This window comes from Mesorhizobium sp. M0772, from assembly GCF_040320135.1.
GTDB lineage: Bacteria > Pseudomonadota > Alphaproteobacteria > Rhizobiales > Rhizobiaceae > Mesorhizobium.
In genome coordinates, this window is sequence record NZ_JAMYPB010000036.1 from 1 (window position 1) to 56,260 (window position 56,260).

General features: G+C 62.9%; 54 protein-coding genes, 1 tRNA gene and 1 pseudogene (1 of these 56 cut by a window edge). 27 read left to right on the forward strand and 29 right to left on the reverse strand.

The annotated features are described in order from the left end of the window. Positions 1–151: 151 nt before the first annotated feature. Positions 152–1,189, reverse strand: coding sequence for a zinc-binding dehydrogenase (locus tag NKI06_RS21550; protein ID WP_352987033.1), 1,038 nt, complete (start codon positions 1,187–1,189; stop codon positions 152–154). Between the two features lie 215 nt (positions 1,190–1,404). Continuing rightward, positions 1,405–2,646 (reverse strand): acyl-CoA dehydrogenase family protein, encoded by a 1,242-nt coding sequence (locus tag NKI06_RS21555; protein ID WP_352544928.1) that lies wholly within the window; start codon positions 2,644–2,646, stop codon positions 1,405–1,407. Positions 2,647–2,773: 127 nt separating this feature from the next. On the opposite strand from NKI06_RS21555, the gene NKI06_RS21560 reads away from it, so the two are divergent. The 3 genes from NKI06_RS21560 to NKI06_RS21570 are packed head-to-tail and all read left to right on the forward strand — an operon-like array spanning position 2,774 to position 5,132. After that, positions 2,774–3,589: an SDR family oxidoreductase gene (locus NKI06_RS21560; RefSeq protein ID WP_023671153.1), complete on the forward strand. Its 816-nt coding sequence runs from the start codon at positions 2,774–2,776 to the stop codon at positions 3,587–3,589. Next, entirely contained in the window at positions 3,586–4,101 is a 516-nt protein-coding gene (locus NKI06_RS21565; RefSeq protein WP_280791431.1) for a MaoC family dehydratase, read from the forward strand. Before NKI06_RS21560 ends, NKI06_RS21565 begins: the two co-directional genes overlap by 4 nt. Next, complete coding sequence (locus NKI06_RS21570) at positions 4,098–5,132, forward strand: phosphotransferase (RefSeq protein WP_352987035.1); 1,035 nt, start codon at positions 4,098–4,100, stop codon at positions 5,130–5,132. Before NKI06_RS21565 ends, NKI06_RS21570 begins: the two co-directional genes overlap by 4 nt. A 251-nt stretch (positions 5,133–5,383) precedes the next feature. Here the strand turns inward: NKI06_RS21570 and NKI06_RS21575 are convergent, their stop codons facing one another. Beyond that, positions 5,384–6,340 (reverse strand): hypothetical protein, encoded by a 957-nt coding sequence (locus tag NKI06_RS21575; RefSeq protein ID WP_352987040.1) that lies wholly within the window; start codon positions 6,338–6,340, stop codon positions 5,384–5,386. On the opposite strand from NKI06_RS21575, the gene NKI06_RS21580 reads away from it, so the two are divergent. Beyond that, a complete protein-coding gene (locus NKI06_RS21580) occupies positions 6,334–6,978 on the forward strand; it encodes a TetR/AcrR family transcriptional regulator (RefSeq protein ID WP_023671149.1) in 645 nt (214 codons plus the stop codon). The genes NKI06_RS21575 and NKI06_RS21580 overlap by 7 nt on opposite strands. Before the next feature lie 186 nt (positions 6,979–7,164). Next, positions 7,165–7,398, forward strand: coding sequence for a DUF680 domain-containing protein (locus NKI06_RS21585; RefSeq protein ID WP_023671148.1), 234 nt, complete (start codon positions 7,165–7,167; stop codon positions 7,396–7,398). Positions 7,399–7,538: 140 nt separating this feature from the next. Here the strand turns inward: NKI06_RS21585 and NKI06_RS21590 are convergent, their stop codons facing one another. Genes NKI06_RS21590 through NKI06_RS21615 form a run of 6 tightly spaced genes read right to left on the reverse strand, consistent with a single transcriptional unit; the run spans position 7,539 to position 13,384 of the window. Next, on the reverse strand, positions 7,539–7,766 hold the full coding sequence (locus NKI06_RS21590) for a hypothetical protein (protein WP_352909581.1): 228 nt from the start codon (positions 7,764–7,766) through the stop codon (positions 7,539–7,541). Between the two features lie 52 nt (positions 7,767–7,818). Beyond that, entirely contained in the window at positions 7,819–8,403 is a 585-nt protein-coding gene (locus NKI06_RS21595; RefSeq protein WP_352987042.1) for a sarcosine oxidase subunit gamma, read from the reverse strand. Next, a complete protein-coding gene (locus NKI06_RS21600; protein WP_352987044.1) occupies positions 8,396–11,389 on the reverse strand; it encodes a sarcosine oxidase subunit alpha in 2,994 nt (997 codons plus the stop codon). Before NKI06_RS21600 ends, NKI06_RS21595 begins: the two co-directional genes overlap by 8 nt. Continuing rightward, positions 11,386–11,697, reverse strand: coding sequence for a sarcosine oxidase subunit delta (locus NKI06_RS21605; protein ID WP_023683197.1), 312 nt, complete (start codon positions 11,695–11,697; stop codon positions 11,386–11,388). The genes NKI06_RS21600 and NKI06_RS21605 overlap by 4 nt, the downstream gene beginning before the upstream one ends. A gap of 11 nt (positions 11,698–11,708) precedes the next feature. Beyond that, the gene (locus NKI06_RS21610; protein ID WP_023671143.1) at positions 11,709–12,131 is read right to left on the reverse strand and encodes a hypothetical protein; all 423 of its coding nucleotides are present in this window, start codon (positions 12,129–12,131) and stop codon (positions 11,709–11,711) included. After that, positions 12,131–13,384, reverse strand: a complete 1,254-nt coding sequence (locus tag NKI06_RS21615; RefSeq protein ID WP_023683196.1) for a sarcosine oxidase subunit beta — start codon at positions 13,382–13,384, stop codon at positions 12,131–12,133. Before NKI06_RS21615 ends, NKI06_RS21610 begins: the two co-directional genes overlap by 1 nt. Before the next feature lie 202 nt (positions 13,385–13,586). On the opposite strand from NKI06_RS21615, the gene NKI06_RS21620 reads away from it, so the two are divergent. From NKI06_RS21620 to NKI06_RS21655, 8 genes and pseudogenes are all read left to right on the forward strand, one after another. After that, a complete protein-coding gene (locus NKI06_RS21620) occupies positions 13,587–13,955 on the forward strand; it encodes a YrdB family protein (protein ID WP_352987046.1) in 369 nt (122 codons plus the stop codon). A 133-nt stretch (positions 13,956–14,088) separates the two neighbouring features. After that, positions 14,089–14,847 carry an SDR family oxidoreductase gene (locus NKI06_RS21625; protein WP_352536166.1) on the forward strand — a complete coding sequence of 253 codons (759 nt, stop codon included), beginning with the start codon at positions 14,089–14,091 and terminating at the stop codon, positions 14,845–14,847. A gap of 105 nt (positions 14,848–14,952) precedes the next feature. Beyond that, on the forward strand, positions 14,953–15,339 hold the full coding sequence (locus tag NKI06_RS21630; RefSeq protein WP_023671139.1) for an SET domain-containing protein: 387 nt from the start codon (positions 14,953–14,955) through the stop codon (positions 15,337–15,339). Between the two features lie 176 nt (positions 15,340–15,515). Continuing rightward, entirely contained in the window at positions 15,516–15,794 is a 279-nt protein-coding gene (gene rpsU, locus NKI06_RS21635; protein WP_023671138.1) for a 30S ribosomal protein S21, read from the forward strand. 203 nt (positions 15,795–15,997) lie between these two features. Then, positions 15,998–16,834: pseudogene (locus NKI06_RS21640) on the forward strand (tetratricopeptide repeat protein); the annotation flags it as partial. A 278-nt stretch (positions 16,835–17,112) separates the two neighbouring features. After that, positions 17,113–17,586 (forward strand): DUF992 domain-containing protein, encoded by a 474-nt coding sequence (locus NKI06_RS21645; protein WP_023671136.1) that lies wholly within the window; start codon positions 17,113–17,115, stop codon positions 17,584–17,586. 89 nt (positions 17,587–17,675) lie between these two features. After that, the gene (locus tag NKI06_RS21650; protein WP_023671135.1) at positions 17,676–18,155 is read left to right on the forward strand and encodes a DUF992 domain-containing protein; all 480 of its coding nucleotides are present in this window, start codon (positions 17,676–17,678) and stop codon (positions 18,153–18,155) included. 193 nt (positions 18,156–18,348) lie between these two features. Next, the gene (locus NKI06_RS21655) at positions 18,349–19,785 is read left to right on the forward strand and encodes an MFS transporter (RefSeq protein WP_352987048.1); all 1,437 of its coding nucleotides are present in this window, start codon (positions 18,349–18,351) and stop codon (positions 19,783–19,785) included. A 120-nt stretch (positions 19,786–19,905) separates the two neighbouring features. Here the strand turns inward: NKI06_RS21655 and coaBC are convergent, their stop codons facing one another. The 3 genes from coaBC to ubiE form a co-directional block, all read right to left on the reverse strand. Beyond that, the gene (gene coaBC, locus NKI06_RS21660; RefSeq protein WP_352987050.1) at positions 19,906–21,372 is read right to left on the reverse strand and encodes a bifunctional phosphopantothenoylcysteine decarboxylase/phosphopantothenate--cysteine ligase CoaBC; all 1,467 of its coding nucleotides are present in this window, start codon (positions 21,370–21,372) and stop codon (positions 19,906–19,908) included. 67 nt (positions 21,373–21,439) lie between these two features. Further along, complete coding sequence (gene ubiB / locus NKI06_RS21665; protein ID WP_352987052.1) at positions 21,440–23,014, reverse strand: 2-polyprenylphenol 6-hydroxylase; 1,575 nt, start codon at positions 23,012–23,014, stop codon at positions 21,440–21,442. Between the two features lie 31 nt (positions 23,015–23,045). Next, positions 23,046–23,822, reverse strand: a complete 777-nt coding sequence (ubiE, locus tag NKI06_RS21670) for a bifunctional demethylmenaquinone methyltransferase/2-methoxy-6-polyprenyl-1,4-benzoquinol methylase UbiE (protein WP_352987053.1) — start codon at positions 23,820–23,822, stop codon at positions 23,046–23,048. Between the two features lie 134 nt (positions 23,823–23,956). Between ubiE and NKI06_RS21675 the strand changes: the two genes are divergently transcribed. From NKI06_RS21675 to NKI06_RS21685, 3 genes are all read left to right on the forward strand, one after another. Beyond that, positions 23,957–24,928, forward strand: coding sequence for an adenosine deaminase (locus NKI06_RS21675; RefSeq protein ID WP_023804686.1), 972 nt, complete (start codon positions 23,957–23,959; stop codon positions 24,926–24,928). 121 nt (positions 24,929–25,049) lie between these two features. Further along, entirely contained in the window at positions 25,050–25,679 is a 630-nt protein-coding gene (upp, locus tag NKI06_RS21680) for a uracil phosphoribosyltransferase (protein WP_023671129.1), read from the forward strand. Between the two features lie 129 nt (positions 25,680–25,808). Continuing rightward, positions 25,809–26,366: a TIGR02281 family clan AA aspartic protease gene (locus tag NKI06_RS21685; RefSeq protein ID WP_352666774.1), complete on the forward strand. Its 558-nt coding sequence runs from the start codon at positions 25,809–25,811 to the stop codon at positions 26,364–26,366. 9 nt (positions 26,367–26,375) lie between these two features. On the opposite strand, the gene deoA is transcribed toward NKI06_RS21685, so the two are convergent. From deoA to NKI06_RS21715, 6 genes are all read right to left on the reverse strand, one after another. Further along, positions 26,376–27,695, reverse strand: a complete 1,320-nt coding sequence (deoA, locus tag NKI06_RS21690; protein ID WP_352987057.1) for a thymidine phosphorylase — start codon at positions 27,693–27,695, stop codon at positions 26,376–26,378. After that, the gene (locus tag NKI06_RS21695) at positions 27,695–28,510 is read right to left on the reverse strand and encodes a purine-nucleoside phosphorylase (RefSeq protein WP_023714062.1); all 816 of its coding nucleotides are present in this window, start codon (positions 28,508–28,510) and stop codon (positions 27,695–27,697) included. Before NKI06_RS21695 ends, deoA begins: the two co-directional genes overlap by 1 nt. A 12-nt stretch (positions 28,511–28,522) precedes the next feature. Then, positions 28,523–28,915, reverse strand: a complete 393-nt coding sequence (gene cdd / locus NKI06_RS21700) for a cytidine deaminase (RefSeq protein ID WP_023714063.1) — start codon at positions 28,913–28,915, stop codon at positions 28,523–28,525. Positions 28,916–29,020: 105 nt separating this feature from the next. After that, positions 29,021–29,992, reverse strand: a complete 972-nt coding sequence (locus NKI06_RS21705) for an ABC transporter permease (RefSeq protein WP_023683182.1) — start codon at positions 29,990–29,992, stop codon at positions 29,021–29,023. A 1-nt stretch (position 29,993) separates the two neighbouring features. After that, positions 29,994–31,133, reverse strand: coding sequence for an ABC transporter permease (locus NKI06_RS21710; RefSeq protein WP_023686470.1), 1,140 nt, complete (start codon positions 31,131–31,133; stop codon positions 29,994–29,996). Then, positions 31,130–32,662, reverse strand: coding sequence for an ABC transporter ATP-binding protein (locus NKI06_RS21715; RefSeq protein ID WP_352987060.1), 1,533 nt, complete (start codon positions 32,660–32,662; stop codon positions 31,130–31,132). Before NKI06_RS21715 ends, NKI06_RS21710 begins: the two co-directional genes overlap by 4 nt. 218 nt (positions 32,663–32,880) lie before the next feature. On the opposite strand from NKI06_RS21715, the gene NKI06_RS21720 reads away from it, so the two are divergent. Together NKI06_RS21720 and NKI06_RS21725 are read left to right on the forward strand one after the other, a co-directional pair. Next, positions 32,881–33,087: a SlyX family protein gene (locus tag NKI06_RS21720; protein ID WP_196813704.1), complete on the forward strand. Its 207-nt coding sequence runs from the start codon at positions 32,881–32,883 to the stop codon at positions 33,085–33,087. Positions 33,088–33,100: 13 nt separating this feature from the next. Beyond that, the gene (locus tag NKI06_RS21725; RefSeq protein WP_352987063.1) at positions 33,101–33,514 is read left to right on the forward strand and encodes a hypothetical protein; all 414 of its coding nucleotides are present in this window, start codon (positions 33,101–33,103) and stop codon (positions 33,512–33,514) included. 317 nt (positions 33,515–33,831) lie between these two features. Here the strand turns inward: NKI06_RS21725 and NKI06_RS21730 are convergent, their stop codons facing one another. The 3 genes from NKI06_RS21730 to NKI06_RS21740 form a co-directional block, all read right to left on the reverse strand. Then, positions 33,832–34,821 carry a BMP family lipoprotein gene (locus tag NKI06_RS21730; RefSeq protein ID WP_023683177.1) on the reverse strand — a complete coding sequence of 330 codons (990 nt, stop codon included), beginning with the start codon at positions 34,819–34,821 and terminating at the stop codon, positions 33,832–33,834. Between the two features lie 252 nt (positions 34,822–35,073). Further along, positions 35,074–35,397, reverse strand: a complete 324-nt coding sequence (locus tag NKI06_RS21735) for a hypothetical protein (protein ID WP_023683176.1) — start codon at positions 35,395–35,397, stop codon at positions 35,074–35,076. A gap of 152 nt (positions 35,398–35,549) precedes the next feature. Then, positions 35,550–36,260, reverse strand: a complete 711-nt coding sequence (locus NKI06_RS21740; protein ID WP_352987065.1) for a hypothetical protein — start codon at positions 36,258–36,260, stop codon at positions 35,550–35,552. A gap of 360 nt (positions 36,261–36,620) precedes the next feature. Here NKI06_RS21740 and NKI06_RS21745 point away from each other — a divergent pair. From NKI06_RS21745 to NKI06_RS21770, 6 genes are all read left to right on the forward strand, one after another. After that, positions 36,621–36,710: transfer RNA gene (locus NKI06_RS21745), tRNA-Ser, on the forward strand. Positions 36,711–36,993: 283 nt separating this feature from the next. Next, positions 36,994–37,953 carry a LysR family transcriptional regulator gene (locus NKI06_RS21750; protein WP_023691868.1) on the forward strand — a complete coding sequence of 320 codons (960 nt, stop codon included), beginning with the start codon at positions 36,994–36,996 and terminating at the stop codon, positions 37,951–37,953. A 152-nt stretch (positions 37,954–38,105) separates the two neighbouring features. Beyond that, positions 38,106–39,119: an amino acid ABC transporter substrate-binding protein gene (locus tag NKI06_RS21755; protein ID WP_023686475.1), complete on the forward strand. Its 1,014-nt coding sequence runs from the start codon at positions 38,106–38,108 to the stop codon at positions 39,117–39,119. A 173-nt stretch (positions 39,120–39,292) separates the two neighbouring features. Further along, on the forward strand, positions 39,293–40,480 hold the full coding sequence (locus tag NKI06_RS21760; RefSeq protein WP_352987068.1) for an amino acid ABC transporter permease: 1,188 nt from the start codon (positions 39,293–39,295) through the stop codon (positions 40,478–40,480). 18 nt (positions 40,481–40,498) lie between these two features. Then, positions 40,499–41,623, forward strand: coding sequence for an amino acid ABC transporter permease (locus NKI06_RS21765; RefSeq protein WP_502900606.1), 1,125 nt, complete (start codon positions 40,499–40,501; stop codon positions 41,621–41,623). A 49-nt stretch (positions 41,624–41,672) separates the two neighbouring features. Further along, positions 41,673–42,905, forward strand: a complete 1,233-nt coding sequence (locus NKI06_RS21770) for a MalY/PatB family protein (protein WP_352987070.1) — start codon at positions 41,673–41,675, stop codon at positions 42,903–42,905. Positions 42,906–43,066: 161 nt separating this feature from the next. Here NKI06_RS21770 and NKI06_RS21775 read toward each other — a convergent pair whose 3' ends face one another. The 4 genes from NKI06_RS21775 to NKI06_RS21790 form a co-directional block, all read right to left on the reverse strand. Beyond that, complete coding sequence (locus tag NKI06_RS21775; RefSeq protein WP_352987072.1) at positions 43,067–47,593, reverse strand: autotransporter outer membrane beta-barrel domain-containing protein; 4,527 nt, start codon at positions 47,591–47,593, stop codon at positions 43,067–43,069. 215 nt (positions 47,594–47,808) lie between these two features. Next, a complete protein-coding gene (locus tag NKI06_RS21780) occupies positions 47,809–47,964 on the reverse strand; it encodes a hypothetical protein (RefSeq protein WP_156033724.1) in 156 nt (51 codons plus the stop codon). Between the two features lie 472 nt (positions 47,965–48,436). After that, on the reverse strand, positions 48,437–48,730 hold the full coding sequence (locus NKI06_RS21785; RefSeq protein ID WP_023704064.1) for a hypothetical protein: 294 nt from the start codon (positions 48,728–48,730) through the stop codon (positions 48,437–48,439). A gap of 192 nt (positions 48,731–48,922) precedes the next feature. After that, entirely contained in the window at positions 48,923–50,800 is a 1,878-nt protein-coding gene (locus tag NKI06_RS21790) for a PAS domain S-box protein (protein ID WP_352987074.1), read from the reverse strand. A 71-nt stretch (positions 50,801–50,871) separates the two neighbouring features. Here NKI06_RS21790 and NKI06_RS21795 point away from each other — a divergent pair, with 71 nt between their 5' ends. Further along, positions 50,872–51,240 (forward strand): response regulator, encoded by a 369-nt coding sequence (locus NKI06_RS21795; protein ID WP_352987076.1) that lies wholly within the window; start codon positions 50,872–50,874, stop codon positions 51,238–51,240. 161 nt (positions 51,241–51,401) lie between these two features. On the opposite strand, the gene NKI06_RS21800 is transcribed toward NKI06_RS21795, so the two are convergent. The 4 genes from NKI06_RS21800 to NKI06_RS21815 form a co-directional block, all read right to left on the reverse strand. After that, positions 51,402–52,157: a Crp/Fnr family transcriptional regulator gene (locus NKI06_RS21800; RefSeq protein ID WP_352987078.1), complete on the reverse strand. Its 756-nt coding sequence runs from the start codon at positions 52,155–52,157 to the stop codon at positions 51,402–51,404. A gap of 117 nt (positions 52,158–52,274) precedes the next feature. After that, positions 52,275–52,730: a hypothetical protein gene (locus tag NKI06_RS21805; protein WP_352987080.1), complete on the reverse strand. Its 456-nt coding sequence runs from the start codon at positions 52,728–52,730 to the stop codon at positions 52,275–52,277. 31 nt (positions 52,731–52,761) lie between these two features. Next, on the reverse strand, positions 52,762–52,920 hold the full coding sequence (locus tag NKI06_RS21810) for a hypothetical protein (protein ID WP_023744144.1): 159 nt from the start codon (positions 52,918–52,920) through the stop codon (positions 52,762–52,764). 129 nt (positions 52,921–53,049) lie between these two features. Then, positions 53,050–55,050, reverse strand: coding sequence for an AI-2E family transporter (locus tag NKI06_RS21815; RefSeq protein WP_352987082.1), 2,001 nt, complete (start codon positions 55,048–55,050; stop codon positions 53,050–53,052). Positions 55,051–55,235: 185 nt separating this feature from the next. Here NKI06_RS21815 and NKI06_RS21820 point away from each other — a divergent pair, with 185 nt between their 5' ends. After that, positions 55,236–55,469: a hypothetical protein gene (locus tag NKI06_RS21820; protein ID WP_023671105.1), complete on the forward strand. Its 234-nt coding sequence runs from the start codon at positions 55,236–55,238 to the stop codon at positions 55,467–55,469. A 200-nt stretch (positions 55,470–55,669) separates the two neighbouring features. Beyond that, positions 55,670–56,260, forward strand: the 5' portion of a protein-coding gene (locus NKI06_RS21825) for an aminopeptidase (protein WP_352987084.1). Its footprint extends 489 nt past the window's final position; 591 of the gene's 1,080 nt are visible here — the first part of the coding sequence; its start codon is at positions 55,670–55,672; the stop codon falls past the right edge of the window.

A 56,260-nucleotide genomic window follows, 5' to 3' on the forward strand; every position in this document is an offset into this window, starting at 1 on the left:
CCCCCCGCGGCCGCGGGGGGGGGGCCCCCCCCAAAACCCCGCCGGCCCCCCCCCCCCGCAAAAACCCGAGCTCCACCCCACCCCCCCCCCCCCCCCAAACCACAAAATTGCCGTTTGCGCCGACCCTCCCCACAAGGGGGAGGGTAGAAAGTCACGGCCTAATAAACACCTTCCCGTTCGGCTTGGCCAGCTCCGCCGGGGCCTTCGCCATCGCCTCATCCAGCGGTAGCACCGCCGTCACGTCGGTTGACCAGCGCCCATCCGAAAAGCGCTTCTGTGCTTCCATGATCGCCGGGCCGCGCTTGTCGCGGAACTGGCGCATCCATTCGACCAGCCAGAAGCCTTCAATGTGCTTGTGTTGGAAGATCATCTGGCCGGGCTCACGGATGACAGTGGTGTCCGGATCGAGCCGTCCATAGATGATCCAGCGCGAGCGCTTCGGCATGGCGTCGAAGATCGCCGAGGCCAGCGGCCCGGTCACGGCATCGAGGAAGATGCGCGGCTGCTCGGCCTTGACCACATCGCGTAGTGCTGCCTTGAAATCCGGCGCCTTCTCGTTGAGCACATGGGCAGCCCCGATCTCCTTCAACAGCGGAATCTGCTCGTCGCGGCGCACGGTGACGATCGGCCGGAACCCAGCCTCCTTGGCGAGACCCGCGATCAGCTTGCAAAGCTGGCTGGCGCCGGCGGTCATGATGAAGGCTTTTTCGCCCGTCTCCTTGACGATGTCGAACATGGCGAGCGCCGTGAGCGGGTTGACGATCATCGCCGCGCCATCCTCGTCGCGGACCGTGTCGAGCAGCGGAATGCAGCCGGCAGCTTCGGCAACTGCATAGTCCGCCCACGCGCCCCAATTGGCGACGCCTGTGGTGAAGGCGATGCGCTTGCCGATCAGGCTTTTCGCATAGGGCTCGTCGCCGCTGGCAACGACCGTGCCGACACCCTCGAAGCCGGCCGGCTGGCCCTTGGCGCGCGGCTGACCGTACTGGCCCTTGATGAACATGACGTCGGACGGGTTGATCGAGGCGAGGCTGACCTTGATCAGCACCTGGCTCGGTCCGGGCGTCGGCACGCCGATGCTGCCCAGCTTGACATACGGCTCCATCGCCTCCAGCACGCTGCCGGAGGGCGTCCTGGTGTAGCCGTCGCCGGTCAGCAGCAGTGCTCTCATGTCTGAAGGTATCGGCATGGCGGGGCTCCTTAACGTTTGAGGATGAGCTTGCCGGATGCGCCACGGCCAAGCACGCGCGTCAGCACTGCGGCGGCATCGGCCAGCGGATAAGTGCCTTCGATGACCGGCCGAACCTTGCCGGCGCGATGCCAGCCGACCCAGCTCCTTCAGATTGTCGGCATAGACGAGGTGGCCGAGCGGCGCGATCGCAGGCGATGAGGGTTTTCATCCACTCAGACCTTTTCCTGCGTGTATTTCCTGAGCTCCGTGCGCGCCACCTGCCGGCGGTGCACGGCGTCCGGCCCGTCGGCGAGGCGCAGGGTTCGCAGATGCGTCCATGAGCGTGCCAGCGGCGTGTCCTGGCTGATGCCTTGCGCGCCGAACATCTGCACTGCCTCGTCGGTGACCTTGAGCGCGACGCGCGGTGCGATGACCTTGATCTGGCTGATCCAGGGCGCGGCTGCGCGCGCATCGCCCTGGTCGATCATCCACGCCGCCTTGAGGCAGAGCAGCCGCGCCATCTCGATCTCCATGCGGCACTCGGCGATGATGTCGAAATTGGCGCCGAGCTTGGCCAATGGCTGGCCGAAGGCCTCGCGGCGCACCGAGCGCTGGCACAGCAGCTCCAGCGCCATTTCGGCCTGGCCGATGGCGCGCATGCAATGGTGGATGCGGCCGGGGCCAAGCCGCCCCTGGGCGATCTCGAACCCCCTGCCCTCGCCGAGGATCAGGTTTCCGGCCGGCACCCGCACATTGTCGAAGCGAAGATGCATGTGGCCATGCGGCGCGTCGTCGTCGCCATAAACCTGCATCGGCCGCAGCTTGGTCACGCCCTTGGTACCGGACGGCACCAAGATCATCGAATGGCGGCGGTGCTGCGGCTCGGCTTCGCCGCCGGTCCGAACCATGACAATGTAGATGGCGCAGCGCGGGTCCCCGGCCCCCGACGCCCACCATTTCTCGCCGTTGAGTGCATAGTCGTCGCCTCGCCGTTCGCAGCGCATGGCGATGTTGGTGGCGTCGGAGGAAGCGACGTCCGGCTCGGTCATCAGATAGGCCGAGCGCATTTTCCCCTCGAGCAGCGGCGCCAGCCATGCCTGCTTGTGATCCTCCGAGCCATAGCGCTCCAGCACCTCCATATTGCCGGTGTCGGGCGCCGAGCAGTTGAAGGTCTCGGCGCCGAGATGCGCCTTGCCCATCTCCTCGGCGAGATAGGCATATTCAACGGTCGAGAGCCCGTAGCCGCGCTCGGACCCGGTCAGCCAGAAATTCCACAGACCGCGCTCCTTGGCCGTCTTCTTCAACCCTTCGAGGATCTCGGTCTGCCGCGCGGTGTAGACCCAGCGGTCGCCGCCCTTGCCGACCTCGCTCAAAAACTCATGATCGAGCGGCATGATCTCGTCGCGCACCATGGCGGCGACGCGGGCGTGGATCGGCTTCAGCCGCTCGGTCATGCCGAGATTCATGTCCGCCATCGGTCTCCAACCCTTTCACGCATCTGGGGCACTTTACCCGTGGCAAGGATGACCGTACTTCGGGTAGCCTTGTCAACGCGAGCCCTTTCGCCCCAGACCGTGAGCAGAGAGGCGCGGAGGAATTGCGATGAGCTATCTGGAAGAACTGTTCTCAGTCGCCGGCAAGACAGCGCTGGTGACGGGAGCCGCGACCGGCATCGGCCGCATGGTGGCGACCGCTTTGGTCCAAGCCGGCGCTACCGTGATGATCGCCTCGCGCAAGGGCGAGGATTGCATCAAGGTCGCCGCTGAGTTGAACGGGCTCGGCGGCTCCGGCAGTGCCGAAGGTTTCGCCGGTGACGTCTCGAGCGAAGCAGGCATTGCCGCGCTGGTCGGCGAGGTCAAGGCGCGCACTGAGAAGCTGCACATCCTCGTCAACAATGCCGGCATATCCTGGGGTGCCTCCCTGGAGGATTTTCCCTATAGCGGCTGGGCCAAGGTGTTCGCCGTCAACGTCACCGCCGTCTTCCATCTGACGCGCGAATTGCTGCCGCTGCTGGAAGCCGCCGCGAGCGATGCCGATCCGGCCCGCGTCATCAATCTGGGCTCGGTGATGGGCACGCAGCCGCTGGCCGACGACGCCTATTCCTATACCGCGTCCAAGGGCGCCGTTCACCACCTGACGCGCACGCTGGCGATCGAACTCGCGGCGCGGCGCATCACCGTCAACGCCTTCGCCCCCGGCCCCTTCCAGAGCCGGATGACCGCCTTTGCCACCGGCACCGAAGAAAAGGCCAGACATGTCGGCAGCCATGTCCCCATCGGCCGTATCGGCGTGGCGGATGACATCGGCGGCGCAACGCTCTATTTGTGCAGCCGTGCCGGTTCCTATGTCACCGGCGCCATCCTGCCGATCGACGGCGGGCAGTCGGTGCAGCATGGGCTGACACTGTTCAAGGAATGAGCCGCGGTCGGCGGCGAGGGGAGGACACCGCAGTGGAACCGATCAGTCTCGATGTGCTTCTGGCCAGCGTCGGCAAGGAAGTCGGCGTCTCGCCATGGCGCGAGGTCACACAGACCATGATCGACCAGTTCGCCGACGCCACCGACGACCACCAGTTCATCCATTGCGACCCCGAGCGGGCCAAAAACGAGACGCCGTTCGGCGGCACCATCGCGCATGGCTTCCTGTCGTTGTCGCTGCTCTCGGCGATGACCTTCGAGACCATGCCGCCGCTGGAAAAGGGCAAGATGGGCGTCAACCACGGTTTCGATTCGCTGCGCTTCCTGGCGCCGGTGAAGACCGGCGCGCGCATCCGCACCCGCTTCGTGCTGGCCGACGTCAAGGTCAGGCCGTCGGGCTGGGTGCAGACGGCGCATGACGTGACCATCGAGATCGAAGGCTCGAAGAAGCCGGCGCTGACGGCGCGCTGGCTGACGCTGACGCTGATCGAGCGTGAGCCGGAGACCGCATGAGCGGCGACGCCAACGCGCTGGACCAGACGGCACTAGCGCCCTATCTCGAGGCGCACATCCCGGGTTTTGCCGGGCTTCATTCCATCGAAAAATTCAAATCCGGCCAGTCGAACCCGACCTATCTGCTGACCGCGGCCAGCGGCCGCTATGTCCTGCGCGCCAAGCCGCCGGGCCAGTTGCTGAAATCGGCGCATCAGGTCGACCGCGAATTCACGGTCATGAAGGCGCTGGCCGGCACCGCCGTGCCGGTGCCGGCGATGCTGCATCTGTCGGCGGAGGCGACGCCGATCGGCCGCATGTTCTACGTCATGGATTTTCTCGACGGCCGCATCTTCTGGGATCCGGCAGTGCCGGAGGCCGCTGGCAACGATGAGCGCGCCGCCCTCTACGATGCTATGAACGCCACGCTGGCGGCCCTGCACGATGTCGATGTCGAGGCGGTCGGGCTCGGCGATTTCGGCAAACCCGGCAATTACTTCGAACGCCAGCTGGCACGCTGGACCAGCCAGTACCGCGCCTCGGAGACCGGCACGGTCGCCGACATGGACCGGCTGATCGCCTGGCTGGAGACGCATATGCCGGCCGATGACGGCCGGATATCCCTCGTGCATGGCGACTACCGGCTGGACAACATGATCTTCGCAGCCAGTGAGCCGAAAGTGCTGGCGGTGCTCGACTGGGAACTGTCGACACTCGGCGATCCCTTCGCCGACATCGCCTATCAATGCATGCAATGGCGCCTGCCGCACGCCTCGGGCTTTCGCGGCCTTGGCGGCGTCGACCGCGCCGCCCTCGGCCTGCCCTTGGAGGAAGCCTATGTCGCGGCGTATTGCCGTCGGCGCGGGCTGGCCGGCATCGACAATTGGAGCTTCTTCCTCGCCTTCTCCTTCTTCCGTTTGGCTGCCATCTGCCAGGGCGTCTACAAGCGGGCGCTGGACGGCAACGCCTCCAACCCCGAAAAGGCCAAGACCTATGGTGAAGCGGTGAAGCTGCTGTCGCACCTTGCCGCCAACCTGATCGACCGAACCTGACTCGACAATGAGATATCGTGGTCGGCGGGATTTGATGACAGATCGGATCAGTTTCGTTCCCCGACCGGGGAGCAAGCCCACACGGAGGTGGTGGCAACCGGCCTGGAAACAGGACGCAAACCGATCACCGTCTGTAGACAGAGCATGATGCCGAAAGTGTGAAGCGGTTTTCGGACGACATCATGCTCTATCTATTTGATTTAAGAGCCGGATTCAGATTTCAGGTCAATTCGACCTGAAATCATCCTGCTCTAGCGCGCATCGCTGGAAATGAACTTCATGTGCCGGCTGACTTGCAGGGCGATGTAGACGACCAGCGAGCATCCGATCGGAAACACGATCTCAATGAGGCCGGTGGCGACAGCCTGCGGCAATGCCAGCGCAATGTCCTTGGCTGCGGCAGTCTCGATCGTTAGCGCCGTGATCCCGCCGCCGAACACCGCGCCGGCCAAGGCACCCGCCAGCATGAAATGCAGCGAGCGAGGTTCTTCCTTGGATGCCAGCGAAGCCAGCATCCAGCCCAGCAAACCATACTCGATCGCCCGCAACATACCGAGCGTGGTGAGCGACAGGATCACGGGCTTTGCCGATACATCAAGCGCGCTCACCATCACCTTTTGCGTACCTTTGGCGATGCCCATGGCCAGCGGCCCCGAGATCATGGCGATCAGGCCGCCAAGCGAGGCTCGCACCTTGGTGATCGCCGTGCCGAGGCTGACACCGGCGCAGACGAAGAATGACCAGGTCACGCCTTGCGCCAAGTCGATCAGAACCTGGGTCGGGGCCGGGTGCGAACCTGCCGCAAATCCGGCAGTCAGAATAAGCGCTTCCATGGCGAAGCCGATTGCGATCGCCAGCCATGCGACTATCACGACTCGCCTGAGCGCCAGCCTTGCGCCATGAGAAAGTGGATGTGCGCCCGGCAGCCCGGACGAAAGCTCTATCGCAGCCATAGAGGCCCCCCAAAACCGAAATTTCTTGCAGAGCCGCCAAATAGGCTTTGTTTGTAACAGTCCGATGTTGCCTGCGTGCGCCCAGGTTACACATGCTGTGACATAGATGCTGGCGAAATGGACCAGAACGGGCACGACTATTCGAGAGAAAGCTTGAGGTCGCTTTTTGATGTCCCTGACAGCGCCCTTGCCCGTTTCCGTACAGCGTATATATTTAGTCATGCACAACCAACCAAAGGCACCGGATCTTGCCACTGAGCGTCCAGAAACGCCGCGAGAAACAAAAGGCCGAACTGCGTTCCGAACTGCTCGACGCAGCCCACAAGCTCGTCAAGGAAGAGGGCTATGAAGGCCTGACCATCCGCAAGTTGGCCAAGCGGGTCGGCTATGCTCCGATGTCGGTCTATTCCTACTTCGCCGACAAGCAAGACATCCTGTTTGCGCTGGCCGAGGATGCCTTCGAAACACTTGCCCGCCGCATCGAGGAGCATCCTTCCGACGATCCGATCGAGGCCTTGCGTGCGGTGATGACCGAATATGCTGCCTTCGGGCTCGGCAATCCCAACGAATACCGCACCGTGTTCATGACCGAAAAGACCAAGCTGCCGGAAGGCAGAAGCTATGAGGACATGGAAGAGGCCAACCCGGCGATGAAAGCGCTGATATCCAGGGTCGAGGCCTGCGTTGCTGCAGGCAAGCTGCAGGGCGATCCGCGCGCCATCGCCACCATGCTTTGGGCAGTCGGCCACGGCACCATCTCGCTTTTGATCACGTTCCCGTTCTACCCCTTTGGCGATCCACAGGCTTTCGTGACGCGGATGTGCGATTTCACACTCGCCACGCTCAGCACCCAGAATGTGCCGCCGCTGACCGAGACCCCGGTCGACTGCTGAGCATCCCCGCCCCTCCAATTCAACGTCCGGCCTGACAGCTTCGGCTGTGTCAGTGCGCCGCAATTTTCGGCATTCAAAAAAATTTGTCGTACGCGTACGTTTTTCGACTTGAAAACCCATCTCGGTGGACGTATGTGTACGTTGTATCGTACATGTACGAAAAAAGTTTAACCGATGGAGACCGACATGAACAAGACGCTTCTCGCCCTCGCCACCGTGCTGGCTCTCTCCGGCTCGGCTTTCGCCGCCAACAACACACACTCGACCAAGCAGGCCCCCGCCGCCACCTGCGTCGACACCACGACCAATGCCAAGCTCGATTGCGCCGTGACCGGCTCGGTCGAAAAGTCCGACGTCAAGGCCAAGAGCCCGCGTCTCGGCATCGAGATCAACCCATGGATCGTGCCGAGCACGTTCTAAGTTGATCGGGCTCGACCACAGCACAACGACTAACTTAAGGGCGGCAGGATAATCCCGGCCGCCCGTTTTTTCCTCAGCGCCCCCATTTCCTCAGCGCAAGCCGGCTTTTCCTGAGTTCAAACCTGGCGTAGCCGAACGGGTTATTTCTTGCGCGGTTTGCGACCCGGCACCGTCTTGGCCTTGCCGGGTCTTGTCGGCGCGCCTGGGATGGCGGTCGAGGTGATCGACACCGGATCGCTGGCCGGAAACGTGTCCTCGAGGCCTTCCTCGAGTTCCTCTTCGGCAGTCACCTCGTGATGCTGCTCATGTTCGAGTGAGCGCACGGCGGACGTCTTGCCAGCTGACTTCGGCGGCGCTTTCGACGGCATCGTATGTTCTCCCTAATGAGGGAAGCAGAACGGCTTGACCCGTCAAACGTTCCTACGCCGCCGCGTCGCTGGCTGCTTCCGACAGGAAAGTAAAGACATAGTCCGAGAAGGAACGCCAGCACTCGACCCGGAAGGCATCGGCTGCCGTGCGCAGCAGCAGGATTTCGCACTTGCCGAGAATGGTGCGCGACGCCGCGCGCACCGGAAAAGCCTCGAGCGACAAATCCTGCGGGCAGCCTGCATTGATCGCGGCGGCCGCCGCTGGGCCGGTGACGGCGAAGGCGACGTTGCGGTGCGAGATGCCGACCGCCGAATGCAATGCGGTCACCTTGGCGCAGTCGGCAAGCGGATCCTTGCCGGCTTCGTCGATCACAAACCATTCGTCCGGTCCGAGCCACAGCGCCGTGCGGCCACCCTTGGCCGCCGAGGTCTTCGGCTGCTTCGGCAAGGTGAGCCCGAGCGCCTTCGATAGCGCGGCGACGGAAGCCTGCGGCGCGCGCAGCGACATGCGCTCCGCCGGCGGCAGAACTTCGACCTTGACATCCGTTGCGGAAAGGACGCGTCCAGCCAGGGCCGGGCGGCGCTCGACCGACGGCGCTGCAGCTGGGGCCGTCTTCTTTGCAGCAGCCTTAGCCATTGAGGCGCCCTCCCGTCTCGTCGAAGAACACCATGCCGGTAACCTCCACTTCGATCACCCCGTTCGGCATCGGCACATAGAGCGTGTCGCCCATCCGGTCGCGGCCGCCGGCAACCAGCGCCAGCGCGATCGAGCGACCGCAATTTTCCGACCAGTAGCTGGATGTGACGTGACCGATCATCTTCATCGGGATCGCCTGCTTCGGGTCGGCGACGATCTGCGCGCCTTCCTCAAGCACCACTTTCGGGTCCTTGGTCTTCAAGCCGACCAGTTGCTTGCGGCCCTTGGCGACAAGGTCGGGCCGCGTCAGGCCGCGGATGCCGACGAAGTCGGTCTTCTTCTTGCCGACCGCCCAGTCGAGCCCGGCATCGTTCGGCGTCACCGTGCCGTCCGTGTCCTGGCCGACGATGATGTAGCCCTTTTCGGCGCGCAGCACGTGCATCGCCTCGGTGCCGTAAGCAGTCGCGCCATGCTTTTGGCCTTCGGCCCACAGCGCCTCCCAGACAGCCTGGCCGTGATCGGCCGGCACGTTGACTTCAAAACCGCGCTCGCCGGTGAACGACATGCGAAACAGCCTGGTCGGCACGCCGCTGATCTTGCCTTCGCGCACGGACATATGCGGCAGCGCCTCGTCCGACATGTCGATGCCTTCGACCAGCGGTGCAATGATGTCTCGCGACTTCGGCCCCTGCACGGCGATGACCGCCCATTGCTCGGTTATCGAGGTCAGCCAGACATTCAGATGCGGGAACTCGGTCTGGAGATAGTCCTCCATATGGTTCATGACGCGCGGCGCGCCACCCGTCGTGGTCGTCACATGAAAACGGTCCGGCGCCAGCCTGCCGACGACGCCGTCATCATAGATGAAACCATCCTCGCGCAGCATGATGCCATAGCGGCAGCGGCCGGGCTCAAGCTTCTCCCACGGATTGGTGTAGAGCAGTTCCATGAACCTGGCCGCATCCGGTCCGACCACTTCGATCTTGCCCAGCGTCGAGGCATCGAACAGGCCGGCATTGGTGCGCACAGCGACGCATTCGCGGTCGACCGCCTTGTGCATGTCCTCGCCGGGTTTGGGGAAATACCAGGCGCGCTTCCACTGGCCGACATCTTCGAACACCGCGCCTTGCGCTTCGGCCCAGGGATGGATCGCGGTCTTGCGTGTCGGGTCGAACAGCGGACCGCGCGAATGGCTGACGATCGCGCCGAAAGTGACAGGCGTATAGGGCGCGCGGAACGTGGTCAGCCCGACCTCGGGGATCGGCTTGCCAAGCGTCTCGGCGGCAATCGCCAGGCCGTGCATGTTGGAGGTCTTGCCCTGGTCGGTCGCCATGCCGTTGGTGGTGAAGCGCTTGACGTGCTCGATCGAGCGCATGCCTTCATGTACCGCCTGGCGGATGTCCTTGGCGGTGACGTCGTTCTGGAAATCGACGAAGGCCTTGACCGTCTTGTCCGGCCCGGCGCCGGGCGCCGCGCCCAGCATGCCGCGCGACCAGCTTTCCGACGCGTCGACCTTCGGCTTAACGCCCTTGGCCACTTTGCCGCCCGCATCCTTCGCCGCCTTGGCGCCGGCCGCATAGGCTTCGTCGATCGACGCCGACAGCCCATCCGTGCCGTTGCAGGCGCCGACCGAAACGCAGTCCTGCGCATAGATGCCCGGCACGAAGCGCTTGGTCTCGTCATTGAACGCGACCTTTCCGCGCGACTGCGAGAACAGATGCACCGATGGCGTCCAGCCGGCCGACATCAGGACGGCATCGACCGGAATGGTGCGCTCGCCGCCCCCATTCTTCGGCTGAACCGTCATCGAGGTCACGCGCAACTTGCCGCCGGCGCGGATCACCGCGCGGCCGAAATTGACCTCGATGCCGAGCGCTCTCGCCTCGTCGATCACAGGTCCGGTCGGATGGTCGCGCAGGTCAACGATCGCCGCCACGTTGACGCCGGCCTTCTTCAGGTCGATCGCGGCGGAGTAGGCCGAGTCATTGGCGGTGTAGACGCCGACATTTTTGCCGACCGCGACACCGTACTGGTTGAGATAAGTCCGCGCCGCCGAGGCCAGCATGATGCCGGGCCGGTCATTGTCGGCAAACACGATATGGCGTTCGATGGCGCCGGTCGCCAGCACCACGCGCTTGGCGCGTACCTGCCATAGGCGCTCGCGCGGCAAATCGCGGCCGGGGTTTTGCAGATGGTCGCTGACCCGCTCGACCAGGCCGACGAAGTTCTGCGCGTAGTAGCCGAACGCCGTCGTGCGCGACAAAACGCGGACATTGTCCAGGGCGGTGAGCTTGGCCACCGCGCCTTGCGCCCAGGCATAACCGTCCTGGCCGTCGATCTTCGCCCCGCTCTCGAAGCGCAGGCTGCCGCCGAAGCTGGCCTGTTCATCGGCGAGGATGACACGCGCGCCGGTTTCGGCAGCGGCGAGCGCTGCCGCAATGCCGGCCGCACCGCCGCCCAGCACCAGCACGTCGCAATGCGCATAGCGCGACGAATAATGGTCGGGATCTGGCTTGTCAGGCGAAACGCCGAGGCCGGCCGCGGCGCGGATCTTCGGCTCGTAGAGGCTCTTCCAGGCTGCCTTCGGCCACATGAAGGTCTTGTAGTAGAAGCCGGCCGAAAACAGCGGCGATGCCAGATCGCTGACCGCGCCGACATCGAAGGCGAGCGAGGGCCAGCGGTTCTGAGATTGGGCGACAAGCCCGTCATAAAGTTCCTGCACGGTGGCGCGGATGTTCGGCGCCTTGCGCGCGGCGTCGCGCTTGACCTCGACCAGCGCGTTTGGCTCTTCCGCTCCGGCCGACAGGAAGCCGCGCGGACGGTGATACTTGAACGAACGTCCCACCAGATGCACGCCATTGGCAAGCAGCGCCGAGGCCAGCGTGTCGCCTTCGATGCCGGTGTAAGACTGGCCGTCGAAAGAGAACCGCGCGGTCTTGGCCTGGCTGAGACGGCCGGCGCTCGGAATGCGGAACGCGCCGCTCATTTGGAAGCCATTTCGTTGGAGTTTTTGGGCAGCTTGGACGGTTTCGGCTCGCCGGCTTTGTAAGTCATGACGAACTTGTCGGTGACGGTGTCGCGCACCGCGTTGAAGAAACGCGCGCAGCCATGGATGTGGCGCCAGCGCTCATAGATGATGCCCTTCGGGTTCGAGCGGATGAAGAAGAACTTTTCAAAATCGTCGTCGCTCTCGCCCGCCATGTTGGCCGAGCGCGCAATATGAGCCTCGCCGGCGTTACGGAACTCGAGCTCCGGGCGCTCTTCCTCGCAATAGGGGCAGCGGATGAGAAGCATTCTGTTCGTTCCTACAATTCGCCGTGGCCGACATGCGCGCCGGCCGGTTGGTTGCAAAGCCTCTGGCCCATCGCCGCAAAAGGCGCGACGAGCCGAATGCGCTCCTCCACGCTTGCGGCGGGGCGAAACAGCTCGCGATACGCCATGTTGCCGATCGTGAGCTGAAACGGATCGGTCGTCACGATGACGCTGCGCGGCTCGAATGTGTCGTCCTCGCCGAGATCGGAGGGCCTGTTCTCCATGAAGATGACCACCTTCTGGCCACCACTCCACACGCATCCCAGAATGCCGGCGTCGATCGAAAACGGCCAATTGGCTTCGTTGCCGGCGCGGCTGATCGGCTGCGTCCGCACCTCGTCCGGTGACGGAAAATGGAACAGGTCCTGCTCCCCCGCCAGCACCAGCGGCACCGCTACAGCCAGTTCCACCATCATCAGTGCGCCACCGCCGCCGCTGCTGCCTCGTCGATGAGGCGCCCGGTGCGGAAGCGCTCGATGGTGAAGGGCGCGTTGATAGGATGCGGATCGTCCTTGGCAATCGTGTGGGCAAAGACATGGCCTGAGCCGGGCGTCGCCTTGAAGCCGCCCGTGCCCCAGCCGCAATTGACGTAGAGGCCGGGCACCGGCGTCTTGGCCAGGATCGGCGAACGGTCGGGCGTCACGTCGACGATGCCGCCCCACGAGCGCAGCATCTTCATGCGGGTGAAGATCGGGAACATCTCGCAGATGGCGTCGAGAGTGTGCTGCAGGATATGCAGGCCGCCGGTCTGCGAATAGGAGACATACTGGTCGGTGCCGGCGCCGATCACCAGCTCGCCCTTGTCGGACTGCGAGATGTAAGCGTGCACCGTGTTCGACATAACCACGCACGGCACCACCGGCTTGACCGGCTCCGACACCAGCGCCTGCAGCGGATAGCTTTCCAGCGGCATGCGCACGCCGGCCATGTTCATGATCACCGAGGAGTGGCCTGCAGCCACCACGCCGACCTTCTTGGCGCCGATGAAGCCGCGCGTCGTGTCGACGCCCATGACCGCGCCATTGGCCGCCCGCTTGACGCCGGTGACCTCGCAATTCTGGATGATGTGCACGCCGCGCGCCGAAGCGCCGCGCGCATAGCCCCAGGCCACCGCATCGTGACGCGCCGTGCCGCCTCGCCGCTGCAAGGCGGCGCCGACGACGGGATAGCGCGCCTGCCTGGAAATGTTGAGCGGCGGGCAGAATTCCTTCGCCTGCTCAGGCGTCAGCCATTCATTGTCGATGCCGTTGAGACGGTTGGCATGGACATGGCGCTTCAGCACCTGGATGTCGTGCACATTGTGCGCCAGCATCATGACGCCGCGCGCCGAATACATGACGTTGTAGTTGAGTTCCTGGGAGAGCCCATCCCACAGCTTCAGCGCATGGTCGTAAATGCCGGCGCTCTCGTCGTAAAGGTAGTTGGAGCGGATGATGGTGGTGTTGCGCCCGGTGTTGCCGCCGCCCAGCCAGCCCTTTTCCAGCACCGCGACATTGGTGATGCCGTGAACGGTGGCGAGATAGTAGGCGGTGGCCAGGCCATGACCGCCGGCGCCGACGATGATGACGTCATATTCCTTCTTCGGTTCCGGCGAGGACCATTGTTCCTCCCAGCCCTTGTGGCCGCGCATGGCCTCGCGGGCGATGGCGAATACCGAATATTTTTTCAACGTTCCAGCCTCGCAAATGGCGGTGGGGTATTTTACGCAGCCCCGGCGCGCGAGGTGTATCACTAGCGAAACGGCGCTTCCACCCTTGCGCTGTTTGCGACGGCGCTTGCCGTTTTGCGCCGCGGTGGAAAAGACCTGCCCGGGCTGGCAGGCATGGCTGCGTTCGGACACACTGGCGATCGCGAGACTCTGGAGGACGAATATGGGCAACGCCTGGTGGAATCTGACGTTGCGTTTCCTGCTGGAACTTGCCGCCTTGCTTGGCCTCGGCTTTGCCGGCTGGAGCCTCTCCGGCGGATGGTGGCGCTGGCTCTTCGCCTTGGCCTTGCCGTTCATTGCAGCTGCGCTGTGGGGAACCTTCGCGGTGCGCGGCGATCCGAGCCGGTCCGGACGCGCGCCGGTTCCTGTACCAGGCGCAGTCAGGCTGGTGCTTGAACTGGCCATCCTGTTTGGCGGTGCAGCCGGATTCTATGCCGCCGGTCACACGACCACGGGCGTTGTCATCACGCTGCTCATCGCCATCAGCTACGCATTTTCGCTCGACCGCCTCAGCTGGCTGCTGAAGCAATAGTCCGGCGCGCGGCGCTTGTGCCGCTGCGAAGCCATTCAGCAAGTCGAGCACGTATCGGGTGGCTAGCACCGTCCCGAACTGCGATCAACATCCCGGTTGCCGGCACAGCCGGCGCGATGAAAGGATGTAAAAAATGTTCGCACTCACCAATAAAATAGCGATCGTCACCGGCGCCAGTTCCGGCATCGGCCGCGCCACCGCAAAACTCTTCGCCGAAGAAGGCTCCAGGGTCGTCATCGCCGCCCGCCGCCAGGCCGAACTCGATGCGCTGGTCGTCGAAATCGAGGACGCCGACGGCACGGCAGTCGCGCTTGCCGGCGATGTCCGCGACGAAGCCTATGCAAAAGCCCTCGTCGATCTCGCCGTTGAAAAATTCGGCGGGCTCGATATCGCCTTCAACAATGTCGGCTCCGTCGGAACGATGGGTCCGATTTCGGAACTGTCGCTGGACGGATGGCGCGAGACGCTCGACGCCAATCTGACCAGCGCCTTTCTCGGCGCGAAATACCAGGTGCCGGCGATGGTCGAACGCGGCGGCGGATCGCTGATCTTCACCTCGACCTTCGTCGGTCACACAGTCGGCATGCCGGGCATGACCAGCTATGCCGCGAGCAAGGCCGGACTGATCGGCCTGACGCAGGTGCTGGCCGCCGAATACGGCCCCAGGGGCGTGCGGGTCAACGCGCTGATGCCGGGTGGCACCGACACGCCGTCGGCAACATTCAAGACGCCGGAATCACGCGCTTTCGTGGAAAACCTGCATGCCTTGAAACGTGTCGCTGTGCCTGAAGAGATCGCCCGCGCTGCGCTCTTCCTGGCATCGGATGCGTCGAGCTTCACCACAGGATCGGCGCTGTTTGCCGATGGCGGCGTCTCGATCACCCGGACGTGAAGCATTTCGCGGGTCATCGCCCGCGCCGATCAGCCATAGAACCCGAAACCGGACTTGCTTTTTCCACGCGATTTGGCGATTCGGTTTCGGGTGAGGAGGACGGACATGCTGCTGATCAGGACCTATGTCGCCCAGAGCGCAATCGAAGGCGTCGGCGTGTTCGCCGCCGAGCCGATCAGGAAGGGCGCCTCGATATGGCGGCTCGATCCGGATTTCGACCGGCTGATCCCGATGGACAAATACGAGGCGGCGCCGCCGCACCTCAAGGAATTGCTCGACCGCTATGCCTATCCGAGCCCCGACCGTCCCGGCTTCATGGTCTATGAAGTCGATAATGGCCGCTTCATGAACCACGCCGAGCGGCCGAACACGGATTTTTCGCAATATGGCGGCGCCACGGCCACCCGAGATATATCAGCCGGTGAGGAAATTACCTGCGATTACGGCGAATTCTTCGAGGATTTCGCACGGCTCCATCTGGCCAGCGCCTAGTTGGCGCCCTATCTCGGGGCTGCCGTGGCAAATTGGCGGTTGTCCTTCATTTCCAGTGTGGACAGCGCGGCCTGATTCTGCTATCAGCCGCCACAATTCGTGGTGTAAAGCGCCGCGGAGGCATGTGGCTATGGCCACTTGCCTGTTGATATCAAACCCGAAAGACAGGATTGCCCGTGCAGGTACTCGTCCGCGACAATAACGTTGATCAGGCGCTTCGCGCTCTCAAGAAGAAGATGCAGCGCGAAGGCATTTTCCGCGAAATGAAGATGCGCGGCCATTACGAGAAGCCTTCCGAGAAGCGCGCCCGTGAAAAGGCCGAAGCCGTTCGCCGCGCCCGCAAGCTGGCCCGCAAGCGCGCCCAGCGCGAAGGCCTGCTGCCGATGACGCCGCGCCCGGTTGCTGCCGGCGCCGCCGGTGGTCCTGGTGGTGCTCCGCGTCCACCGCGGTTCTGACGCCAATTTTTCGTCCTTTTCGAAGGATACTCTGAGGTGGCGCGATGCGGAATCGCCGCCACCTTTTTGTTTGGAGCGCCGCCATTCTGTTAGAGGCCGTTCCCTTGAACGCGCAAACGGCGTTCTAGATTTTGTTACGACAATCTGTGACCCGGCCCGGAGGGGGACCTGGACGGCGCGGCTGAAGTGAGGACAGGGCAGACATGAACGCAATCGGCGTAGAGCGCAAAACCACAATGCGCGGTTTGGCCCTGGCGGCAGCCCTGATGTCCGGCCTGGTGCTTGCCAGTTGCCAGAGCGTTCCGACCGGCGAATTCAACAACATCGACAAGGCGCAAGGCTCAAGCGAGAACATCTCCTCGCTGTCGGCGGTGATCCAGCGCAATCCGCAGGATCCGGAAGGCTACAATGTGCGCGGCTCGGCCTATGGCCGTGGCGGCCAGTACCAGGCGGCGCTGAAGGATTTCGACACCGCCATCCAGCTCAACCCGAATTTCTACCAGGCCTATTCGAACCGGGCACTGATCCAGCGCTTCCTCGGCAACCAGGCGGCCGCCCTTGCCGACTACAACCGCTCGATCCAGATCAATGCAAATTATGACGCCGCCTATATCGGCCGCGGCAACCTCTATCGCAAGGCCGGCCAGACCCAGCAGGCCTTCAACGATTTCCAGAAGGCGATCCAGCTCGACACCACGGATGCCCGCGCCTATCACAATCGCGGCCTGATCTATCAAAGCCAGGGCCAGCACAAGTTTGCCATCGAGGATTTCTCGACCGCCATCTCCCTGGCGCCGGACGCGGCCGAACCCTATAACGGCCGCGGCCTCTCCTATCTCGCCATGAATGACGAGGACAACGCCTTCTCCGACTTCAACATGGCCATCAAGCTCGACGGCAAGAACGCCGAAGCCTGGTCCAACCAGGCGCTGATCTACGAGCGCCGCGGCGACAAGGTCAAGGCCTCGAAGGCCTACCGCGAAGCCGTCCATCTCGACCCGACCACCCCGCCGCCCACGGCCGGCGTGGCGCGCACCGCGGGCGCCCCCGCGGGGTGCGAGGCCGCCGGCGCGCCGCCATCGGCGGCCTTTTATAACAACGTTCTATTCCTGATGCAGTGCGCCGCGTGAGCGGTTTCTCCCAAGGGAAAGCGCAGAGCGCTTCCCCTTGAGATTGCGTATCCAGAAAACCCCACTATCACCCAATCTTAACCACCGGGGGCAAAGCGTTAACCCCTGCCTTGATCGCGCCAAGTTTTCAGCGGAACGCTCCGGGCCATTCAACCGTTGTTGAAGGCATTTTTCGAAAGGACTGATCCATGATCAAGAAAATCATCTGTGCCGCGGCACTTGCCACGACGCTGCTTGCCGTTCCCGCCAGCGCCGGCAAGCTTCAGCTCGGCACGCTCGATTGCACCATCGACGGCGGCGTCGGTTACGTCATCACGTCGAACAAGGGCGTCGACTGCACGTTCCGCCCTTATCACCATGGGCCGTCCGAGAAATACACGGGGATGATCTCCAAGCTCGGCGTCGATCTCGGCCAGACGCATCAGGGCCAGCTGGTGTGGGCGGTTCTGGCCGCCACCCGCGGCCATGACGAGGGCGACCTTGCCGGCCATTATTACGGCGTCAACGCCGAGGCGAGCGTGGTGACCGGCGGCGGCGCCAATCTGCTGGTCGGCGGGCTGGACGGCGCCTTTGTGCTGGAGCCGCTCAGCGTCCAGGCGCAGACCGGCGTCAATGTAGCGGTCGCCGTAACCTCCCTGGAGCTGATCCACTCGTTCAAATAAGCATCGGCAAATAAGGATCGACTGATCCCTCTACGCGCGGCGCGGAACAGGTTACTGTTTCGCGCCGCATGCTTTTTGGGGGATCCGCCGTGCTGAAACCAGCCATCGCCGCCGCTATCACCATCATCTGTACCGCCCAGGCCCAAGCGCAAGGCCAGGGTATCGAACTCGGTGTGCTCGATTGCGCCATCGGCGGCGGCACCGGCTTCATCTTCGGCTCCAGCAAGGATCTGAGCTGCACCTTCACGCCGGCCGACAAGAGCTTTTCGCCGGAAGCCTATTTCGGCGCCGTCAACAAATACGGGCTCGACATCGGCACCACCAAGCAGACCGTCATGCAATGGCTGGTGCTGACGCCGCTGAGGAACATCTATGCGCCCGGCGCGTTGGCCGGCGACTATATCGGCGCCAGCGCCGAAGTGACCGCGGCGGTCGGCGCCGGCGCCAATCTCCTGGTCGGCGGCTCCTCGCAGGCCTTCACCCTGCAGCCGCTCAGCCTGCAGACGCAGACCGGTATCAACATTGCGATCGGCGTCAGCCAGTTTCAGCTGCGCAGCATTGAGAACTGACCGGCGCATCAAGCGGAGAGGCTTCCGGCCAATCTCGACCGTTTGCACTTCGATAAAAAGCCACTTGAGCTCAACTGCGCTTGAGGTTTTACAACTCGCCTGACTGAAACAGCGCGCATGGCCCCGCCGGAAAGCCCGCCTGGCTTCTGGCGCCATGCGCCGGCATCGAGATATGCAAAGGCAGGGTAAAAGAATGACTGAAATCACCAGCAACAAGGTCGACTGGCGGGCATTGTGGGCAAGCGGCGACCTCGCGCGCTTCTGCTTCATCAGCCTCGGCATCCTGCTGCACGCCACCAACGAGACGATGGTGGCGACGGTCATGCCGGCCATGGTCGGGGACCTCGCCGGTGTGCAGTTCGTCGGCTGGTCGCTGGCCGTCTACGAGCTCGGCGCCATTGTCGCCGGCGCAGCGGCCGGGCGGCTGGTCAGCTATGTCGCTCTACGCTCCAACGTCACGGTCGCCGCCCTGCTCTATGCCGTGGGCGCACTGATCTGCGCCACCGCGCCGTCCATGCCGGTGTTTCTTGGCGGCCGTCTGGTCGAGGGTCTCGGCGGCGGTGCGCTGGTGTCGCTGGCCTTCGTCTCGGTCGAGCGGCTGTTTAACCGCAGCATCTGGCCACAGCTGTTCGGCATCATGTCGGCGATCTGGGGCGTCGCCGCCTTCAGCGGCCCGATGCTCGGCGCGATCATGGTCGAGCTCCTGTCCTGGCGCTGGGCCTTCGGCGTCTTCGTGCTGGGTGGCATCGCCATGGCATCGGCAAGCTTCATCGTCCTGAACACGCCGGAAGCGACGAAGCCGCAAGCCGCCGCCGGCACCTCGCCGCCCTTCCCCTTGGCAGCACTTGGCTGCCTCGCCATCGCCGTCGTGCTGATCGCCACCGCAGGCGTCGACCTCGCCTTGCTTCGATCGTCGCTGCTGCTGGTCCTCGGCCTCGCCGGCCTGGCGCTGTTCGTTTTCGTCGACGCCATGAAGCCGCAATCGCGACTGTTCCCGTCGGGCCTGTTCTCATGGCGCTCGCCGGTCGGCAGCGGCATGACCATGGTTGCCGCCTTCTCGGTGGCGACGGTCTCTTTTTCCATCTACGGGCCGCTTCTGCTTACCACGCTGCACGGCATCCCGATCCTGACCACAGGCTACATCATCGCCGCCGAATCGATCGCCTGGTCAATCCTGTCGATCGCCGTCGCCAATGCGCCGCTGCAGCGCGAACGGCAGATCCTCGTCATCGGCGCGCTGATGATTGCAGCCGGCCTCGCCGGTTTCGCCTATGCCATCCCCGCCGGCTCGATCCCGGTGATCCTGCTCTGCGCTTTGTTGCAAGGCGGTGGCTTCGGCGTGTCATGGCCCTTCCTGACCCGCATCATCGTTGCCTCGGCCCGCGACGGCGAGCAGACGATCGCCTCGGCCGCCGTGCCGACCATGCAGCGCATCGGCTACGCCGTGGGCGCCGCCATGGCCGGCATCATCGCCAATGCCAGCGGCTTTTCGGACGGGCTGAACCGCGAGGCAGCAGCGCACGTCGCCGGCTGGCTGTACCTGGCCTTCGTGCCACTTGGCATTGTCGGTTGCCTGGCGGCGTTGAAGATGGCTTTGGCGGCACGCCGGCCGCAATTGGCGACAGGCTGAGGGCACGGCGGATCGAGAATTTGGCGACAGCATTCCGCCGGCGCTGTCGGCGTCAAATGCCCTCGGCCACAAGGCTGCCTGCAAGACCATGGCCTGCCCGATTGCGGAACCGGCGGCCGCTCAGGCTTGCAAACGCTCGGCGATGAGCGCGGCGAGCCGCGCCGCCACCTCGTCCTTGCCCATCTCAGGCCATTCCTCGACACCGTCCTTCGAGACGATGCGCACCTTGTTGCGGTCGCCGCCCATGACGCCGGTGGGGCCGACGCCGCTTTCACGCGAGACATCGTTGGCGACAATGAAATCGGCGCCCTTCTTCTTCAGCTTGGCCTCGGCGTTGGCAATCAGGTCCTGCGTCTCGGCGGCGAAGCCGACAACCAGCCCCGGCCGTTGCCCGTGATGACCAACACTGGCGAGAATGTCGGGGTTTTCGATCATCTGCAGCGCCGGTGGGCCTTGGCCCGCCACCTTCTTGATCTTCTCGCCGGCCGTGCCAGCGGTGCGCCAGTCGGCGACGGCAGCTACGAAGACCGCGGCGTCCGCCGGCAACAATTGCTCGACGGCCGCTTTCATCTCGGCCGCGGTCTCCACATGCGTCGTCACAACGCCGGCCGGATCGGCAATGCTGACCGGACCGGAGACCAGGCGTACATCCGCGCCCAGTCTTGCCAGCGCTGCCGCAATCGCATGGCCCTGCTTGCCCGAAGAGCGGTTGGCGATGTAGCGCACCGGGTCGATCGGCTCATGCGTCGGCCCCGAGGTGACGATGATCCTGCGGCCGGCCAGCGGCTTCGGCCTGCTGTCGAGCAGTGCCTCGATCACTGCCACGATCTCCAGCGGCTCGGCCATGCGGCCCTCGCCCGCCTCGTTGCTTTCCGCCATCTCGCCCTTGGCCGGGCCGACGAAGGCGATGCCATCCTTGGCGAGCGTCGCCCGGTTGCGGCTCGTCGCGGCATGCGACCACATTTTCGGGTTCATCGCCGGCGCCATCAGCACCTTCTTGTCGGTGGCGAGCAGCACCGTCGAGGCCAGATCGTTGGCATGGCCGTTGGCGAGCTTGGCCATCAGATCGGCAGTGGCCGGCGCCACTACCAGAAGGTCGGCCTCGCGCGACAGGCGGATATGGCCGACATCGTGCTCGTCATTGCGGTCGAACAATTCGCTGAAGACATGGTCGGCCGAAAGCGCGCCGACCGAAAGCGTGGTGACGAACTCCTGCGCCGCCGATGTCATCACGACGCGCACCGCCGCACCGCGCTCGCGCAGCCGGCGGATCAGGTCCAGCGCCTTGTAGGCGGCGATGCCGCCGCCGATGATCAGCAGGATGCGCTTGCCGTCGAGGGTTTTGTGCGTTTTTGTGGATTGACCACGCTGGGGCAGATCGATGTCAAAACCTCCATGAGGCTCAACCAAGCGGCGGATTGTTGCATAGAGGGTTTCGCTCTCGGGCATGCCGGCTTCCGCCGACAGCACGCTTTTGGCAAGCGCATCACGCGCCTCTTCCTCCATCGACACCCCGCGCGCCGCAGCGCGCTCACGCAATTTCTGCTTCACGTCGTCAGCTAGATTGCGGACAGTAATGGTGCCCATGACTTGCTCCGCGACATCAATAGCGCGACTGCAACGCTAGCACCACAATTGCTAGCGTTGCAAGCGATCAGAGCAGCTTCCACGCGATGTAAACCAGCGTCAGCGCGATCACCCATAACGCCAGCCGGCCCGAGCGGGTGTAACGGGCTTCGGCCTTGCCGATGGCGCGCGATGTCGCCTCGTCGAAGCGGAGGCCGTGCTCCGCCATAAAATCGATCTCGCGTGACAGCCGCTCGGTGCGAGCGGCAAGGTCCGGCGCTTGGCGGGCGAGCGCCAGCAGCGCCTTGGCGCCGTCGCGCGCGTCTATCAGCAGGCCGCTCGGCCCGAGATTGCCGGCGATCCACTGGCCGACCACCGGCTCGGCCGTCTTCCACATGTTGAAGGCCGGGTCGAGCGTACGCGCGACGCCCTCCACCACCACCATGGTCTTCTGCAACAGGATCAGTTCCGACCGCGTGGCCATATCGAACAGTTCGGTGACCTCGAAGAGCAGCGTCAAAAGCTTGGCCATCGAAATGGTCTCGGCCGGCTGGCCGTGGATCGGCTCGCCGATGGCGCGGATCGCCTGCGCGAAAGCCGCGACATTGTGCTGGCGAGGCACGTAGCCGGCCTCGAAATGCACCTCGGCGACGCGCAAATAGTCGCGGGTGATGAAGCCGTAGAGGATTTCGGCGAGGAACCGGCGCTCCTTCTTGCCGAGCCGTCCGGCAATGCCGAGATCGACGGCGACGATATTGCCATTGGCCTCGACGAACAGATTGCCTGGATGCATGTCGGCATGGAAGAAGCCGTCCCGCAGCGTGTGACGCAGGAACGACTGGATCAGGTTGGTGGCGATCGCCTTCAGATCGTGCCCCGCCGCAGCGAGGCCGGCGATGTCGTTCATCTTGACGCCGTCGACCCATTCCATGGTCAGCACATCGCGCCCGGTGCGCTCCCAGTCGACCGACGGCACGCGGAAGCCCGGATCGTCCTTGGTGTTTTCGCCCAGTTCCGAAAGTGCGGCCGCCTCGAGGCGAAGATCCATCTCGATCTTGGTGGTCTGCGCCAGCGTCTCGGTCACCTCGACCGGCCGCAGCCGGCGCGACGACGGGATGTATTTCTCCTGCAGCCGGGCGGCGAGGAAATAGCTTTCGAGATCCTGGAAGAAGCGGCGGCGCACGCCAGGCCGGATCACCTTCACCGCCACCTTGGTATCGACACCGTCATGCATGGCTTGCGCGGGATGAACCTGGGCGATGGAGGCCGCCGCGACCGGCCCGCCGAACTGCGTATAGAGTTCGCCGATCTTGCGCCCGAGCGAGCCCTCGATCGCCGCCACCGCTTCCGCCTGCGAAAAAGTGTGCATCTTGTCCTGCAGCATGGCGAGGTCGAGCGCCATGTCGTTGCCGACGACATCGGGCCGCGTCGCCAGGAACTGGCCGAGCTTGACATAAGAGGGTCCGAGCCGGACCACCGCCTTGGCCAGCCGGTCGCTGCGCTCATAAGCGAGCGCGCGGCGGCGGGTAAACAGCCGCGCCATGCGCCAGCCGAATTTCGGCAGGCCACTGAGTTCGTCGCCCGGCAGTGCTGCGATCACGCCCTCGCGGACCAGCACCCAGCCGGCCCGTGCGAGCCGAAAGGCGGCGCCGACGCTGCTCATCGTCTACCCTGCTGCTGCAAACTGTCCGGCCTCAAAGCTTCCAGCCCGAATGAAGCGCTGCGATGCCGCCGGAATAGTTGCGGAACGACACGCGCTCGAAGCCCGCGCGGGTGATCATGGCAGCAAAGTTCTGCTGATTGGGAAATTTGCGGATCGATTCGACCAGGTAGGAATAGGGTTCGCCCTCGCCCGTCACCATCTTGCCGATCTGCGGAATGGCGTTGAACGACCAGGCTTCGTAGACTTTGTCCAGCAGCGGCATCTCGACCTCGGAAAACTCCAGGCACAGGAACCGTCCGCCGGGCTTCAGCACGCGAAAGGCTTCCGTCAGCGCGACATCGATGCGCGGCACGTTGCGGATGCCGAATGCGATGGTGTAGGCGTCAAAGGTGCTATCGGTGAAAGGCAGTTCCTCGGCATTGGCCTCGACGAAATCGGTGTTGCCGGACAGGCGCTTTTTCTCCGCGCGGTCACGGCCGACGCTGAGCATCGAGCCGTTGATGTCGAGCACCGTGGCATGCGTGTTGCCATGGCTGGCGTCTACAATGCGGAAGGCGATGTCGCCGGTGCCGCCCGCCACGTCAAGCACTTTCCAGCCCGGACGTTTCGGCGGATTGAGCCATGTCACCATGGCATCCTTCCACAGCCGGTGCAGCCCGGCCGACATCAGGTCGTTCATCAGGTCGTAGCGGTTCGCCACCTTGTGGAAAACCTCATTGACCAGAGGCTGCTTGTCGCCTGGCCCTACCTTCTTGAAACCATAGGAGGTTTCCATGCCGCCCGCGGCCGTGGTTCTCTCAACTGACATTATTTTGATCCGTCATAAAACCGGCGGGACCATAGCCGATCGATGGTGCGGGCGCTATTGTTTAAGGCGCGGTGTTCGGCCGCGCTTCCAGGTGGTGGGCTTTACGGCCTGGACTGATGAGACGGGATAACTGCATGCCTTTGAAAGCGGAACTGCACTGCCACATCGAGGGGGCAGCGGCGCCCGAACTCGTCGTCCGCCAGGCGCAGAAATACGGCAAGGACACCTCGCTTTATATCCAGAACGGCTCGTTCGTCTGGCACGACTTCACCTCTTTCCTCGCGGCTTACGACTTTTCCGCCGACCTGTTCCGCTCCGAGGAGGATTATGCCCGCCTCGCCGACCATTATCTGACCAGCCTTGCCCGCGACGGCGCCATCTATTCCGAGGTCTTCACCTCGCCCGACCATGCCGTCAGGGCCGGCCTGTCGCCCAAGGCCTACACCGATGCGCTCGGCGAAGGCATGCTGCGCGCCAAAGCCAAGACCGGCATAGAGGGCCGCATGATCGTCACCGGCGTACGCCATGTCGGCGTCGAATCGATCGAGCAGGCGGCGCGTTTTGCGGCGCGCTGCGGAAATCCGCTGGTCACCGGCTTCGGCGTCGCCGGCGACGAACGCATGGGCGAGATGGAGGATTATGTCAGGGCTTTCGAGATCGCCCGTGAAGCGGGTCTTGGCATCACCATCCATGCCGGCGAGTTGACCGGCTGGGAGACGGTGCAGGCCGCACTCGACCACATCCGCCCCTCGCGCATCGGCCATGGCGTGCGCGCCATCGAAAATCCCGACCTGGTGCGCCGCATCGCCGATGAGGGCATCGTGCTTGAATGCTGCCCCGGCTCCAACATCGCGCTCAAGGTCTACGACAGTTTCGCCGATCACCCTTTCCCCGCCCTGCAGGCGGCCGGCTGCAAGGTGACCCTGAATTCCGACGACCCGCCCTATTTCTGGACTTCGCTGAAGCGCGAATACGACATCGCCGCCGAGCATTTCGCCATGAACGAAAAGGCGCTGGCCGCCATCACCCGAACCGCGATCGAGGCGGCTTTCGTCGACAGGAAGACGAAAAGCGCGCTGCTTGCCCGGCTCGATGCGAAGAGGTGACTGGTGACTGGTGATTGGTTTGCCGGCGCTTCGGCCTGTCAACGGCAATGATCGATCCATCGGGACTCGCAAACCTGCTCACTATTCACTATTCACTATTCACCATTCACTGGAGCAACCCATGCAGGGCGTCACCGTCGTCGACCACCCGCTTGTCCAGCACAAGCTGACCATCATGCGCAAGAAGGAGACGTCGACCGCTGGTTTCCGGCGGCTGCTGCGCGAGATCTCGCTGCTGCTCGGCTACGAGGTCACCCGCAACCTTGAACTGACGACGACGACCATCGAAACGCCGATGGAAACCATGGAAGCGCCGACGCTGGAGGGCAAGAAGCTGGTCTTCGCCTCGGTGCTGCGCGCCGGCAATGGCCTGCTCGAAGGCCTGCTTGACCTAGTTCCGGCGGCCCGCGTCGCCCATGTCGGCCTCTACCGCGATCACGAAACGCTGGAGGCAGTGGAATATTTCTTCAAGGCGCCGAGCGATCTCGCCGACCGGCTGGTGATCGTCGTCGATCCGATGCTGGCGACCGCGAACTCGGCCATCGCGGCCATCGACAAGCTGAAGGAGCGCGGCGCCACCAACATCCGCTTCCTTTGCCTGCTGGCGGCGCCAGAAGGCATCGAGCGCTTCACCAAGGCGCATCCGGATGTCCCGGTCTTTACCGCTTCCATCGACCGCCAGCTCAACGAGAAGGGCTACATCATGCCCGGCCTCGGCGATGCCGGCGACCGCATGTACGGAACCAAATGACGGCGGCTGGCAAGGCCAGCTGGCATCCAGTCGTTTACCGCCCGTTTACGTAAAGCCGCGGTTTCGGGTTGGCGTTAAAGCGGCAAACACCATGTGCGCACGAGAATGGGCCTTCACGAAGGTCCGTTCATGCTGCGCAAGCTTCTCATTCTGGGCGTGTTCGCCGGAACGTCGGCATCGATCCCGATCGTCTATCAGTCGAACCCGCAGATTCTCGACAACCTGTTGAAGTCGACCGTCGCCGGCAAGCCGCAACCGCAGCCCGAGCTGAGCCTCGCCTCGGTTCCCGACAAGCCGGCCGCACCGCTGCCCACCGGTCGCAAGGTCCTGGTGGCGGCCGACGAGCGCGGCCATTTCACCTCCGCCTTCAAGCTCAACGGCCGCCAGGTCGACGGCATGATCGACACCGGCGCCACGTTGGTCGCCATCAACACCTCGACGGCGCGCCGCATCGGCATCTCGCTCAACCCGTCGGATTTCAGCCATCAGGTCAACACCGCCAATGGCGCGATCAGGGCCGCTGTGGTCAACATCGACCGCCTGCAGATCGGCAAGATCAGCGTCGACAACATCCAGGCCGTGGTCCTCGACGACAAGGCGCTGCGCACCAACCTGATCGGCATGAGCTTTTTGCAGCGGCTGACAAAATACCAGGTCGAAAACGGCACACTGTTGCTGGTGCAGTAGCGCGTTCCGCTACCCGCGCGGCAGCACGCGCCGGATGACAGTCTTGTCGGCGGCTGGTTTCGACACCCCGATCGTATAGGCCGAAAGCACGGCGGCTGCGGCCGCTTCGGCCTCCGCTTGCGTGCGGGCGTGGACGAGCGCCAGCGGCTCGCCGGCCCGCACCTCGGCGCCGAGCGGCAGCAGCCTGGTGATGCCGACCGCATGGTCGATCCTGTCGTCCGGCCGCGTACGCCCGCCACCGAGCCCGACCACAGCAAGGCCGATATCGCGGGTGGCAATAGCGGTGGCAAAACCGTTGCCTGTCGCCTTGACCGCAAACTCCACCGCCGCTTTCGGCAGGTATTTTTCCGGCTTCTCGACGAAATCGGCGGGACCGCCAAGGGCTGCGACCATACGCGCGAAGGCGGCTGCCGCGCGGCCGCCGGCCAGCGTCTCGGCCGCGCGCCTGAGACCGTCCTGATTGGACGACGCCAGCCCTGCCGATTGCAGCATCTCGGCGGCCAGCGCCAGCGTCACATCCTCCAGTCGCTTGTCGCGGAGCCTCCCGGTGAGGAAATCGACGGCGTTGCGCACCTCGACCGCGTTGCCGGCCGCCGACGCCAGCGGCTCGTTCATGCCGGTGACCAGCGCCGAGGCCTTCAGGCCGGCGCCGTTGGCGATCTCGACCAGGCTGTTGGCAAGTGCTGTCGCGTCGCGCGACTTCTCCATGAAGGCGCCATTGCCGACCTTGACGTCGAGCACCAGCGACTGCAGGCCGGCCGCCAGTTTCTTCGACAGGATAGAGGCAGTGATCAGCGGCACCGATTCCACCGTTCCGGTCACATCGCGGATCGCATAGAGCCGACGGTCGGCGGGCGCGAGATCGGCGGTCTGGCCGATGATGGCGCAGCCGGTCTCGAGCACCGTCTTGCGGAAGCGCGCGATATCCGGCTGGCTGATATAGCCTGGGATGGCATCCATCTTGTCCAGCGTGCCGCCGGTATGGCCGAGCCCGCGGCCGGAGATCATCGGCACATAGGCGCCGCAGGCGGCGACGATCGGCGCCAGCATCAGCGAGACATTGTCGCCGACGCCGCCGGTCGAATGCTTGTCGGTGACGGGACCCGGCAGGTCCGACCAGTCGAGCACATCGCCGGAATCCCGCATGGCGAGCGTCAGCGCCACCGCCTCGTCGCGGTTCATGCCGTTGAAGAACACCGCCATGGCAAAGGCGCCGACCTGGCCGTCCGAGACGCTGCCCGAAGTGACGCCGGCGACAAAGGCCGAAATCTCCTGCACGGACAGTTTCTGGCCGTCGCGCTTGCGGCGGATGATTTCCTGGGGAAGCATCAGGTGCCCTTTGGCTCCGGCAACCCATCCTGGAACACATGCGCAAGGATCGTCGCCAGCCGTGCGCCGCCGATCGGCGCCATGTCCTTGGTCTCCTGGTGCGACAGTTCCGCCCCGGTCATCCCGGCGGCGAGATTGGTGATCACCGAACAGGCGGCTACGCGAAGCCCAAGGAAGCGGGCGAGAATGACCTCCGGCACGGTCGACATCCCTACCGCATTGGCGCCCATGACGCGCGCCATGCGGATTTCAGCAGGGGTTTCGAAGCACGGACCGGAAAACCACATATAGACGCCCTTGTGCAGCGCCGTCCCTGTCGCCTTCGCCGCCCGTTCGATCGCCGCGCGCAGGCCGGCATCATAGGCTTCGGTCAGGCCGACGAAGCGGCGGTCGCTCGGCTCGCCGATCAGCGGGTTGGAGCCGGAGAAATTGATGTGATCGGTGATCAGCATCACCGATCCAGGCAGCATGTCGGGATCGACCGAGCCGGCGGCATTGGTAAGGATCAGCTTGGTGATGCCGATGCCGGCAAGCACCTCCAGCGCCGGCCGCATCGCCGCAGCAACGCCGTGCTCGTAATAATGGGCGCGGCCGGACAGCATCAGCACCGGCGTGCCGGCGAAAAGCCCCGCGACCACCTCGCCGGCATGGCCAGTCACCCCGCTGCGGGGGAAACCCGGCAGGTCGGCATAAGAGATGCGCACGGCATTTTCGACCTGGTCGACAAGCCCGCCAAGGCCCGACCCCAGCACCATCGCCGTTGTCGGCGCCAACCCGTCCAGCCTTTCAACGAGGTGGTCCAGAGCTTCCTTCATATCAGCCAACTCTCACTTCAAAATGTCGCCACGAAACCCGTAGGGCAGCATGTCGCCCATGGTCACGGTCTCGACCACGCCGGTGTTGTCGCAAAGATAGAGCTTTGTGTCCGGCCGGCAGAATTCCGCCAGCCTTTGCCGGCAGCCGCCACAGGGCGAGCATTTGGCCATGCGCGAGGCAATGACGGCGACCTCGACGATCTTGCCGCCGCCGCCCATGATGTAATGGCCGAGCGCCGTGGTCTCGGCGCACCAGCCTTCCGGATAGGACGCGACCTCGATGTTGGCGCCGGTGAAGACACGGCCGTCTTCGGTGCGCAACGCCGCACCCACCGGAAACTTCGAATAGGGCGCGTAGGCCTTGGCCATGGCCTCCTGCGCGGCTTCGAACAGATCATGCGACATCTAGACGTTCTCTCCGACGATCGTGTTCAAAACCCGGCCATTTGCGTTTCCTGGCGCCTTTCGAGCACAGCCGCATGTTCGACACAGTGCTCCTGGGCGCCCGGATCAACGTTCCTTGACATAGGGCACGCCGCCGGCGCGCGGCGGGATCGCCTTGCCGATGAAGCCGGCAAGCAGGATCACGGTCAGCACATAGGGCAGCGCCTGCATGAACTGCACCGGCACCTTGCCGATCAACGGCAGCGGCGAACCCTGCAGGCGGATCGCCGCCGCGTCGAGGAAGCCGAACAGAAGACAGGCGAACATAGCGTTGACCGGTCGCCATTTGGCAAAGATCAGCGCCGCCAGTGCGATGTAGCCCTTGCCCGCGGTCATGTCCTTCACGAAGCCGCCATTCTGCACCATCGAGAGGTAGGCGCCGGCAATGCCGGTCAGCACACCGGTGCAGATCAGGGCCCGGTAGCGCAGCCAAGCGACCGAGATGCCGGCGGTGTCGACGGCGGCCGGGTTCTCGCCGACGGCGCGTAGGCGCAGGCCGAAGCGGGTGCGAAACAACACCCACCAGGTGAACGGCACCATGGCGAAAGCGAGATAGACCAGGATCGAATGGCCAGAGAGCAGCTCGGAATAGATCGGCCCTATGATCGGCACGTCGTGGATCGCGGCAGCACCAGGCAGAGTGATGGCCTCGAAACGCTCGCCCGGCTGCAGCGCCGGCGTTCGCCCGCCCTGCTGGAACCAGGCTTGGCCCAGAATGATGGTCGAGCCGGCGGCGACGAAGTTGATGGCCACACCGGAGACGATCTGGTTGCCGCGATGGGTGATCGAGGCGAAGCCGTGCACCAGGGCAAAGGCGACCGACATCACGATCGCCATGCCGAGACCGAGGAAGGCCGAATGGAAGACCGAAGCGGCGGCCGCACCTGCAAAGGCGCCGACCAGCATCTTGCCTTCCAGCCCGATGTCGAAAACGCCGGCGCGTTCCGAATAGAGGCCGGCGAGGCAAGCGAGCAGCAGCGGCACCGACAGGCGTATGGTCGAGTCCAGGATCTGCACGATGGCGATGAAGACGTCCATCTCAGGCGCCCTTCCCTTTGACCGCTTCGATGCCGACCGACCTTGGACTGAACGAGGCGAACAGCGCCTGGACGTAGGGCCGGAACATGTGCTCCAGCGCACCGGCAAACAGGATGACCAAACCCTGGATGATGACGATCATGTCGCGGGAAATCGCCGGCATTTCGAAGGCAAGTTCGGCGCCGCCCTGGTAGAGCATGCCGAACAGGATCGCCGCCAGCACGATGCCGACCGGATGCAGACGGCCCATCAGCGCCACGGCAATGCCGACGAAGCCGGCGCCGGAGACGAAATCGATCGCCACATTGTGCTGGTCGCCCATCACCGGGTTCAGCGTCATCATGCCGGCCAGCGCGCCCGAAATCATCATCGCGATAATGATGATGCGGGTCTCCGAAATGCCGGCATAGCGCGCCGCCTTCGGGCTGTGCCCGTAGGTGCGCATCTCGTAGCCGAGCTTGGTGCGCCAGATCAGCAGCCAGACCAGGAATGCCATGAGCAGCGCCAGCAGGAAGCAGATGTTGAACGGCGCCGAGCGGATCTTGGCGCCGAACAGTTCGATGATCCAGTTGAGCTTGGGCAGTTCGGCGCCGGCGAGGAAGTTGCGCGTCTGCGGCGCCTGCGACGCTGCCGGCTTCAACGGCCCGACCAGGAGGTAGACCATGATCGAGGCCGCGATGAAGTTGAACATGATGGTGGTGATGACGATGTGCGACCCGCGCTTGGCCTGCAGATAGGCCGGGATCAGCGCCCACAGCGCACCGACGGCGGCTCCGGCGACGATCGCCAGCGGAAAGGTCAGCCACCACGGCAGCACAGTGTCGAAGGCGAGGCAGACCACGCCCACGCCAAGGCCGGCAATATAGGCCTGGCCCTCGGTCCCGATGTTGAACAGGCCGCAATGTGCGGCCACCGCCACTGACAGGCCGGTGAAGATGAAGGTGGTGGCATAGAACAGCGTGAAGGCAATGCCGGTTCCCTTGCCGAAAGCGCCCTCGACCAGGATGACGGCGGCACGAAACGGGTTTTCGCCGACCAGCATGACGACGAAACCGGCAACGATGAAGGCCACCGACAGATTGATCAGCGGGATCAGCCCATAATCGGCCCAGGCCGGCAGCTTGGCGTAAGGCGTGCTCACTCTGCCGCCTCCTGGCGATCGACGCCTGCCATCAGCAGGCCAAGCTCGCCTTCGGTCGCCTCGGGGCCACGTTCGCCGACGATGCGCCCGGCAAACATCACCAGGATGCGGTCCGACAGCGAACGGATCTCGTCGAGCTCGACCGACACCACCAGCACCGCCTTGCCCTGGTCGCGCATTGCGATCAGCCGCTTGTGGATGAATTCGATGGCGCCGACATCGACGCCGCGCGTCGGCTGGCCGACGATCAGAACACCGGGATCCTGCTCCATTTCTCGCGCCAGCACGATCTTCTGCTGGTTGCCGCCGGAGAAATTCGCCGTCTTCAGACGCGGATTGCCGGGACGGATATCGTACTTCTCGATCTTGTCCTTGGCATCGGTCATGATGGCGTCGATGTTGAGGAACGGCCCTTTGAGGTAGCGCGGGTCGTCATGGTAGCCGAGGATCGAATTCTCGTTCTCCTCGAAGGCCAGCACCAGGCCGACATGATGGCGGTCCTCCGGCACATGGGCGAGCCCACGGTCGCGCAACTCGCCGGGATCGGCGGCCCCGGTCAGGTCGATCGGCTTGCCATCGAGCATCACCGAGCCGGAAACCGCGCGCCTTATGCCGGAAATCGCCTCGAGCAGTTCGGACTGGCCGTTGCCTGCGACACCGGCAATGCCGACGATCTCGCCGGCGTGGATATCGAAGGAGATGTCGTCGACCATGGTGACGCCGCGCTGGTCTTTCACCGTCAGGTTCTTGACGGCCAGCTTGACCGCGCCGGCCTCCGTCTCGCCCTTTTCGACCCGCAGCAGCACGCGCCGCCCAACCATCAGTTCGGCCAGTTCGCCGACTGTCGTCTTGCAGGTCTCGCGCGTCGCCACCATCGTGCCCTGGCGCATGACCGAGACATTGTCGGTGATGGCCATGATCTCGCGCAGCTTGTGGGTGATCAGCACCACCGTTTTCCCCTGGTCCTTCAACTGCCTGAGGATGCGAAACAGATGGTCGGCCTCGGCCGGCGTCAATACGCCCGTCGGCTCGTCGAGAATCAGGATTTCGGCGCCGCGATAAAGCGCCTTCAGGATTTCGACACGCTGCTGCAGGCCGACCGGCAATTCCTCGATGATGGCGTCGGGATCGACTTCCAGCCCGTATTCGCGCTCGAGCCGCTCCAGTTCGGAGCGCGCCTTGGCGATACTCTTTTTCAACAGCGCATCGCTTTCGGCGCCGAGGATGATGTTTTCCAGCACGGTGAAATTGTCGACCAGCATGAAGTGCTGGTGCACCATGCCGATGCCGAGCGCGATGGCGTCGTTGGAAGTCTTGATCGACGCCGGCTTGCCGCCGACGCGGATCTCGCCGCTGTCGGCCTGGTAGAAGCCGTAGAGGATCGACATCAGCGTCGACTTGCCGGCGCCGTTCTCGCCGACGATGCCGTGGATGGTGCCGCGTGCGATCTCCAGATTGATGTCGCGATTGGCGCGAACGGCGCCAAAACTCTTGTTGATGCCGATCAGTTCGATTGCGGCTTGCGCCATGCAGCCTGTCCCACTCTTATTTTTTTATCGCTTGGTCAAAACGCCTAGCATGATGCCCCACCCGTGCCAATTGGCGGCGCAGTGGCCACTCTCGACAAATCCCGGTGCGCTTGTCAATTTCGAACGTGGCCGCAGACCTTCACATTCACTAATATGCAAGGCTCGACAGTCGCATCATGCTGCAACTGCGTGCACCAGGACCTGGGGAGTTTCGAATGATCATGCCTGTCGACCGGCTGACGACGCTGGAAATCCGCGCCGCCGAGCAGGAAAAGACGATCGAGGAACTGTCGGGCCAGATCGCCGAACAGTGGACGGTCATCGAGCGCATGCAGCGCAAGCTGGATGCGCTGACCGGGCGCTTCATGGCGCTGGAGGAACAATCGGCACCCGACGTGCCGATAACCAAACCGCCGCACTGGTAGCAAGGAGAAGCCGATGGCCGGTGAAAGCGATCGCGTTACGCGGGCGGGCGACTATGTGCTTGGCCTGATGAACGATCGCGACCGCGAGCGTGCCGAGCGAGACCTGGCGATCGATCCCGCCTTCCGCGACACGGTGATGCGGCTGGCCGAGCGCATGCATGTCTTCGACGGCACGGGGCGGCCCTCGGGCGACGACGATCGCTGGCGGCTGATCTCGCAACGCATCGCCGAACTGCCGCAGATGCGTGTGGTTGGCCAGGACGAAGCGAAGCCGGTGATCGGCAGACTGGAGCGGAAGCCCTATGGCGTCGGCGTGCATTCGCTCGGTGGCCGACGCGGCGCCGTCATCGCCATCGCGCTGATCATGGTGTTTGCGCTGGGTTATCTCTTGGGCTTGTTGTCGACCGGCGGTGCGCTTCTGCCCTGACGTCCAAGGCAATCGCATATGGATTCTTGCGAAGAAGGACCCGCAACGCAGGAACTGCCGATCTCCCCCCTTGCGGGGGAGATGGCCGGCAGGCCAGAGGGGGGTGTGAAGGATCGCCAACCTGAATGGCTCCAGAATGAACCGTAATTGGCTGTTAGGCCGAGGGACAGCACCCCCCTCTGCCTTGCCATGCATCTCCCCCGCAAGGGGGGAGATCGGACGTCGCCGAGACCTCCGCCAATCCTCAACGTCCTTTAAAGCCCTCAAACAAAACCGCCGGGCTTTCACCCGGCGGTTCGTAAGCGAATTCTTATCAATCAATACGGGCAGGCGTTGTCGGCGGTGTAGTCGTGCACCTGGATCGTGCCGGCGATGATGTCGGCCTTGGCCTTTTCGACGGCAGCCTTCATTTCGTCGGTGACCAGCGCCTTGTTGTTGTCGTCCATGGCGTAGTCGACGCCGCCCTCCTTGAGGCCGAGATTTTGCAGGCCGCCTTTGAAGGTGCCGTTCTTGCCGTCCATGAAGGCGGTGTAGACGGCCACGTCGACGCGCTTCAGCATCGAGGTCAGCACCTTGCCGGGCTGCAGGCCGTTCTGGTTGGAATCGACGCCGATGCCGAGCTTGCCGGCATCCGCCGCCGCCTGCAGCACGCCGACGCCGGTGCCGCCGGCCGCGGCATAGACCACGTCGGAGCCCTGGTCGATCTGCGTCTTGGCGATCTCGCCGCCCTTGGCCGGATCGTTCCACGCCGCCGGCGTGTCACCGGTCATGTTCTGGATGACATCGGTCGCACCGGCCGCCTTGGCGCCGCCGACATAGCCGCATTCGAACTTGCGGATCAGCGGAATGTCCATGCCGCCGATGAAGGACACCTTCTTGGACTTCGAGGCCATCGCCGCCAGGATGCCGACGAGATAGGAGCCTTCGTTTTCCTTGAACACAAGCGAGCGGACATTGGGCATATCGACGGCATCGTCGATGATGGCGAAGTTGAGATCGGGATATTCCTTCGCGACCACCTTCAGCGCATCCTCCCAGGCAAAGCCGGCCATGACGATCGGGTTGCGGCCGTCCTCGGCGAAGCGGCGCAGCGCCTGCTCGCGTTGCGAGGCGTTCGACACTTCGAACTCGACATAGGCGGTGCCGGTCTCGGTCTTGAACTTTTCGGCGCCGTGATAGGCAGCCTCGTTGAAGGATTTGTCGAACTTGCCGCCGAGATCGTAGAGGATGGCCGGCTGGACATCCGCGGCGAAAGCCGGAAGAACCATTGCGGTTGCGGCCAGGAGGCCGAGAACGATACGTTTCATGTGATCCACACCCTGTCGGTTATTTTTTTCCGTTACGCGCCGTCCGCCTGCCCGGTTCTCCGGCAGGCATGCGGCATCAGCCAGGAGTGTACTCCCCTCCCGCTCAAGGCAATCTGGCACGGCCCGAAACAAAATTCACGCGGAATTTTGACCTTTTGGAAAAGCATGCCCCCCGTTGGAAAAACATGCCCAATGCGGTGACAGCTGTGGACGATTGCCGCGTTGTCGTCGCAAGTCCGCTGGGACAACCCATCAGCCCGGCGCGAACTCTCCGCCGCGCCGCCGGCGCCGGTAGCCGATCGCATAGAGGATGAAGGCAAGCACCGCGAACACGGCAAACCCCGGCTGGGCAAGCACCCAGGCGATGCCGCCATCCCATATCATCGGATTGACCTTGGCGCGCACGAAGGTCTCGAAGGCCGCGCGGGTGTCGGGCGAAACCGCCAGCCAGCTCGAATTCAGCGGCGTCATGACCAATGTGGAAGCCGCCACCGAGCGCGTCGCGTCGAGCACGGCCATGATGACGGCGACCGAGAGTGCGATCATGGCCGCGAGGCGAAACAAAAAACGCAACATCGAAATCTTCCCCGATCCGCAAGTTCCTCCCGAGGACCTTCCGGTCAAAGGCGAGGAATAGAATGCGCACGCCCGGCGTGCAATCGCCATACGCGAATTTGAAGCCCATCGCCCGCCTATATGGCCACCTTTCGGCTCCGCCGATGGACGAGTCAGACGCCGAGGATGCCGCCGCCAATGGCCCCGACCACCAGCCCGGCAAGGCCGATGAACACCGCGAAGTAGCCGCAGCCGCCTTCGAAACAGCTGATGTCGGTGGCTTCGGCGATCCCCGCGCCGAGCGCGAAGCCGGCGACAGTGCCGACGACGGCGCCGAGGATGATGCCGGCCAGCGCGGCGACGATCGAACTAAAGGCTGACGGTGCCTGCGCTTCCGGCCTTGCATAAAAGGCCTTGGCCTCGTCGCGGCGGCGCAGCAGGTAAATGCAAAACAGGCCGATGACGATTTCGGTGGCGGCGATCGCAAGCTCCCTGGCGGAGACGGTGAAATCGGGCACGGTCAGCGCATAGACCTGCTCGGCCAGCCGCCAGGCGATAGTGGTGATCTGCCAGATGGTGAAATGACGCGGAAAGCGCGCGGAACGGCTTAAGGCGAGGCCGAGCAGATAAAGCCCCCACACGATGGTGACGATGTCGAAGGCCAGTCCGCCAAGCACGAAATAGAAGACCCTGTCCGGCAGGCCGGAACTCTCGAACAGCCACCGCGCCGAGACCAGCCAGTAGACCGACCATGCCATGACGAAGAGGAGCCAGACCACGGGCACGAAGGACAGCCCGCTGTCCGGACGCCCTGCGGGCGTCAGCCCGCCTGGCATGCCTCCGGCCGGCGTTCCGCTGGCCGGCTGTTCATTGCTCGATGTCATGTCTGGACGTTGCCCCCGCAAAGCCTCCGCCGCACTCGACAGGTGGCGAGGGGCGAAGTCAAGCGCGGCCGGCCCTGCCGCCTTGCCCGTGCACACCATTCAGAACCGAAGCGCCTTAGAAGCGGAGCCGTTCAACGCCCCGCGAAACGATGCATGGCCGGCAAAGCGAATAGACTGCCGTTATGGCTTGGCATTCGGCGCCGGATCGACTAGATGAGCCCCGCGCCTGTTTGATTGACGGGCGCCGGGAAGGGCATCCGCTGGTTGGCGGTGTCCATCAAGCGGGTCTTCCCGCAAATCCCAAAGGGATGCATCTCCCCAACCCGCGTGGCAAAACCGGCCGGGCGCGAATGCAAGGACGGAGAGGTGGCCGAGTGGTTGAAGGCGCACGCCTGGAAAGTGTGTTTACGGGAGACCGTAACGCGGGTTCGAATCCCGCTCTCTCCGCCATTATCAAGCCATTGAAACCGCTGCGATTTCCCATCCCAGCGGGTGCGGCTGACTCTACTTCACATGCTCGCCCTGGGTTCATGGCGGATTGCCGGCTTGCTCGCCAAGCCAGGCGCAGAAATGCCGCGGAGCGATCCGGCGGTCGCCGTCACCTGTTCAACCGCCAGAGTTTCAAAGGCGTAGCCGGACCTCTGTCTTCACTCTTCGTGCCCCATCTGTCACCGTCGCAACCAACGCGGTAGTGCCGCCTGGTGCGATCTCAGGTCGCAGATGAGGTAATTCCATGAATTATAACGATATCGACCTCAATCTATTGCGGGTCTTTGACGTGATGATGCGGGAAAGGAGCGTCACGCGGGCGGCTACCGAATTAGGCAGAACACAATCCGCTGTAAGCCACTCCCTGTCGAAGCTTCGGTATCTATTGCAGGATGAACTGTTCACCAGAGATGGCGGCGAGATGCGGCCAACTCCCCGGGCAGTTGAGCTGCTGTCGAATATTTCCGCCGCACTCGCAACGATCCGCGCATCGATCGACCGGCATCAGATCTTCAATCCAGCAACGACGCGACGCAACTTTCGCGTTGGACTTACAGATTATCATGCCATGGTTTTCATCCCGGGCCTCATTCGAGAATTTTCCAGGCAAGCTCCTGGCGCGACGCTGAACGTCATTCCCGCAAACGGACCCGAAATCGGGTCATCGGTCTATCTGAGACAAGTTGACTGCGCGCTGACGGGAGCAGCGATACGCGACGACCCAGGTCTCTTGAAGGTGGAGCTTGGCCAGGACCGATTGTTTTGCGCGGTGTGGAGTGGAAGCAAGATCGCCAGAAGCGCAATGACGCTGGAAACCTATCTGGCCAGTTCTCACCTCCAGATTTCCGCAGATGGCCTGGCGGAAGGCCTCGCGGATGCCGCCCTCAAACAGATGGGTCTTCGCCGCAATGTCGTTGCGACCATCTCGAACTATCCGGTGCTGCCCTGGGCGCTTCGCGGCACTGAACTGATTACCCATTGCGGTGATGCCATCCTGCAAATGCTGGATGAGAGGAGTGAGGTGACGTTGGTCCCGCCACCCCTTCCGATATCGAATGTGAATGCCTGGCTTATTGTTCATCGCCAGATGGCGAATGACCCGGGAACCAGGTGGCTCCGGGAAATCATCGTGGGAATCTACAACGAATCGCGGAGCAAGAGACACCAAGGCACCGTCGGAGCACCGGGGTCGGCCGTAAAATAGGTCGCGCGCGCTGCTTCACCACTCAACCGCTTTTCAGCTGCGAGTGCTTCGCAACTATGAGCAGCGCTCATTTTCACCATGAGAACAATCGATTTGACGAATACTTGGGCTGGAGAGCACATTCCCTTCAACAATAACAGGGGAATGCCGAAATGAGATCAACGTTCAAGGGCCTTCTTGCCCTCGCCATCGCGTGCACCGCCTCCTCGGCGTGGTCCGCAACCCTCGACAATGTCAAGAAAAATGGCGTGCTGACCTGTGGCACAAATTCGGCCACGGCTGGCTTCAGCCTTCCCGACAATGAAGGCAAATGGACCGGATTTGTCGTCGATTATTGTCGCGCCGTGGCCGCTGCCGTGCTCGGGGATGCGCAAAAGGTCAAGTTCATCCCATTGACGCCAAAGGATCGCTTCACCGCCTTGCAGTCGGGAGAGATCGACATTCTCGCCCACAACGCAACCTGGACATCGTCCCGCGATACGTCGCTAGGCATACTGTTTGCCGGCACGTATTTCTATGACGGCCAGGGGTTCATGGTGCGCAAGGCGGACAATATCACGTCAGCCAAGGGACTTGACGGCGCATCGATATGCGTCACCCAGGGCACCACGACCGAGTTGAACCTTGCCGACTATTTTCGCTCGCAGTCGATCAAGTACACGACGGTTGGTTTCGCGGACGAGGAAGCTGTAGTGAAGGCTTATGAGGAGGGACGTTGCGACGTCTTGTCCGCAGACACCTCCACCTTGAACGCGTCGCGGCTTCGCATGGCCAAGCCGGACGACAGCATTGTTCTTCCCGAGCTGATCTCCAAGGAGCCGCTTGGTCCGGCCGTGCGGCAGGGTGACGACCAGTGGCTCAATGTGGCGAAGTGGACGCTCTACGTCATGGTGGCCGCGGAGGAATACGGGGTCACCTCCAAGAACGTCGATGCCATGAAATCGTCGGACAATCCCAGCATCCGCCGCTTGCTTGGCGTGGACGGCAGCATAGGCAAGGACATCGGGCTCGGCGATAACTGGCCGGTCGAGGTGATCAAGCAGGTCGGCAATTACGGCGAAGTGTTTGATCGCAATGTCGGCAAGGATTCGCCGCTGAAAATGGAGCGCGGCATGAACGCGCTCTGGAACCAAGGCGGCGTTCAATACGCTCCGCCGATCCGCTAACGCATGTCGCTCAAAAATGGCCCCGGTTTTGAGACAACGACATGCATAAAAACAAAGACCCTAAAGCGCGTCGCCTGAGTCCGTTCAAACGCGACGCGCTTTAAGCAAAGCACGGTTGCAAGGCGCTGGCGTGGTACCGTCAGCGCCTTGCACGGACCCGATAGGAACAGCCCATGTCCCATTTGTCGCTTCCCGCGCCGTCGCGCAGGAGGTTGTCGCTGCACGATACGAAGGTGCGGGGCATCTTCTACCAGCTCTTGCTCGCCGGCTGCCTGCTGGCCTTGGCCCTGGGCATCGGCATGCAGACTGCATCGAATATGCGGGTCCGGGGGATTCCGCTCTCATTCGACTTTTGGAATGAGTCTGCCGGCTTCGACATCAATCAAACCCTGATACCGTACGATGCATTGTCCAGCTACGGTCAGGCGTTCTGGGTGGGAGTGGCCAACACCCTCTACGTCAGTCTCCTCGCAATCCTGTTCGCGACCTTGCTTGGCTTCGTCATCGGCGTTGCCCGCCTGTCGCCGAACTGGATCGTTTCGAAGGTGGCGACCGCCTATGTCGAGCTTGTGCGCAATGTTCCGTTGTTGCTGCAGCTGCTGTTCTGGTACAACGCCGTCCTCAAGCCGTTGCCCTCGCCGAAGGCGTCCATCGCCATTCCCGGCGGCATCTACCTCAACAATCGCGGCCTCATCGTTCCGGAGATTCATCTGCATCCGGGAGCGGGGCTGGTGGGCCTGGCATTCGTTGCGGCCATTTCCTGCTGCGTTGCATTCTGGTTTCGCGCCAGGAGCGTCCAGAGACGGACGGGCAGGCAGCTGCCGGTGCTTCTGGTCAGTCTGGCGACCTTGATAGGATTTCCGCTGGTCCTTTTCCTGGCGGCTGGCGAGCCGGTCTCGTTCGTCGCCCCGCAGCTACGGGGTTTCAATTTTCAAGGCGGGCATCAGCTCTATCCGGAGTTTGCCGCTCTCCTGATCGGTCTGTCGGTCTACACCGGTTCATACATCGCCGAGATCGTGCGAGGTGGAATCCAGGCAGTGCCAAAGGGCCAGACCGAGGCTGCGCATGCGCTGGGGCTGGCGCCGGGCAAGACGCTTCGTCTGGTCGTCGTTCCCCAGGCGCTGCGCATCATCATTCCCCCTTTGACAAGCCAGTATCTCAATCTCATCAAGAACTCGTCGCTTGCCGTGTTCATCGGCTATCCCGACCTCGTTCAGATCTTTGCAGGCACGGTGCTCAACCAGACCGGAGCCGCCGTCCAGGTCATGGCGATTACCCTGTCGGTCTATCTCGTTATCTCCCTTGCCACGTCATTGGCCATGAACGCGTGCAACCAACATTTTGCAATCGTTGAGAGGTGACGGGTGAGCGATCAGTCCATGCGTTCGCCAGTTGTGATCAGCGCACTCATACCAGCCATGGCGCCTCCCGCGGACGTTCGACCGGGTCCAGTGAGCTGGATGAAAAAGAACCTGTTTTCGACGCCGTCTTCAGGCGCGCTGACAATATGCTTTGTCCTCCTAGCCGCGTGGCTGCTGCATCACTTCCTGAGCTTTGCGATCTTCAACGCGGTCTGGAGCGGCGGCCATGAAGCTTGCCGTGCGAACAGCCAGGGGGCTTGCTGGCCTTTCATCGCCGAGAAGTTCGACTACCTGCGATACGGCGCGTATCCGGTTTCCGAGCGGTGGCGCGTGGACCTTGCGCAGGCGATCGGCGCCATCCTCATCGTTTGGCTCCTGTGGACGAAGGCTCCGCGGCGCAAAATGGCGGCGTTGCTGTTCTTCCTCGTCTACCCCGTGGCCGCGTTCGTTCTCGTGCGCGGCGTTGCCTGGCTTCATTTGCCTGTCATCGATACGACGCTCTGGGGCGGTCTCTTGATCACGTTGCTGATGTCGATCGTGGGTATCGTCTTCTCGCTACCGATCGGGCTTATCCTGGCGCTTGGACGCAGGTCGGAACTCCCTTTCGTCAAGACGGTTTGCGTCACGTTCATCGAAGTCGTCCGCGGCGTGCCGTTTATCACAGTGTTGTTCATGGCGAACTTCATGATGCCGCTCTTCGTCCCGGATTATCTGACGCCTGATCGACTGTTGCGCCCGCTCATCGCGATAGCGTTGTTCTCGTCCGTCTATATGGCCGAGGTCGTGAGAGCCGGCCTTCAGGCGATCCCGAAGGGCCAACACGAAGCGGCCAAGGCGCTCGGGATCGGCTACTTCGACATGATGCGCCTGATCGTCCTCCCTCAGGCGTTGACGATCGTCATACCGAGCATCGTCTCGACCTTCATCGGTCTGTTCAAAGACACGACTCTGGTCGCCATCGTCGGCATCGCGGATTTCCTGAAGGCCGTTGAAACGGCGCGCGTCGATCCGAACTGGGCAGGCCCGACGATCTCATCAACCGGCTACCTCTTTGCGGGGTTGGTCTACTGGAGCTTTTGCTTCGGCATGTCGCGTTACTCGCAATCTATGGAGCGCCAATTGGCGCGTGGCCACAAATCCTAGGAGGCGCTGATGATGCCACAAGCAATGCCCGCGGCAAGGTGACCATCAAATGGCTTGTGCAGACACGCCCGCATCGGCGCTTGGGCAACGACATATCGCGGGAATAGATTTCGACCAGATCCACGACCGTCAGCAGTTCGGATCCGTCAAATGGGCCAACCAGTGGGACGAGTTCTCTCCCCAGGTCGAGGGCCAGGACCTGCTGTCGCTGTGGACGGCGGATATGGACTTCCGCGCTCCGGAAACCGTCATCGCGCGACTGCGCGAGGCCGCGGAGCATGGCATTTACGGCTACACACGCCGCGATCCGCGCCACTATGAGATCGTGCAATCGTGGTTCGCGCACCGGCACAACTGGTCGCCGAAACTGGAGACCTTGCTTCCCGCGCCGGCGATCATGCCGTCGGTGGCTGCGATACTGCGAACCTTCACCAAGCCCGGTGACGGCGTCATTGTGCAGTCGCCCGTGTACTCGCCCTATTTCGAAGTGGTTCAGGGAAACGGCCGCGTTCTGCTTACGAACCGGCTGAGGCTGCAGAACAACAGATATGAGCTCGATCTCGAGGATTTCGAGAAACTGGCGGCCGGCGGCGCCAAGGCATTCCTGCTGTGCAATCCTCACAACCCTGCCGGAATGGCCTGGACACGCGAAGAATTGGCGGCGCTCAACGACATCTGCGAGCGTCATGGGATCCTGGTGATATCCGACGACATTCACTGCGACATAAGGTTGTCGGATCGCCCCCACATCGTCTTCTCCTCCATCTCGGAAGATGCTGCCGAGAAATCGTTCATCTGCACCGCTCCAACGAAGACTTTCAATCTTGCCGGGGTTCCTTCGGCAACCATTTCGGTAGCCAGCAAAAAGCGCCGCGAGGCGCTTCTTGCCGCAATGCAGGCGTCATTCATGGTGAATGCGAACTTTTTCGGCCGCCTGGCTTTGGAGGTTGCTTACAGCAGCGGCGCGCCATGGCTCGACCAACTCACGCACTACATCGCCGGCAACATCGATCTGGTTTGCGAGTTCGCCGGTGAACACCTTCCAGGCATCACGCCCATGCAGCCCGACGCATCGTTTCTGGTGTGGTTGGACGCGTGCGCGCTCGATGGCCGAGTGGGTGGAATTCAGAAGTTCTTTGTCGATCGGGCCGGGGTTAATCTCTATGACGGCCGCGTCTATGGGCCTGGCGGCGAAGGCTTCATTCGCCTGAATGTCGGCTGCCCGCGTGCTCTGTTGCGCCAAGGGCTGGAGCGCATGTCCAGCGCGCTGGCATCCCTGTGATCGAGCGCCAGGGTGCTTCGGATGCGAGCCTGGTACTTGATGCCGGCAGCCGGTAAGGAAACGTCCGAGGCCGACGAGCCGGGTGGCCCGCTAGTCCGGATTCCATAGCCGTGCCGGACACGACGCTCAAGCCAAGGTCGACATGTCCATCTTGATCGCCGCTACCATTTCACAGCGAACCCGAGCTTGGCGCCCAGGGCATGGCTGTCGCCAAAATCCTTGAGACTTGTCCGCACGGTGCCTTCCCCGAAGACTGCGTAGCGGCCGTCCGCCCAGCTCAACGAGCCACCAAGGCCGACACCGCCCCACAGCGCCTGATTTTCGCTGACCAGCTTCGTGCCAGACACATCGACATCATTTCCGTCGAGGAAGTCGTAGTAAAGGTTGCCGAGCCCATAGATGTGCGTACGGCTTACCTGCCCCGCTTCGTCCACCCACTGGTCTTCATAGTCCGCGGAGAGGCCGAGGCGGCCAACGAGGCTGTTGCTGCTGCCGGGCGACACGACGGCGCCAAACGGGTCGGTGAACGTGTCGAAGTCGACCGACGAATAGACAAGCTGGGCTTGGGGCGTCAGCGACCAGTTGCCGTTGAGGGCGATCTTCTGTCCGGTCTCGATGCTCAGCCCGTAGCCGAAACCGTTGTTGCCGTCCGCAAGCGTGGTGCCCAGCGTGGCCGACCGGATGTCACTGTCATACCATGTCGCCTCGGCCTGCGCGTCGACGTAGAAGCCACCGCTGCCGAACCAGGTGAGCGTGCTGCCGACGCCGTAGCCGGTGGCAGCGATCGACCCTGCCCCGAAGATCGAGGAGACGTCCGACGACGCGGTTCCGTAGTGGGCCGTAATCCCTCCGATCAGGGTACCGGCGTCGCTTTCGTGCAGCAGGCCATCGACGCCGGCCTGCAGCTTCCAGGTGGTCACATCATAGTTCGTGCCGGAGGTCGACGTCTCCGGCTTGATCTCGGCATGGGCAGCTTCGATGCGCGCCCATATCGCCTTGCCGTCGACCGAGCCCTGGCCTGGCAGGTCCGCACCTTGCGGCGTAGCACCCTCGCCCCACGACCGATTGCCAATGCGTTGCTGCATGGTGCCCAGTTCATTGAACGCCTGCAGCACCCCTTCATAGGCCTCGTACAGCGGCACGCCGGGCGAATAGAGCGGCTGCGGATCGGGATCGCCGTTGACCAGGGCCGAGCGCAGATACCAATCGCCATCGGCCGGTGTGCTGACGCCGCCTTGGTAAAGCCTGTAGGCATAGGCGCCCGCGACGACCGCTGCATCGCCTTCGAAGGTATAATTGCCGTCGAGCGAGAAGCTGCCGTTCGAGACGCCGCCGACGTCGACGATCTTGATGCCTCCGACCGTTTGGGCGCCCGACCCGCCGAAATTGACGACCTGAAGGGTACCCGTCCCTGACGTGTTGCCGGCGATCACCAGCATGTCTGTCGGCGAACCGTCACCACCGAGCGCAGCGTTGAGAACGACGGCGCCGCTATTGCCGACATAGTCGCCGCTTACGGTAAGTGTGTCGCCTGGGACGCCACCCGCGATGCGCACCGTTCCGGCGTTGCTCAGCCCCGCAATCGTCTGGGACGTGCCGGCAAGATCGAGCGTGGCGCCCGAGGCGACGGAAAACTGCGAGGAGGAACTGAACGCGTTCGCAGCGCCCGCGGCAAGCGTGCCGCCGCTGACCGCAGTGGCGCCGGTAAAGCCTGAGTTGTCCAACGCAAGCAGCAGCGTGCCTTGGCCGTCCTTGATGAACGTACCGGCGCCCGAGAGCACGCCGGCATAGCTGGCGGAGGCCACTTGGTCGAATGTGAAGGAGGCGCCGGCGCCGATCGCGACATCGCCACCGAAGCGCTCGGCCGCCGAGACGAGGCCGCCTTGATTGACGGTCCAGTCCAGCAGCGACGTGCCTGACAGCGTCAGCACGCCGGCGCCATCCTTCATCATTGCGCCGGTGCCGGAGATATCGCCGGCGAAGCTGGCGTCCGCCGCCTGGTCGAACACGACAGTGCCGGAATTGCCGATGTCGCCACGAATCGAGGTTGCATCGCCGACCAGCGTGCCAGCGCTGACCAACGTGTTGCCGCCATAGCTGTTCGTTCCCGTAAGCGTCAGCGTGCCGGCGCCGGTCTTGGCAAGGCTGCCAGCGCCAGAGATCGCACCGGACAAGGTCAGGTCGGCCACAGTGTCGAAGGTGCCGCCGGCCGACGAAAGCGTGACGTCGCGCGCCGAGCTGAACGCCGCTGTGTTGCGCAGCGTCCCGCCGGAGAGCGTCAGGCCGCCAGCGGCAACGCCGAGATTGTTGTCGGCTGAAACAGATAGCACGCCGCCCAGGACGGTGGTGCCGCCCGTGTAGGTGTTGGCGCCGGACAGCACCAGCGTGCCCGCATCGGTCTTGGTCAGGCTGCTGGTCCCGGTTAGCACGGAGGCGATGGTGGCGGTGTAACCTGCTCCGGCCACCGTGCCGTCGCCGACCCGAATGATGCTCTCGCCGCCAGCGCCATCAAGCGTGATGGCGTCGCCTTCGATGCGGTAGCCATCGGCGGCGAATTGCATGCCCGTAATCGCAAGCGCGCCGGCGCTGCCGTCGGCGATGACGGTGCCGCCGAGCGTCTGGAAGATGGCGAAGCCGGGCTGCGGCTTCATCGCGCCAGTTACCAGGCCGGTGCTCGTCGTCCAGTTCAGGCTTGTCGCCGTCCACGTGCCGTTGCCGCCGTCGACCAGATCATTGTTGGCATTGCCGGCCGCGTCACCATCCCAGAAGAGCAAGTCGGTGCCGACGCTGCTGACGAGATTGACCTGGTTGGCGACGGAGGTCTGCACCGTCAGGTCGGCGGCCGTGACACCGGCCGGCAGATTGCCGAGCTCGAGACCATTGTCGGTGAGTGCGCCGCCATAATTGATTAGCCGGTAGACGCCAGGCCCGAAGCCGCCGACATCGGTGATGTTGAGGCTGCCGTCCAGCGTCAGCGCGCCGGTCACCTCGATCAGGTCGTTGACACCGCCGCCGACAATGCCCGCCTGGCCGAGCTCGTAGTCGAGCATAGAACCGGAGCTCAGGCTGAGCGATCCGACCGTAAGCGTGCCAGGGCTGGACCCCGGCGCCAGCACACCGCCATCGGCGACGATCACCGCGCCGCCGATCGAGCCGGAGCCGCCCAGCGTGCCGCCGCTGTTGACCGTCGTTTCGGTGCTGCCGAGCGAGCCCTCGACGATAAGCTTGCCGCTGTCGACGGTGGTGCGGCCGGAATAGGTACTGTCGCCCTTGAGCACCAGGGTGCCGGCGCCCTCCTTGTAGACGCCGCCCACGCCGGTCAGCTCGCCATTCGCGGTCAGCGTCGTACCCGCCGCCGCGCGGAAGTAGCCATAGGCGGAAGTGAGCTTGACATCGCGGCTCATGGCGAAGCTTGCTGTCGTGCCGAGTTCGCCGCCGTCGAGTGTCAGCAGGCCCGTAGCGGCACCCAGATTCTGGTCCGACGCGACCGAGATGCTTTTGCCGGTCCCGACCTTGGTGCCGCCGCTGTGGGTGTTGGCACCGGTCAGCGTCAGCGTGCCGAAGCCTTCGATGTCGACGCTGCCCGAGCCGGAGATATTTCCGCCGAAGGTGTGGGGGCCGAGGTCGAGAAACGAGACAGCGCCGTTGTCCAGGATGTCGCCACGGATCGCCACGGTGTTGCCGGCAAGCGTTCCTGCATTGACGATGTTGCCACCCGTATAGCTGTTGGACAAATTGGTGACGTTGAGCGTGCCGGCGCCGCTCTTGACCAGTGTGCCGGTGCCGGTCACCTGGCCTGACACGTCCAACTGCGTGCCTGCCACCGTGTCGAACCCGCCGGTCGAATTGATCAGGACATTGCGATTGGTGGCGAAGCTGGTGGTCGTGCGCAACGTGCCGCCGTCGAAGGTCAAGCCGCCCGAGAGGGCGCCCAGATTGTTGTCACTCGAAATTTGCAGGGTCCCGCCGGACAAGGTCCAAGGCGTGACGGCAGTTGTCGTCCCCGTTAGGGTCCAGGTGCTGTTTCCGGTTTTCTCGTAGAACCCAAACCCGTCATATTTGGCGCCAGCGCCGATCTGCGACACACCGAAACTGGCGCTGATATCGCCACCCAGCTTGAATGTATCCGCGGCGCTGAAAGCGACCACATTGCCTGTGATGGTGGAGCCGGCCTGAATCTCCAGCGAATTGACGCCGCCGGTGAACTGGATGGCTTTGCCGGCTGCCGGCGTTCCGCCACCGGTGCCGACGGCACCGCCGCTGATCGTACCCGCATTGATGACCGCGATGTTGGCGCCCTTGATCCCTGCGGCGCCATCGCCGCCTGCCAAGGAGCCCTGACCGCCACTGCCGCCAACGATCGTCGCACCTAGCTTGTTGATGACGGTTCCACCTGAAAGCAGCAGAACAGCGGCGCCACCGTCCCCACCGCCGCCGAGAACTGTTCTTCCACCGGCACCCCCGAGCAGATTCCCGCTGTTCTGGATTGTCCCGCCGCCCATCAGGACGATGGCAGCTGCGCCGCCGCCACCACCTGCTTGGACCCCAATTGTGGAAAGACTCGTGCCGCCGGTAACGCTGCCGCCCGCCTCTACAAACACGTTTGCGGACGAGAATATGCCGACGCCGCCACCACCGCTGCCGCTGTTGCCATTGGTCCCACCTCGGCCGCCAGTGCCACCACTCACCGATCCTGTGCCAGTGACTGTAACGTCGGCCGTGGCACTGACGCCCACACCGCCACCGCCACCGCCGCCGCTCCTGACGACGCCATTCGTGCCAGGGGAGCCCAAAGCGCCGGCCCCGCCGCTGATGCTGGTTGCAATGGTCCCGTCTGTCGAGATGACCAGACCCGTAGCACCAGTGGCACCGGCAACGCCATTTGGGTTGTTGGCTGTCCCACTTACCGCTCCCGATCCTCCTGGCGCCCCGTCACCCGTCGTGAGGTCAATGCCGCCACCACCGCCACCAGCGGTCGCGCCATTGGCGGCATTCTGACCCGTGGCACTCGCGAGCGCGCCGTCAACGCCACCTTGTCCAGCGCCTGCGCTGCTACCATTGCCGCCATCTGCCCGAGCCGGCGCGGCGCTCAGCGCAAGGGCAACAGTTAGGATCGTCAAGGCGGAAGTGCTGGAGCGAAGCGACACGACTTGCGGCAAGCGCGCGAGATGCAAAACCCAAAACCCATCACGCGCAATCCGCTCCGCCATGCCTAAGCTCCCTGATTCCTGAGTGCGCGAAGGCAGCATGAAAGCTATTCGCCCGCAAGAAGTTTATAGTCATGAGAGCTACCAAGAAGCTAACGGTGATCAGTAAAATGAAGTCTGCGACTTTTGAGCGACAGAAAATAGTCAATATTAGATATAGCTTATTAAACAGAGACCTTACGGAATCGCGAGAACAATCTCGCTGCATCAATTTATGCGGAAACGTTCGGACCTCCTGGGCTCCAGCCGATCCCATCGGGCGGAGGTGAGTTTCGCCTCTACGGGGGCGATGAGGCGCTAGGCTGCCCCTTGAGCGACCCCTCACTATCCTGCAAGAAGTGATTCTGTAATCGACTCCCACTCTGCGTCTAGCTTGCCAGTTGCCACAGGCTGCCCGGCGCGGCGGTACCAGTAGGCTGCATTAGAAAGGTCGCCTTCTTTGCGGTGCAGATAGGCATGAACCCATACAGAGGCCGGATCAGATTCGTTGGCCTGCACACACTCATGCGCCCGCTCCCAATCGCCCTGTCTATCCCACCATAGAGCGTGGAGCGCCATCCCAAGATTCGCCGGGGGCTCTACTCCCTGAAGGGTCGCACGGAACTCGTCGATGTCCATAGTTACCTCGCCTCTGGCTACGCCGGTCCTGTCCCGTTCCGTGCAACGAAATGCGCCCTCTGCCGGTGATTTGCTCTGCCGACTTTAGCAATGGCTCTGGCGATCTTTAGCGGAAACGGGGTTTTCGCGAGGCAAAGGCCGCATCAAGGGCTTCAAATTGACGAATGCTCGTCGCAGGGCTGCTTCGTGCTTCTAAGCTTCATGGACGGCAGAAGCTGCTACGGAAGCCAAAGGCGCTTCCAGGCTCCATGTTATGCCATGCGGACCGTGTTCGAGATTTCCCTGTCCACTGACCGCTGCGGGCGCAACCCGCTTCAGCACAACGGTTCCAAAGCCACCTTGTCCGACAGTCTGAACCTGCGGACCATCGGTTTCGGCCCAGGTGAGGTGAAAGAGCCTCGAAGCACCGGAACCGGTGATGCCCCATGCGACCGAAATCCGGCCATTGTCCCCTGAGAGAACCCCGTATTTGGCCGAGTTGGTCGCCAATTCGTGGAAGGCAATCCCGAGATACTGAACTGCGTTGGGACTGAGCACCAATGATGGGCCCGACATTTCGATCACATCCCCCCGCGGGAAAGGCTCGACCTGGGCCGCCAAGAGGTCGCTGATCGTGGCACCCTTCCAATCCGCCGATACAAGCAGGTCGTGAGATCGCGACAACGCCATGATGCGCTCGCGCACCTGGGTTTCAAATTGTTTTGGCGTCTCCGATCGCTTGTTGGTCTCCCGGATCATCGACAGGATGACCGAATACTGGTTCTTCACCCGGTGGTTGACCTCGCGCATCAGCATGCGGATGCGATATTCATTCTCCTTCGCCGACGTGATGTCTCGCGCTATCTTCGATGCGCCGGTGATCTGCCCGGTTGCGTTACGCACGGGCGATATCGTCAGCGAAACCGGAACCAGGCTGCCATCCTTGCGCTGGCGGGTCGTTTCAAATGGTTCGACGCGCTCGCCGCGGCGAATGCGTTGGAGAATGCGGGGTTCCTCGTCCTGATGGTCTTCGGGGATCAGCATGGTCACCGACCGGCCAATCGCTTCGTCGGCGGTATAGCCGAAAAGCCGTTCGGCGCCCTGGTTCCAGCTTTTTATGATGGTGTTGAGATCCTTGCTGACGATCGCGTCAAATGAGGATTCCACGATCGCTGAGAGGTGCTGCCTGGTTTCTTCGGCACGTTGGCGGTCCGTCAGGTCCAGCAGCATGTTGACGGCGCCAATCAGAGCGCCGTGCTCGTCCCGCAGCGGTGTCGGGTAGGGCAGGAACGGAAAAAACGATCCATCGGGACGCTGCGCAACAGCTTGCTGATTGCGGACCGGCCTGTTCTCCTTGAGCGCGATGGCCATCGGGCATTCATCGTGCGGCAATTCCTTGCCGTCGGCAGTGAACAGCTTGAACGTCACGCACCATTTATCCTTGCCGATTTCAGGCTCCCTGCCTGCCAGATCGGCCGCGGCGCGGTTGTAGTAGGTGATCGTCCCATCCTGATCGGTCGTGTAGATGGCGACGGGAAGGCCGTCGAGTATCTGGTGATAGGTACTGTCATGCTGCCTGAGCTCCGAGCGGGTGTGCACCAAGTCGGTTACATCGACCGTGAAGCACCGGGTGTTGATCAGCTTGCCGTCCCGGAAATGTCCGCTTGAGGTGACTTCGACGTGCTTGATCGATCCATCGCTGGCCCTCAATCGCGCCGGATATCTTACGATCTTCTCGCCATTGGCAAGGCGACCCAAAATGTCCTCTATGACGTCCCGGTCGGGATAGAACTCGGCGATGTGGCAACCGAGGTAGTCCTCTGCGGGATAGCCGAGAAGGTCGAGCTCAGCCTGGTTGGCATGCACGATCACGCCGTTTGCGTTCACCAGATGCAGGGCAACGGCGCCGTTTTCGAAGAAATCCTTGTAATCGAAATCCAGACTGTCATTGCTGGACACTCCCGGGTTTTCGAAGGCGACAACAGTCGCCTGTGTTGCTTCATGCATCCCAAACACCTTTTTCAGTCCAACCAAACATAATGCGGCTTGGATCAGTTGGTTCCCATCGCCCGGGATCTCGACCCGCGGCATACGGGAACTGGACCCTAAAAGGGACCTAGCCTCGACTCGTCTTCCATCTACAAACGTGCGATCATCCGCGCATGGGCAAACCCTTGGTCCTTGTCGTCGACGACGAAGCCTTGATAGCACTGGATATGGAGTCCGCTCTTTCGGAGGCGGGCTTTGCCGTGGCATTGGCGGCGACATGTTCCCAGGCGAAACGTTTTCTTGCTGACCATACCCCCGCCGCAGCGATCCTGGACGTCAGGCTGTCGGACGGCGAGGCTGTTGACGCGGCAAAAACCTTGGCAGCGCGGGCGGTTCCTTTCGTCGTCTATTCCGGCCTGGGGGTCGAGGAAACCCACGAAGCGTTCTCGCCCGGCGTAAGAGTGATGAAACCCGCCGGACCTGCAGAGGTGATCCGGGCTCTCATAGCCATGACCGCCGGCCAGCAGAAGATGACGGGATAGCCGTGCTCTGAGCACCTTTGGTCTAATTGGGGCGTAATGGCGCGGCCTGTCACCAAGGGTTTCGGCGGCCGCGATACACTCCGCTTCCCTTCAATGGGGGCTGTCCCATCACCGCAAATCGATCCGGAGTTGGTCGTCGAAAAGGCGCGGGGCGCCTTTGGTCAATGCAGTTGGCCGATCAGCCGAGCGTATTCGGCTTCAGCCCTGCCATAGGACCCATCGGCAAGCGCAATGAGACGGGCGCGATCAAGGATGACGACCTCTCCTCGCATCGATCGTATCAGACCTTGGCCCTCCAAGGTTTGCAGCGCTATGGTGACGCCGGGCCGCCTGACACCGAGCATGACTGATAAGAACTCGTGCGTAATCGCAAAGCGGTTCCCGTCGACGCGATCATCACACATCACCAGCCATCTTGAGAGCCTGTCGACGATGTTCATCCGGGCATTGCCGAGAGCGGTGAAGCTTGCCTGGAGGTGAAAGTAGTGAACGTAGCGGAGCAGAAAAGTTCGCAGGGTTGGGCTTGTCAAAAGCGCCTTGCTGAAGAGGCCCGCGTCTATACCAAAGGCTCGGGCTTCTAATTGCACGTAACAATCGTGCGTTGATCGGTCATCGCCCATGACGAGCGCTGAGCCGGTCATGCCCTCACAACCAATGATTCCGATCTCAGCTTCGATACCAGGCCGCAGCTCGCCCACCACTGACCCGAGACCGCTCTCGAAGAAGTACACGGTGCTGATCGGTGACCCCGCCACTTCGAGATGCGTCTTCAGCCCAAGGGAGACGCTTTCGAAATGAGGTTGCAGCAATGCCAAATCTGCCGAGCACATTCGAAGCAGCAGCGAATTGCGATAGATGGAATTTTGGCCGGTGTCGCGTTGCGCGCCAGTGTGAGTTTGTGACCTGGAGTCTGTCATAGCTCCCTCTCCCTATCGGGGCGGAAGCATGTTGATCGCTCACAGCCGACGGACGCCCTTGGAGTTGCCGTCGATGGCACACTCTATGCCTGCGGACCGCGGATGTCCCATTTTTAATTAATTGCGTTGATCGGCCTGAGCCAAGCGTTGGCGCACCCGCGCTAAGACGGCATTCAGATGCTCCAGGAATTCGTCATCACCTTTCGTTGACAAATTGCGTTGTCGAACGCGAGTTACAATGCGCTCCTGGAGTGAAACCGCTGTCTCATAGTGGTCCACGATCAGCTGATATGAAGCGTTCACTGGGGCGGATTCAAAGAGCTGAGCCATTGTGGCAATGTAGTTCCACAACGAAGAGAGTCCATCTCGGCCGCCGCTTGGGTAACAATCGTACAATATACCCAAGACTGACCGCGCTCTTTGGTTATCCTCCCAGGAATCCGGTAGCTTTGCGCGGCGCAGCCCCTCTTCGCCCTTCGACCTCTTGACCCGGCCGACCAGTCCCGGCTTCAGCCATTCGGCCTTGCTCGCGCTGCGCACCAATAATGCGCCTGACAGGGACGGCGCCAGCATGGGCCAGATCGACCAGACAGATTGAGCAGTCCTATGCCTCTCCGAAATCAGTTTCGTTTCTTGACGTCGGGTGCCGCTCGTAGTCAACGGGCGGCGGCAGGAGCATGATTTCGGTCTCCTTGCGGCCGAACTCTCGGCCGATCTGGAACGCCGCGTAGATCGCGCCGAGGCGGATAAGGAATCTAAGCATGGAGGTTCTCCTTCGATGTTAGGAACCGCAAGGCCGCGAGATTGTTCCATGGTTTGCGAGTGGGGACGATCTTGCCGTCGCACCAGAGATTCCAGCGCCGGCGCAGGAATCTGAGACATGGCGGTGCGGCTAGGCTGTTGCGGCCGTTGCCTGGGCCGGGATCCGTTTTCGAGGGGCCGGACGGCGTCGATCGCGGCGTTTCGAAACGACTTTGAGGGGAACGGCCGGCGCTGGAGAAAGTGCGCCAAGCACAGCGTTGACCATGCCGTGGGCTACGAAATCGGCGCTGATGTCGGCGGCCAAAGCTTGCCCTTCTTGCCCGACATCGCCCTGCTCCGCGTCTGACCAGAACACAATCCCAATTCTCAAACCTGCCTTGGCGCGCTTCAGTCTCCGGACCAGAAAGCGGGCATGCTTGAGCGAATCCCGGTTCAGGAAACCGACCACGACGGTGTCGATCGCCTCTAGTTCGAGACGACGAATACCTGCCGGCTCAATATCGACAAAACTGGCCTTCGCCACCGTAGCACCTTGCACCTCCAGCACCTGAGCGAGCATGGCGGCAGCGGCATCGTCGAGTTCGCCGCGACCGCCGGCACAAAGCACCGACATGTCCTTGCCGTCGGGCAGTTCGATCTCTTCCTCTTCGATGCCATCTGTTTCCCTGCTCGCGGTCCCTTCGGCGGCGGTTGTCGGCGCATCTTCCTCGCTTGCCTCTTCCTGTGCATCGTCGGCAAGATTTGCCACAAGAATTTGGGCGCTCGCCGCCACCTGCCTTCGCTGTTGATCGCCCATCACGCCACGCATGCGGTCCTGCTCGCCCAACAGGAGAGCAGGAATGGCGACCGTGTCGTAGAAATCGATCAGGTACTTCTCCTCGAGGATCTCCTCGGCATGGTCAGTCGCCTCGTCGGGATCGCCGGCCAGGAGCCGTTGATAGAGCCGGGCGTGAGCTTCAAGGACGGGCTCGTTGCCAAACAGGACGTCGAGAAATTCGAACTGCGGAACATGTCGCCCGAGGACGACGAGGCAAACTGTCAGCGGCGTCGAAAGGACCAGGCCGAGCGGCCCCCACAACCATGTCCAGAAAATTGCCGCAACGATGATTGCCAAAGGAGAAAGTCCCGTGCGCGAGCCATAGAGCCACGGTTCGATGACGTTGCCGGTTACCAATTCCATGACGACAAACAGTGCGGCGGTCCACAGCACCAGCGACCAGCCGGGCGCAACCGCCAAGGCCAGAAACAAGGGCAGCAGCATGCCGATAACAGGGCCGATATAGGGAACGAAGCGCAGCGCCAGTGCCAGCAATCCCCACAGCAGCGCGTTGGGAATGCCGAGCACCCAAAGGCCAACCGCGATTGGTATCGCGTAGACGATGTTGACCACCAATTGCATGATCAGATAGCGGCCAACCCGTTTGCCGGCATCCTGCAATGCCTGCGTTGTGCGATGGAGGTCGCCATAGCCGACGAGGCGGATAAACCGGTCGCGCAGATCCTCGCGCTCAAGCAACATGAAGATGACGACGATGATGATCAGGCCAGCTGATGCCAGCGGGCTGATCAACGGTCCGATGATGTTCTGCAATACCTCCAGAGGTCTCTCGCGGGCGACGATCTCGACGGGAACAGGCTCGCGCCGGGGCCTGTCCGCCGCAGGCGGCGCCACATCCTGCTTGTCGATCTCCTGACCGACGCGCTCGATCACCCCGCTCAGCCTGGCAATTATGCCGCCACCAACCCCCGTCTCCTTGAGGGAACGCACCTTGGTCAGAATGTTTGTCTGGTAGACGGAAATGTTCTGAGCAAGCTCGCTTACCTGGGTCGCAACAATGAAGCTGAACAGGCCCAGGGCCGCGAACGCGCCAATCACGCTCAGAAGCACTGCGGGCAGCCGAGGCAAGCCGACACGCTTCAGTGCGGAGACCATCGGCACCAGCGCAAAGGTCAAAAGCAGCGCGATGGCAATGGGTAGGAACACCTCACGACCGAAATACAGCGCAGCTACTGTCGTGACGATGGTTGCCACGGTAGGCAGAGCTGTGCGCGGATGGGCATTGCCTGCCGCAAGAATCCGTCCTAGCCCCCGCTCGGACGATGAGATGTCGTTTCGACGATTGGCAGCCACGTGATTCCCCCCGTTTCCTAGCGATAGTTAGACCCATTCGCCTGCCGGGCAATGTTTAGCAGGGCCGAATACATACGTTTTGCGGTTTTGCGCCCTGGGCGCTGTGCTCTGACGGTTCAGTCGATATCGTCGGAGCCGCAAATCTGTGGTAAAGCCGCCGCCCAACCAACCAAAGGACGACATCTGTGAGCGAACCGACTGTGGCCGAAGCGACCGAAAGTATCTATGCCTCGCTGCGGGCGGACAATGCCGACATCGACGCTCATATCGCGACGCTCAAGGCTGCGCTGACACGAGAGGGCGCAAAACAGGCGGTGTTCGATCCGGCCAAATTGGCGCAGAACAACCGCTCGGGCCGTAAGTTGATGCAGGCTTATTTTCGCCAGCGCGGCGTGAGCGTGAGGTTTTCGGACCAGTAGCGCGCGGCAGCTTGGGGGAACGGCGTCCCAACGGACGGTCCGTATCTCGCCCGCTCCGCCCTGCGGTGGACTTATCGTCAATCCTAGGCGAATGCCCGCATTGCCCTGCCCAGGTCGGTGTCGCCCCCTGCCCCTGCAGCTCTTGACGGAAACCGGTGCCTCCTGTTTGAGGGTGACCAGGACGTTTGCTGCATGGGGAGATGGGCAAGGGTGGGCAAACAGTGAAGCGCGTTCTTCAGATGCTTGCCGCGGCGATCATCGCGTCCGGGGCGACCGGCTGCACGACCATTTCCTACTACGCGCAGTCGTTGCAGGGTCACGCGCAGATCATGGCCGCCCGCAAAAATATTGGAAAACTCATCCGTGATCCTTCGACGCCTGAGGCATTGCGCGCCAAATTGACGTCGGCCAGCGCCATAAGACGGTTTGCGACGGATGAACTGGCACTGCCCGAAAACAACAGCTACCGCAGTTATGTCGACATCCATCGCGACGCCGTGACCTGGGCCGTTTTTGCCGCGCCGCAATTCTCGCTGGCGCCACGAACATGGTGCTTTCCGGTTTTCGGCTGCGTTCCATACCGGGGTTACTTCTCCCGGAAATCCGCGACTGAGAACGCAGTCGAACTTCAAAGGCAGGGCCTGGACGTCTATGTCTCGGGCGTCACCGCCTATTCCACGCTTGGCTGGTCCAGTGACCCGCTGCTGAGCACCATGCTGCGTCAGGACGACACCTATCTCGCAAGCCTTGTTTTTCATGAACTGGCGCATCAGCGCCTCTATGTGGATGGC

Excerpts from the sequence above, each read along its gene's own strand:
- NKI06_RS21550 (WP_352987033.1), bottom strand. The coding sequence starts at position 1,189 with ATGCCGATACCTTCAGACATGAGAGCACTGCTGCTGACCGGCGACGGC.
- NKI06_RS21810 (WP_023744144.1), bottom strand. The coding sequence starts at position 52,920 with ATGCTTAGATTCCTTATCCGCCTCGGCGCGATCTACGCGGCGTTCCAG.
- NKI06_RS21595 (WP_352987042.1), bottom strand. The coding sequence starts at position 8,403 with ATGGCTAAGGCTGCTGCAAAGAAGACGGCCCCAGCTGCAGCGCCGTCG.
- NKI06_RS21600 (WP_352987044.1), bottom strand. The coding sequence starts at position 11,389 with ATGAGCGGCGCGTTCCGCATTCCGAGCGCCGGCCGTCTCAGCCAGGCC.
- NKI06_RS21585 (WP_023671148.1), top strand. The coding sequence starts at position 7,165 with ATGAACAAGACGCTTCTCGCCCTCGCCACCGTGCTGGCTCTCTCCGGC.
- NKI06_RS21630 (WP_023671139.1), top strand. The coding sequence starts at position 14,953 with ATGCTGCTGATCAGGACCTATGTCGCCCAGAGCGCAATCGAAGGCGTC.
- NKI06_RS21605 (WP_023683197.1), bottom strand. The coding sequence starts at position 11,697 with ATGCTTCTCATCCGCTGCCCCTATTGCGAGGAAGAGCGCCCGGAGCTC.
- NKI06_RS21655 (WP_352987048.1), top strand. The coding sequence starts at position 18,349 with ATGACTGAAATCACCAGCAACAAGGTCGACTGGCGGGCATTGTGGGCA.
- NKI06_RS21805 (WP_352987080.1), bottom strand. The coding sequence starts at position 52,730 with ATGCTGGCGCCGTCCCTGTCAGGCGCATTATTGGTGCGCAGCGCGAGC.
- NKI06_RS21755 (WP_023686475.1), top strand. The coding sequence starts at position 38,106 with ATGAGATCAACGTTCAAGGGCCTTCTTGCCCTCGCCATCGCGTGCACC.
- NKI06_RS21560 (WP_023671153.1), top strand. The coding sequence starts at position 2,774 with ATGAGCTATCTGGAAGAACTGTTCTCAGTCGCCGGCAAGACAGCGCTG.
- ubiE (WP_352987053.1), bottom strand. The coding sequence starts at position 23,822 with ATGTCAGTTGAGAGAACCACGGCCGCGGGCGGCATGGAAACCTCCTAT.
- upp (WP_023671129.1), top strand. The coding sequence starts at position 25,050 with ATGCAGGGCGTCACCGTCGTCGACCACCCGCTTGTCCAGCACAAGCTG.
- NKI06_RS21790 (WP_352987074.1), bottom strand. The coding sequence starts at position 50,800 with ATGCCGCGGGTCGAGATCCCGGGCGATGGGAACCAACTGATCCAAGCC.
- cdd (WP_023714063.1), bottom strand. The coding sequence starts at position 28,915 with ATGTCGCATGATCTGTTCGAAGCCGCGCAGGAGGCCATGGCCAAGGCC.
- NKI06_RS21645 (WP_023671136.1), top strand. The coding sequence starts at position 17,113 with ATGATCAAGAAAATCATCTGTGCCGCGGCACTTGCCACGACGCTGCTT.
- NKI06_RS21740 (WP_352987065.1), bottom strand. The coding sequence starts at position 36,260 with ATGACATCGAGCAATGAACAGCCGGCCAGCGGAACGCCGGCCGGAGGC.
- NKI06_RS21610 (WP_023671143.1), bottom strand. The coding sequence starts at position 12,131 with ATGATGGTGGAACTGGCTGTAGCGGTGCCGCTGGTGCTGGCGGGGGAG.
- NKI06_RS21685 (WP_352666774.1), top strand. The coding sequence starts at position 25,809 with ATGCTGCGCAAGCTTCTCATTCTGGGCGTGTTCGCCGGAACGTCGGCA.
- ubiB (WP_352987052.1), bottom strand. The coding sequence starts at position 23,014 with ATGAGCAGCGTCGGCGCCGCCTTTCGGCTCGCACGGGCCGGCTGGGTG.
- NKI06_RS21750 (WP_023691868.1), top strand. The coding sequence starts at position 36,994 with ATGAATTATAACGATATCGACCTCAATCTATTGCGGGTCTTTGACGTG.
- NKI06_RS21590 (WP_352909581.1), bottom strand. The coding sequence starts at position 7,766 with ATGCCGTCGAAAGCGCCGCCGAAGTCAGCTGGCAAGACGTCCGCCGTG.
- NKI06_RS21715 (WP_352987060.1), bottom strand. The coding sequence starts at position 32,662 with ATGGCGCAAGCCGCAATCGAACTGATCGGCATCAACAAGAGTTTTGGC.
- NKI06_RS21760 (WP_352987068.1), top strand. The coding sequence starts at position 39,293 with ATGTCCCATTTGTCGCTTCCCGCGCCGTCGCGCAGGAGGTTGTCGCTG.
- NKI06_RS21730 (WP_023683177.1), bottom strand. The coding sequence starts at position 34,821 with ATGAAACGTATCGTTCTCGGCCTCCTGGCCGCAACCGCAATGGTTCTT.
- NKI06_RS21675 (WP_023804686.1), top strand. The coding sequence starts at position 23,957 with ATGCCTTTGAAAGCGGAACTGCACTGCCACATCGAGGGGGCAGCGGCG.
- NKI06_RS21735 (WP_023683176.1), bottom strand. The coding sequence starts at position 35,397 with ATGTTGCGTTTTTTGTTTCGCCTCGCGGCCATGATCGCACTCTCGGTC.
- NKI06_RS21800 (WP_352987078.1), bottom strand. The coding sequence starts at position 52,157 with ATGACAGACTCCAGGTCACAAACTCACACTGGCGCGCAACGCGACACC.
- NKI06_RS21620 (WP_352987046.1), top strand. The coding sequence starts at position 13,587 with ATGGGCAACGCCTGGTGGAATCTGACGTTGCGTTTCCTGCTGGAACTT.
- NKI06_RS21785 (WP_023704064.1), bottom strand. The coding sequence starts at position 48,730 with ATGGACATCGACGAGTTCCGTGCGACCCTTCAGGGAGTAGAGCCCCCG.
- NKI06_RS21725 (WP_352987063.1), top strand. The coding sequence starts at position 33,101 with ATGGCCGGTGAAAGCGATCGCGTTACGCGGGCGGGCGACTATGTGCTT.
- NKI06_RS21780 (WP_156033724.1), bottom strand. The coding sequence starts at position 47,964 with ATGGTAGCAGCGCAGGCGCTGGACAAGGTGGCGTTGACGGCGCGCTCG.
- NKI06_RS21770 (WP_352987070.1), top strand. The coding sequence starts at position 41,673 with ATGGCTTGTGCAGACACGCCCGCATCGGCGCTTGGGCAACGACATATC.
- NKI06_RS21695 (WP_023714062.1), bottom strand. The coding sequence starts at position 28,510 with ATGAAGGAAGCTCTGGACCACCTCGTTGAAAGGCTGGACGGGTTGGCG.
- coaBC (WP_352987050.1), bottom strand. The coding sequence starts at position 21,372 with ATGGGCACCATTACTGTCCGCAATCTAGCTGACGACGTGAAGCAGAAA.
- NKI06_RS21565 (WP_280791431.1), top strand. The coding sequence starts at position 3,586 with ATGAGCCGCGGTCGGCGGCGAGGGGAGGACACCGCAGTGGAACCGATC.
- deoA (WP_352987057.1), bottom strand. The coding sequence starts at position 27,695 with ATGCTTCCCCAGGAAATCATCCGCCGCAAGCGCGACGGCCAGAAACTG.
- NKI06_RS21625 (WP_352536166.1), top strand. The coding sequence starts at position 14,089 with ATGTTCGCACTCACCAATAAAATAGCGATCGTCACCGGCGCCAGTTCC.
- NKI06_RS21570 (WP_352987035.1), top strand. The coding sequence starts at position 4,098 with ATGAGCGGCGACGCCAACGCGCTGGACCAGACGGCACTAGCGCCCTAT.
- NKI06_RS21795 (WP_352987076.1), top strand. The coding sequence starts at position 50,872 with ATGGGCAAACCCTTGGTCCTTGTCGTCGACGACGAAGCCTTGATAGCA.
- NKI06_RS21555 (WP_352544928.1), bottom strand. The coding sequence starts at position 2,646 with ATGGCGGACATGAATCTCGGCATGACCGAGCGGCTGAAGCCGATCCAC.
- NKI06_RS21765 (WP_502900606.1), top strand. The coding sequence starts at position 40,499 with ATGCGTTCGCCAGTTGTGATCAGCGCACTCATACCAGCCATGGCGCCT.
- NKI06_RS21705 (WP_023683182.1), bottom strand. The coding sequence starts at position 29,992 with ATGGACGTCTTCATCGCCATCGTGCAGATCCTGGACTCGACCATACGC.